Origin of the sequence: Deinococcus aquiradiocola (assembly GCF_014646915.1) — a bacterium.
In the GTDB taxonomy this organism is placed as follows: Bacteria; Deinococcota; Deinococci; order Deinococcales; family Deinococcaceae; genus Deinococcus; species Deinococcus aquiradiocola.
Genome location: NZ_BMOE01000007.1, coordinates 108,431 through 166,101 on the forward strand (window position 1 = coordinate 108,431; position 57,671 = coordinate 166,101).

General features: G+C 67.4%; 44 protein-coding genes, 1 pseudogene and 3 CRISPR repeat arrays (1 of these 48 cut by a window edge). Of the genes and pseudogenes, 13 read left to right on the top strand and 32 right to left on the bottom strand.

Annotated elements, in window-relative coordinates:
* The 7 genes and pseudogenes from IEY33_RS19315 to IEY33_RS11600 form a co-directional block, all read right to left on the bottom strand.
* Window positions 1-439: pseudogene (locus IEY33_RS19315) on the bottom strand (transposase family protein); the annotation flags it as partial.
* 509 nt (window positions 440-948) lie between these two features.
* The gene (locus IEY33_RS11575) at window positions 949-1,941 is read right to left on the bottom strand and encodes a tyrosine-type recombinase/integrase (RefSeq protein WP_188963436.1); all 993 of its coding nucleotides are present in this window, start codon (window positions 1,939-1,941) and stop codon (window positions 949-951) included.
* A gap of 449 nt (window positions 1,942-2,390) precedes the next feature.
* Window positions 2,391-2,849 carry an SUKH-4 family immunity protein gene (locus tag IEY33_RS11580; RefSeq protein WP_188963437.1) on the bottom strand — a complete coding sequence of 153 codons (459 nt, stop codon included), beginning with the start codon at window positions 2,847-2,849 and terminating at the stop codon, window positions 2,391-2,393.
* 159 nt (window positions 2,850-3,008) lie between these two features.
* A complete protein-coding gene (locus tag IEY33_RS11585) occupies window positions 3,009-3,410 on the bottom strand; it encodes a hypothetical protein (RefSeq protein ID WP_188963438.1) in 402 nt (133 codons plus the stop codon).
* A 46-nt stretch (window positions 3,411-3,456) separates the two neighbouring features.
* The gene (locus IEY33_RS11590) at window positions 3,457-3,855 is read right to left on the bottom strand and encodes a PIN domain-containing protein (RefSeq protein WP_188963439.1); all 399 of its coding nucleotides are present in this window, start codon (window positions 3,853-3,855) and stop codon (window positions 3,457-3,459) included.
* Complete coding sequence (locus IEY33_RS11595) at window positions 3,855-4,106, bottom strand: type II toxin-antitoxin system Phd/YefM family antitoxin (RefSeq protein ID WP_188963440.1); 252 nt, start codon at window positions 4,104-4,106, stop codon at window positions 3,855-3,857. The genes IEY33_RS11590 and IEY33_RS11595 overlap by 1 nt, the downstream gene beginning before the upstream one ends.
* Before the next feature lie 127 nt (window positions 4,107-4,233).
* A complete protein-coding gene (locus tag IEY33_RS11600) occupies window positions 4,234-4,749 on the bottom strand; it encodes a hypothetical protein (RefSeq protein ID WP_188963441.1) in 516 nt (171 codons plus the stop codon).
* Between the two features lie 592 nt (window positions 4,750-5,341).
* Here IEY33_RS11600 and IEY33_RS11605 point away from each other — a divergent pair.
* Window positions 5,342-6,766, top strand: coding sequence for a caspase family protein (locus tag IEY33_RS11605; RefSeq protein WP_188963442.1), 1,425 nt, complete (start codon window positions 5,342-5,344; stop codon window positions 6,764-6,766).
* A 48-nt stretch (window positions 6,767-6,814) separates the two neighbouring features.
* On the opposite strand, the gene IEY33_RS11610 is transcribed toward IEY33_RS11605, so the two are convergent.
* From IEY33_RS11610 to IEY33_RS11620, 3 genes are all read right to left on the bottom strand, one after another.
* On the bottom strand, window positions 6,815-7,351 hold the full coding sequence (locus tag IEY33_RS11610; protein WP_188963443.1) for a hypothetical protein: 537 nt from the start codon (window positions 7,349-7,351) through the stop codon (window positions 6,815-6,817).
* Window positions 7,352-7,426: 75 nt separating this feature from the next.
* Window positions 7,427-8,845, bottom strand: coding sequence for a hypothetical protein (locus IEY33_RS11615; RefSeq protein ID WP_188963444.1), 1,419 nt, complete (start codon window positions 8,843-8,845; stop codon window positions 7,427-7,429).
* Between the two features lie 52 nt (window positions 8,846-8,897).
* Window positions 8,898-11,507 carry a BTAD domain-containing putative transcriptional regulator gene (locus tag IEY33_RS11620; protein ID WP_188963445.1) on the bottom strand — a complete coding sequence of 870 codons (2,610 nt, stop codon included), beginning with the start codon at window positions 11,505-11,507 and terminating at the stop codon, window positions 8,898-8,900.
* 439 nt (window positions 11,508-11,946) lie between these two features.
* Here IEY33_RS11620 and IEY33_RS11625 point away from each other — a divergent pair, with 439 nt between their 5' ends.
* Window positions 11,947-12,624 carry a hypothetical protein gene (locus tag IEY33_RS11625; protein ID WP_188963446.1) on the top strand — a complete coding sequence of 226 codons (678 nt, stop codon included), beginning with the start codon at window positions 11,947-11,949 and terminating at the stop codon, window positions 12,622-12,624.
* 78 nt (window positions 12,625-12,702) lie between these two features.
* Entirely contained in the window at window positions 12,703-13,737 is a 1,035-nt protein-coding gene (locus IEY33_RS11630; protein ID WP_188963447.1) for a DMT family transporter, read from the top strand.
* A gap of 1,344 nt (window positions 13,738-15,081) precedes the next feature.
* Here the strand turns inward: IEY33_RS11630 and IEY33_RS11635 are convergent.
* The 3 genes from IEY33_RS11635 to IEY33_RS11645 form a co-directional block, all read right to left on the bottom strand.
* Window positions 15,082-16,368: a DUF945 family protein gene (locus IEY33_RS11635; RefSeq protein WP_188963448.1), complete on the bottom strand. Its 1,287-nt coding sequence runs from the start codon at window positions 16,366-16,368 to the stop codon at window positions 15,082-15,084.
* Window positions 16,369-17,123: 755 nt separating this feature from the next.
* Entirely contained in the window at window positions 17,124-17,696 is a 573-nt protein-coding gene (locus IEY33_RS11640; RefSeq protein ID WP_268238833.1) for a S8 family serine peptidase, read from the bottom strand.
* A gap of 383 nt (window positions 17,697-18,079) precedes the next feature.
* Complete coding sequence (locus IEY33_RS11645) at window positions 18,080-19,516, bottom strand: replication initiator protein A (RefSeq protein WP_188963450.1); 1,437 nt, start codon at window positions 19,514-19,516, stop codon at window positions 18,080-18,082.
* 444 nt (window positions 19,517-19,960) lie between these two features.
* Here IEY33_RS11645 and IEY33_RS11650 point away from each other — a divergent pair, with 444 nt between their 5' ends.
* Window positions 19,961-20,977, top strand: coding sequence for an AAA family ATPase (locus tag IEY33_RS11650; protein WP_188963451.1), 1,017 nt, complete (start codon window positions 19,961-19,963; stop codon window positions 20,975-20,977).
* Window positions 20,967-21,929: a ParB/RepB/Spo0J family partition protein gene (locus IEY33_RS11655; protein WP_188963452.1), complete on the top strand. Its 963-nt coding sequence runs from the start codon at window positions 20,967-20,969 to the stop codon at window positions 21,927-21,929. The genes IEY33_RS11650 and IEY33_RS11655 overlap by 11 nt, the downstream gene beginning before the upstream one ends.
* 131 nt (window positions 21,930-22,060) lie before the next feature.
* Window positions 22,061-23,389: a CRISPR direct-repeat array (repeat unit 34 nt; unit sequence GTTTCAGTCCCTTAGCAGGGAGATGGCCTGTGAC).
* Window positions 23,390-23,812: 423 nt separating this feature from the next.
* Here IEY33_RS11655 and IEY33_RS11660 read toward each other — a convergent pair.
* The 12 genes from IEY33_RS11660 to IEY33_RS11715 form a co-directional block, all read right to left on the bottom strand.
* A complete protein-coding gene (locus tag IEY33_RS11660) occupies window positions 23,813-24,724 on the bottom strand; it encodes a hypothetical protein (protein ID WP_188963453.1) in 912 nt (303 codons plus the stop codon).
* Between the two features lie 156 nt (window positions 24,725-24,880).
* A complete protein-coding gene (gene cmr6, locus IEY33_RS11665) occupies window positions 24,881-25,969 on the bottom strand; it encodes a type III-B CRISPR module RAMP protein Cmr6 (RefSeq protein WP_188963454.1) in 1,089 nt (362 codons plus the stop codon).
* Complete coding sequence (cmr5, locus tag IEY33_RS11670) at window positions 25,966-26,349, bottom strand: type III-B CRISPR module-associated protein Cmr5 (RefSeq protein ID WP_188963455.1); 384 nt, start codon at window positions 26,347-26,349, stop codon at window positions 25,966-25,968. Before cmr5 ends, cmr6 begins: the two co-directional genes overlap by 4 nt.
* Window positions 26,346-27,236, bottom strand: a complete 891-nt coding sequence (gene cmr4, locus IEY33_RS11675; RefSeq protein WP_188963456.1) for a type III-B CRISPR module RAMP protein Cmr4 — start codon at window positions 27,234-27,236, stop codon at window positions 26,346-26,348. Before cmr4 ends, cmr5 begins: the two co-directional genes overlap by 4 nt.
* Complete coding sequence (cmr1, locus tag IEY33_RS11680) at window positions 27,233-28,498, bottom strand: type III-B CRISPR module RAMP protein Cmr1 (RefSeq protein WP_188963457.1); 1,266 nt, start codon at window positions 28,496-28,498, stop codon at window positions 27,233-27,235. Before cmr1 ends, cmr4 begins: the two co-directional genes overlap by 4 nt.
* Window positions 28,495-29,625, bottom strand: a complete 1,131-nt coding sequence (locus IEY33_RS11685; RefSeq protein WP_188963458.1) for a type III-B CRISPR module-associated Cmr3 family protein — start codon at window positions 29,623-29,625, stop codon at window positions 28,495-28,497. Before IEY33_RS11685 ends, cmr1 begins: the two co-directional genes overlap by 4 nt.
* 1 nt (window position 29,626) lies before the next feature.
* Window positions 29,627-31,438 carry a type III-B CRISPR-associated protein Cas10/Cmr2 gene (gene cas10 / locus IEY33_RS11690; RefSeq protein WP_229670968.1) on the bottom strand — a complete coding sequence of 604 codons (1,812 nt, stop codon included), beginning with the start codon at window positions 31,436-31,438 and terminating at the stop codon, window positions 29,627-29,629.
* Between the two features lie 5 nt (window positions 31,439-31,443).
* Window positions 31,444-33,399, bottom strand: a complete 1,956-nt coding sequence (locus IEY33_RS11695) for a PDDEXK family nuclease (protein ID WP_188963460.1) — start codon at window positions 33,397-33,399, stop codon at window positions 31,444-31,446.
* Window positions 33,400-33,537: 138 nt separating this feature from the next.
* The gene (gene cas6, locus IEY33_RS11700; RefSeq protein ID WP_188963461.1) at window positions 33,538-34,311 is read right to left on the bottom strand and encodes a CRISPR system precrRNA processing endoribonuclease RAMP protein Cas6; all 774 of its coding nucleotides are present in this window, start codon (window positions 34,309-34,311) and stop codon (window positions 33,538-33,540) included.
* Between the two features lie 57 nt (window positions 34,312-34,368).
* Window positions 34,369-34,638 (bottom strand): CRISPR-associated endonuclease Cas2, encoded by a 270-nt coding sequence (cas2, locus tag IEY33_RS11705; RefSeq protein ID WP_188963462.1) that lies wholly within the window; start codon window positions 34,636-34,638, stop codon window positions 34,369-34,371.
* A 182-nt stretch (window positions 34,639-34,820) separates the two neighbouring features.
* Window positions 34,821-35,798: a vWA domain-containing protein gene (locus tag IEY33_RS11710; RefSeq protein WP_188963463.1), complete on the bottom strand. Its 978-nt coding sequence runs from the start codon at window positions 35,796-35,798 to the stop codon at window positions 34,821-34,823.
* A gap of 118 nt (window positions 35,799-35,916) precedes the next feature.
* Entirely contained in the window at window positions 35,917-36,972 is a 1,056-nt protein-coding gene (locus tag IEY33_RS11715; protein WP_188963464.1) for a hypothetical protein, read from the bottom strand.
* Window positions 36,973-37,426: 454 nt separating this feature from the next.
* On the opposite strand from IEY33_RS11715, the gene IEY33_RS11720 reads away from it, so the two are divergent.
* The gene (locus IEY33_RS11720; protein ID WP_188963465.1) at window positions 37,427-38,800 is read left to right on the top strand and encodes a tetratricopeptide repeat protein; all 1,374 of its coding nucleotides are present in this window, start codon (window positions 37,427-37,429) and stop codon (window positions 38,798-38,800) included.
* Between the two features lie 185 nt (window positions 38,801-38,985).
* Here IEY33_RS11720 and IEY33_RS11725 read toward each other — a convergent pair whose 3' ends face one another.
* From IEY33_RS11725 to IEY33_RS11745, 5 genes are all read right to left on the bottom strand, one after another.
* Window positions 38,986-40,065, bottom strand: a complete 1,080-nt coding sequence (locus IEY33_RS11725; protein ID WP_188963466.1) for a hypothetical protein — start codon at window positions 40,063-40,065, stop codon at window positions 38,986-38,988.
* Window positions 40,066-40,198: 133 nt separating this feature from the next.
* Window positions 40,199-41,377 (bottom strand): hypothetical protein, encoded by a 1,179-nt coding sequence (locus IEY33_RS11730; protein ID WP_188963467.1) that lies wholly within the window; start codon window positions 41,375-41,377, stop codon window positions 40,199-40,201.
* Window positions 41,378-41,716: 339 nt separating this feature from the next.
* Window positions 41,717-43,105 (bottom strand): TIGR02221 family CRISPR-associated protein, encoded by a 1,389-nt coding sequence (gene csx2, locus IEY33_RS11735; protein ID WP_188963468.1) that lies wholly within the window; start codon window positions 43,103-43,105, stop codon window positions 41,717-41,719.
* A gap of 132 nt (window positions 43,106-43,237) precedes the next feature.
* Window positions 43,238-44,436: direct repeats of the CRISPR family, unit length 34 nt; unit sequence GTTTCAGTCCCTTAGCAGGGAGATGGCCTGTGAC.
* Between the two features lie 325 nt (window positions 44,437-44,761).
* Window positions 44,762-45,730: a CRISPR-associated endonuclease Cas1 gene (gene cas1, locus IEY33_RS11740; protein ID WP_188963469.1), complete on the bottom strand. Its 969-nt coding sequence runs from the start codon at window positions 45,728-45,730 to the stop codon at window positions 44,762-44,764.
* A gap of 11 nt (window positions 45,731-45,741) precedes the next feature.
* Window positions 45,742-47,427: a reverse transcriptase domain-containing protein gene (locus tag IEY33_RS11745; RefSeq protein ID WP_188963470.1), complete on the bottom strand. Its 1,686-nt coding sequence runs from the start codon at window positions 47,425-47,427 to the stop codon at window positions 45,742-45,744.
* Between the two features lie 101 nt (window positions 47,428-47,528).
* On the opposite strand from IEY33_RS11745, the gene IEY33_RS11750 reads away from it, so the two are divergent.
* From IEY33_RS11750 to IEY33_RS11780, 7 genes are all read left to right on the top strand, one after another.
* Window positions 47,529-48,092 (top strand): hypothetical protein, encoded by a 564-nt coding sequence (locus IEY33_RS11750; RefSeq protein ID WP_188963471.1) that lies wholly within the window; start codon window positions 47,529-47,531, stop codon window positions 48,090-48,092.
* Window positions 48,089-48,805 (top strand): hypothetical protein, encoded by a 717-nt coding sequence (locus IEY33_RS11755; protein ID WP_188963472.1) that lies wholly within the window; start codon window positions 48,089-48,091, stop codon window positions 48,803-48,805. The genes IEY33_RS11750 and IEY33_RS11755 overlap by 4 nt, the downstream gene beginning before the upstream one ends.
* 170 nt (window positions 48,806-48,975) lie before the next feature.
* Window positions 48,976-49,691: a CRISPR direct-repeat array (repeat unit 34 nt; unit sequence GTCACAGGCCATCTCCCTGCTAAGGGACTGAAAC).
* 771 nt (window positions 49,692-50,462) lie between these two features.
* Window positions 50,463-51,695: an ABC transporter substrate-binding protein gene (locus IEY33_RS11760; RefSeq protein WP_188963473.1), complete on the top strand. Its 1,233-nt coding sequence runs from the start codon at window positions 50,463-50,465 to the stop codon at window positions 51,693-51,695.
* Between the two features lie 79 nt (window positions 51,696-51,774).
* Window positions 51,775-52,608 carry a carbohydrate ABC transporter permease gene (locus tag IEY33_RS11765; RefSeq protein ID WP_229670962.1) on the top strand — a complete coding sequence of 278 codons (834 nt, stop codon included), beginning with the start codon at window positions 51,775-51,777 and terminating at the stop codon, window positions 52,606-52,608.
* 4 nt (window positions 52,609-52,612) lie between these two features.
* A complete protein-coding gene (locus tag IEY33_RS11770) occupies window positions 52,613-53,479 on the top strand; it encodes a carbohydrate ABC transporter permease (RefSeq protein WP_229670963.1) in 867 nt (288 codons plus the stop codon).
* 3 nt (window positions 53,480-53,482) lie between these two features.
* Window positions 53,483-55,096, top strand: coding sequence for an FAD-dependent oxidoreductase (locus IEY33_RS11775; protein ID WP_188963475.1), 1,614 nt, complete (start codon window positions 53,483-53,485; stop codon window positions 55,094-55,096).
* Between the two features lie 56 nt (window positions 55,097-55,152).
* On the top strand, window positions 55,153-56,202 hold the full coding sequence (locus tag IEY33_RS11780) for a LacI family DNA-binding transcriptional regulator (protein ID WP_188963476.1): 1,050 nt from the start codon (window positions 55,153-55,155) through the stop codon (window positions 56,200-56,202).
* Between the two features lie 663 nt (window positions 56,203-56,865).
* Here IEY33_RS11780 and IEY33_RS11785 read toward each other — a convergent pair.
* Complete coding sequence (locus IEY33_RS11785; RefSeq protein ID WP_188963477.1) at window positions 56,866-57,258, bottom strand: hypothetical protein; 393 nt, start codon at window positions 57,256-57,258, stop codon at window positions 56,866-56,868.
* A gap of 213 nt (window positions 57,259-57,471) precedes the next feature.
* Window positions 57,472-57,671, bottom strand: the end of a protein-coding gene (locus IEY33_RS11790; RefSeq protein ID WP_188963478.1) for an ISL3 family transposase. 1,420 nt of this gene lie beyond the right edge of the window; 200 of the gene's 1,620 nt are visible here — the last part of the coding sequence; its start codon lies beyond the right edge, outside the window; its stop codon occupies window positions 57,472-57,474.

A 57,671-nucleotide genomic window follows, 5' to 3' on the forward strand; every position in this document is an offset into this window, starting at 1 on the left:
TGGCTCGCCGGATCCCCTGGCGTCGAAGGAATCGGAACCACTCCGCCCCAATAAATTCCCGGTCGGCGACCAAGCCCTGCCAGCGGCGTGCTGGCAGGGCTTAAAGGAGACGGAGAACCACCCACATCCGGGCTTTGGTGTCGCTATTCCCGGTGTGGTCCAACGCCACCCATACGAGTGGAATGGTGTAGCCGTGAACGACGGCACCCAAGACCAGAAGGTTGAGTGGGGAATCGCCGTGTTCCCAGGTCGTGCGATCAAGACTCATGAGCAGCTTCCCTGGGGGAAGCTGCAGAAGGAGAAGGGCCAGGAAGACCTGCGACGTGAGTTGCTCATCACGAATCGTACGTTCTACACGGCGTTTTTTGGCTTCGGGAGAACTTGTTCCTGGGAGGTGAGGACCGAGATCACGGTGATTGACGCTCTGTGCAGTCACCATCGCGAGGACGAGATCGACGACCCGTTGAAGAGGATCGATGCGGAGGGAAGGGACCTGAGCTTTGAATTGAGCGGTCAGTTCGCTCGCCTGTCGGGAGGCGGGTCTGGGGAGGGTCACAACTCCTAGGACACCGCCTTTTTGCGTGCCTGTCGAGGGACACGCCACCGATGACGTTTAAATGCGTCTAGGACAGCAAAAAACTAAAGATGTCCTTTACAGAGCAATTTCTCCTCCTGAAGGACACCGCAACCTACCTTGGTGTGCAGGGAGAATGTCTTACAGATGATTTTTACGACGCCTGGCAGGCCTTTCCACTCGAACAGCTTCCTCAACTGATTCATCATCTCATTGATACCTGCATAGATTGAGGTCGCCTTATCTGGCAGCGATCGTCGACATACTAAATATTGAAACGTATCGATGGCAGGCTTTCGTCCTTGTCATTCCGATTTTTGCCGGCCTGAACTTTGACCGGTATCAATACAGTCGGTCTTTCCCGGCCGTGTGCCTCACCAGCTGTCGATGGCGCGACGGGCGCGTTCCTCACCGATCCGCACGTAGCCTCTGGTGGTGTTGATGTCCGCGTGCCCGAGGACCTCGGCGACCGCGGCGAAGTCGCCGAGCTGCTGGTAGAGGCGGGAGCCCATCGCTTTGCGCAGGGCGTGGAAGCCGCGGAACCCGCCGGGCTCCTGGGCGTGTTCGAAGAGGGGGCGGACGTGGCGGGCGGCGCCGCGCCAGGTGCGGTACGGGAAGATGAAGTCCCCGCGGTGCGCGCGTGTCCGGGGGAGGATGCGGTACGCGCTGAGGGCGGCGCGCAGGCGGGGACTGGCGGGCACCGAGCGGCTGCGGCGGCCCTTGCCGCTCTGCACCGTCAGGCGGGCCGAGTCCGGGTCGAGGTGGACGTCCTCCCAGCGGAGGTGGAGTGCCTCGTCGATGCGCAGGCCGGCGTGGGCGAGCACGAGCAGCAGGGCCCGCAGTTCGCTCGCCCGCGTCGGGTGGGCGCTGGCGGCCGCGACCGCGAGGTCGACCTGGTCGGCCGTGTACGGGGCGTTCTTCTCGAGGCCGTGGCGGCGGTCCTTGGGGACGACCGCGTCCTCGAAGGGGTGCGCGGCGGTCGCGCCGGCCCAGCGCAGGGCGCGGTACAGGGCGGCGGCGGCGGCGACGCGGACGCGGACGGTCGCGATGGCGCGGCCCTGGGTGAGCATCTCCGCGATCCAGGCCTGCACGTCGTCGGCGGTGGGCCGCAGGATGCTCCACGCGCGGTGCGTGGCGTGATGGAGGAACGCGCGGATGCCGGCGCGGTAGGACGTGAGGGTGTGGCGGCTGGTGAGGACGCCGCTGGCGGCGTGCAGGGTGAGGTGCGCCTCGGTGAGGGACCAGAGGGTGTCTGGGTCCTTGAGGGCGGCGGCCTCGGTGGCGCGGCGGCGGCGTTCGTCGGGGGTGAGGGCGGTCCAGGTGCGGGCGCGGTCGTGCGCCTGGCCCCGGTAGACGTCGAGGGTCATGCGGTCCTCCTGGTCCGAGTGTACCAATAACTCGCCTTATGCATACACGTATGGAAGGGGAGAAACCGGGCAGCCGGGCTCACGCACAGAGCCCCAGACGTGGTCTGCTCCTCAACGTTCAAAGAAGCGGTCGGTAGAGTTCCGGACGCACGCCCCCTGACCGCGTGGATGGGCAGTCTCCTGCGCACCTTGGTCTGGGGGCAAACGATGTGCCTTCGTGAACTGATTTCCCAGGTACAGGAACCCTCGAAGATTTTTGGAGGCCCCTTCCTGGCCCTCCTGTGAGGTCGGCGATCCGGCCACGGTCCGGACTGAGGCCAGAGTCGCCAGCTGGAGCAGAAGGTCATGATTGGTTTGCTGGCCTGACCGCTGCCGGAGGTGTTCCGTCGTTGCCAAAGCAAGGAATCCGCCGTGTGGCGGACCCTCTGAAAGGACGGGGAAAAATGCTGTTATACCGCTCCTAACTCAATCTCTTCAACAATTGAAATCCAATACGCCTCTATTCCATTAAGAGCCTTTGTATCGATTGAATCTATGGCATTTCTTAGATCTGAAGCGAGAATCTGAGATTCTTCTTCTGGAACATCGTAAGGGTATTTCTTCAATCTCGCACATATATCAGCGTATGCGACACTACACGCTGCAAACTGACACCAGCTTGAATTCATGAAAATAGATGGCCTTCCTGAGTAATCTTTGAGCCATATTTCACCCGATAATTTATCCAGCAATAATTCGACATCGTCATTCTTACACGCCAATACAAAATTTCCTTCCCGCGTTTCGGGGCTGAATGTGAAGTCATGTTCCGGGTGAACGTAAATCCCGATCTCTCCTGAACATTTTGAAAGTGAGACAAGCACTTGTTCCGAAACACCCATATTCTTCAATATAGATTGATCAATCATAATTTTACTGATCCCTGCCTTGCTTCGTAGCGCAACGCAGCGACATTCAGCGTTCGGGCGTGCCCAGGAAGCCAGCAACCATCCCGACTGGTCTCAAGAACCCCGGTACTCTGCCGTGCTACCAATTTCCGCAGAGATCAATAAGTTGCCAGAACCGTGTCAAGGCAGCTGCATTGTCCCTCCGCAGGTGGGACTGAGCGTCAACGCTGGATTGTCCGGTTGCACCTCAATTGGCGATCTGCCGCGGCTAATCGCTGCTGCACTCCAGCAATTCCGATTGCCATTGCTGCCTACGGCATTGAGCTGCGCGGCGGTTTCGTACACCACGCAGGTGACTTGTTCGTACTGCCCACGCCGCTGCTCCACGCAACTTCGCAAGAGCGCCAAGCGATTCGTGTCCTTAGCTGCTTGGGTATAACGTATGGTAATTATTTTGCCCTGTTGCGCCGTCGTTACGACCACCATGCGGCCAGTACGCGACCACATGGCTGAAGATGCATCGGCTCCGGCAAAGGAGAGGTTGACCAGGAGAAAAGGAATGGTAAAGATGGCTCGTCTCATGGGTGCAATTTAATCGACACGCGTTGATTACTGGCTGAAATGGGATTCACCGCCAATCCTCGAGCGTCAGCTCAGGCACGCGGGAAAACTCGTCGGTGTTGTTCGTGACCACGGTCAGCCGCCGCGCCAGTGCCGTGCCCGCCAGCTGAAGATCAAACGGACCGATGGGCGTGCCCAGGCGGGCCAGGTGAGCACGGACCCGGCCCGTGTGCACGGCGTCCTGCGTGTTGTACGTCAGCACATGAACATCGCTCTGAAAGTCTTCCCAGAGCTGCCCGAACTTCGTGCGGGCGCTGGGCTGACGTTCCATTCCATACTCGATTTCCATCACGGTGACACTGCTGATGGCCAGATCACCCGGCGCCACCTGTCGAAGATGGGCCAGAACGGCCGGGTGTTTCCTGAAGAAGTCGCTGACGGTGTTGGTGTCGAGCAGATAACGCATCAGAACAGGTCGTGCTCAGGCATCGGGAGCACGTCGCTGCGGTCGACTTCGAACGCCTGCTCGTCGTCCTGGCCTTCCTGCATGAAAGCCAGGACAGACGCACTCCAGCCCGACTGCTCTCCGTAGTCCAGGGGCACGAGTTTCGCGGTGGGCCTACCGTTCCGGGCGATGATGATGACCTCGCCCTCCTGGGCAGCATCGACCAGTTTGCTGAACCTGTTTTTGGCTTCGTAAAGGTTGATCGTCTGCATCGCTCCTCCCAGGCTAAGCCTGGCCTAGCCTGAACAAGAATAACAGGGTAACCCACCCTGAACTGGGAGCGGGATTCACATTGAACTTCGTCGCGACCGAAGTGAGTGATGCTGGGACCCTGATCTCTCAAACTTCAAGAGGTGAGCTTCGGATCCGCACTGCGACAGCGAGCCGCTGTATGCGCTCTGCCGCATCGCCTTGCCAAGATGTGGAAACGCTTCTCCGGACGCTTTCTGCAAGTGCTTCTGGCGTCGGCTCGATGACCTCATCAGAATGGGCACAAACCAGCACCTGGTCTGCACTTTGTCCGAGGGACAGAACGAGTTCTACGAATGCCAAGTTGAGGTCTGTGAGGTCGAACATGCCGCGCACCGTTTCGACCTTTCCATCTTCCAGCCAGACGCTGAAGCTGTCCCCCATGTCGCGTTTCGGTGTGCCCCAAAGCAAATACGATTCGTCCTTGTCCCAGACGGGCCGACCGGACGAACCGATGTTCACGCGAGTGAGTACGCCATCGAGCAAAGCCTCATACCCCTCGGGAGCATCCTCCTCCAGTTTCACCTTTTCAGGAAGGGCGCCGTATCGTTCGACAATTTCTGAGCGGGTATGCAATTCAAAAGGGTAGAGCCAGGGACGGGGCATCGGGGCCATTCTACGTACAGCACCCGTTGGACATCCTGATCGGTCTTCAGGTGCGTGCGGCTTCCCAGCAGGTGCCCCGCAACCCGTTCTCTGTCTGTAGCTCGTCCGACGTTGCAAACCACGTCCTGTGAAGGCTGCTGAGCATGAAATAGGGTCCCAAAAGAGTTGGAACGGAAAAAGGCATCAACTGACATCTCTGTGTGTTGAGCAGAGCCGTGGGAAGCGTTGCCTGTCACGCCCCCCTGAGCGACTGAGCCTGCTGACCCCTTTGATCCCTCAGGGCCAGACTGCAAAGTCAGGCTGGTCCGGGGACCCTTCGATCAGGTGCGACAGTATCTGAGGCTCAGAAGCCTGCACACGAAATCCCGCCAAGCGAACCGGGCGGTGATCACCGCTCGCTTTTCAGGAGATTTTTCGTGGTGCGGGGACGGTTGAGGAAGCTGCTACGATTTGAGCTGATGCTGGCACCGTCGATCCTCTCTGACGCGCTTCAGTCGTGCAGTCTCAGGGCCTGCCAGGGCGCTGGAACGGTCCTGCGGCAGCCCTTGCCCACCCGTATGCCCTGCCCACAGGGGACGTGGTGAACAGAGGCGTGGTGCTGGGTCTCAGCGTACTGCTGGGGTTGGGTGCAGCGTTGGCCGGAAAGCAGGAAGGCATGGAGTTCTACAACAAGGGCCAGTATGAGCAGGCGCTGGCTGAACTGAAGGACTCCGTGTTGGGCAATGACGGCGACCCGGAAGCGCAGACGCTCCTGGGAATGATGTACCTGAAAGGTCAGGGGACAGAGAAAGACACGGTGCTGGCCACCTACTGGTTCCAAGAGGCCGCCAGGCAGGGCAACGCGACGGCCGAGCGCACTCTGGGGGAGATGTATCTCGCAGGCAACGGGTTGCCGCAGGATGATTACCAGGCAGCGTACTGGACGCAGCAGGCGGCCGATCTGGGGGACGCGCCCGCGCAGGTGACGCTGGGGAAATTGCGCCTGGACGGACGAGGGGTAGAGCGGGACGCACATGAGGCTTTCCGCCTGTTCAGTCTTGCCGCTGGCCATGACGACGCTGACGCCCAGTATCAGCTGGCGCAGCTGTACGAGCGGGGCGAGGGCACGGCTGCGGACAGGGAACAGGCCCTGCGCTGGTACAGGGCCGCGTCCGCGGGGGGTCTGAAGGCCGCCGCCGAGGCGCTGCAGCGGCTCAGCCCGGCCACGGCACCTGCTCCCGTGGTGCTGCAGCCCCGCAACCCGTCGGTCCCGGCATCCCCTCTGGTCACTTCAGCGGCACCTACCGTCAAGAAGAAGCGGATCGCCCTGCTGATCGCCGACCAGAATTATCAGGACGCGTCACTCGACCTCAGCGGTCCCATCAACGATGCCCGCCTCATCCAGGCCAGCCTGGTCAAGGCCGGATTCACCGTCACCGTGAAGACGAACCTGACCCTCGTGCAGATGAACCGCGACATCTCCAGTTTCCTGGCGGGCGTGGACGGAAACACCGTCAGTCTCCTGTACTACTCCGGGCACGGCGTGGAGATCGGCGGGGCGAACTACCTCATTCCCGCCGACTTCCAGATGAGGCGCGGCCTGACCGCCACGGAAGCCGTCGCGCAGAGCGTGGATATCGCGGCCTTCTACGCCCGGATGCCCGCGCAGGCGGAAGGGTCACTGAACATCACCATCCTGGACGCCTGCCGGGACAACCCGTTCAAGTCCAGGGGACTGAAGGGCCTGGGGGACGGACGGGACGGCCTGAAGACCATCGGACTGACGGGCGGGAACGGCGACGGCACGGTCGAGACCTTCACTGCCTACGCCGCAGCGAGCGGGCAGGTCGCGCAGGACGGTGTTCAGAACGGCCCGTACGCCACCGCGCTCGCCCAGCAGATGACCGTGCCGGGCCAGGTGCTGGAGGTCATGTTCCGCAACGTCCGGCAGGAGGTGGCCCGACGGACCGCCAATCAGCAGATTCCCACCAGTTATGCCAACATCTCCTCGGAATTCATCTTCGTGCCGAGCAAATGAAGCGTGCAGGCAAGATCGCCTGCACGCTCGAGTTGAATTTTGCCGGGGCTACTTGGTGGGGGTCAGAGTAGCCACGCAGACATAATTCTGTCCCTGAAGCTGGCAGTTGCTGAGGCTGATGGCGAAGCCCGTTACACCGGGGGCTGCCGGCAGCTGGGTTGGGACCTTGGACGCAACGCCATAGGCGCGCACAGGAATATTATCGAACTTGACGTTGTCGAAAGCCAAGGCCCTGAAACTGGCTGTTGAACTGGGAATATTGAAGTATGCCTGCACCTTGACTGGGACATTAGCGATTATCTCTTGTATTGACGATTCACCAAAAACGTCGTACTTATCATCCATAAATGTGACGTGATCCGCTGCGTCAGAGGCTCCGTCTTGTTTAAATACTTTGAAATCACCTTTGTGCCAATACAGACTAGACGTTTGCTTCTTGGTTAACGTAAAACTGAAATCGCAGTACACGCCGTCCTGCTTTCCGTAGCATCCCACGAGGGTCAGTTTCCCGTCATTGGCATCCCACGTCTGGGCGAATGAGGTGGAAGCCAAGATCAATCCCATCACTGCCATCAGGTTCTTCATCTGTTCTCCTTGATGCTCTGAGTGAACTTCGTCGCCAGTGTCTTCTGCGGGCGTCAAAATGGTGTGAAAGTACGTCTACATCGGCTTTCCCTCACAGGTCGTCCACGCCTGCTTGAAGTCGAAGGCCGGCTGGGAGTGCGAGGCGGTGGCCTTACCGACCGGTCGATACCCGGTGCCGCTGTTCGTGAAGCAGGGGTTGGCGGGTCCCTGCTGGAGGGCCAGGAACAGGGACAGGGTGGGGGCCGCGAAGGACGTTCCGCGGTAGCTGAACGTGCCGTACCGCTCTGGCGCGGTGAGGACGTCGTCGGTGACGCAGGTGCCGCCGTCGCGGCAGTACCGCTGGAGTTGCGCTGGCGACAGGGTGAACCACTCCCCGGCCACGTTCACGTCGGCGGCGTCCGGCCACACCTGACCGTCCGCGTCGGTGGCCGGTCGGCGGTCCCACCCATACAGGCCGGCACTGATCACGTCGCCGAACGCGCCGGGGGCGGTGGCGTACCCGAGGCCGAAGTTGCCGCTGGAGGCGACGGCCACGAAACTCGCGCCGCGTGCCCGCCGACCGGCGGACAGGGTGGCGACCTCGCGTCTGAGCGGTTCGGTGTCGGAGACGGTGGTCAGTTCGTGCTGCACCTCGGTGACGCTCAGGTTGCTCTCGCGGGCCACGTCCTGCAGGAAGGTGTTGAGGTTGTACCGGCGGGGGGGCGTGGCGGCGGCCCAGGTCTGGCGGGTGTCCTGGTAGATGTTCATGGCCTGGCAGGGGATCATGGCGAAACTCATGTTCACCACGAGGTCTCTGGGTGTCAGCGACTTGCCGTCCGACGCGAAGCGTTCCTTCAGCGCCAGCGCCAGGGCGGCCGAGGGCACCGGGCCGGGATTGAGTCCTTTGGTGTGGTACACCTGCGTTCCGAGGTCCAGGCGCGTGAGGGTCAGCGTCCGGCGGCCCCGCCCGTAGCGCAGGGGGTGCCGGCTCAGGAGGGTGAAGCCGGCGCTCTCGAGGATGCTCCTGAGGTGCGCCTCGACGAGGGCGCCGTGGTTGAGCATCAGGGTCTGTTCCTCACCCTCGACGCGGATCTTGAGGGGCGAGGCGGCGAAGTGGTCGACGACCATCAGTTCGTTGTCGGCTGCCCGGCCGTCGAGCCAGGAGGCGGGGAAGCCGTACAGGGCCTCGAAGGTGGGGGCGCGGGCGTCCGGCGTTCCGGCTCCGGGGGTCTGTGCGCCCAGGCTGATGCCGCCGCCCGTCAGGTCGGTGTGCCAGGCCTGGCCGGGCATCTCGAAGGCGTTCGCCAGGCAGTTGGGCGTGCTGGGCGTGCGGGAGAAGGCCTGGCTGAGCGGCAGGGATTTGGTGCGCACGTTCGACGCCGACGGAACGGGGACGTTGGTGGGCAGGCGCAGGGTGGGTGCGGCGGCCCGGCCGTCGGCGCTCTGGATGCCGGCGGTCAGGGCGAGCGCGACCAGGGCGGAGAGGCGAAGGGTGGTGAGGGAGGATCTGGTCATGAGGTCGTCTCCTGCGGTGCTGGTGCGGGTCTCCCGGCGTCTCCCTGAGGCATCAGGACCCTCCCTCGTCAGGCTGGGCGCTGGCGATGTCCTGAAGGAGCTTCCGGGCCATGCTCTCGAGGCTCCCGGCCCCCAGCGTCTGGCTGATCTCGATGGCGGCCCGGAGCTGGGTCAGGGCGTCCTGCGGCTGGCCGAGCTGATGCAGCAGTTCGCCCTGATCGAACGCGGAGCGGGCCATGAAGAGGCGGTCGTCCCGCCCGGAGGCGACGCGCCACACCTCGCGCTTCAGGTCGAGGGCGCCGGTGAGGTTCCCCAGGCGCATCTCCGATTGGCCGAGGTTCCCGAGGACGCCCAGGTACGCGGTCCAGACGGCGTGGTCGCCCGGTCCGGTCTGGAGGACCTGGTGCAGCAGGTCCCGGGCTTCGGCCAGCAGCGCGCGCGCCTGAACGAATTCCTGGCGGGAGGCATGCGCCATGGCCTGCTGGGCCCGTACGCGCGCCTGAATGACGGGCTGACCGGACCGGTCGGCGAGGTCCTGCGCGGCCTGGAGGTGCGTGAACGCCTCGGGCAGGCGGCGCATGGCTTCCATCTGGCCGGCCAGGGCCAGGAAGGTGGCCTGCCGGCCCCAGGCCTGCACCTGTCCGGCCTGTCCGGCGGCGCGCAGGAGGCGTTCGGTGGCGGTCACCTGATCGCCCAGCAGCGCCTGCGAGATGTCGGCGTACTTGCCGTTGAGCAGGCTGGCGGTCTCGAAGTCCCCGTCCTGCTCGGCGCGTTCGATGCCCTTCTGCAGCAGGTGCAGGTGGGCCGTGGGGAAGCCGCGCGCCGCGATGTACTGCCCGCCCAGCCAGGCGCGTAGCAGCCGGCGCAGCAGGGGCGGTGGGGCGATCGCCGCGGCGCCCAGCAGGTGCGGGAGATCGGTCGCCAGCAGGTCGGGGCGTTCCGCGAAGGTTTCGGTGTACCCCGTGACGGCGTGCACGAGGTGATGCGGCAAGTGCGCCCGGTGGGCGCGGGCCGCGTGCCACGTGAGGTCGTGCATCTGGAAGCTCACGGTGTCTGACCCTGCGCGGCTCGCCCGCGTCAGCAGGCCGCGCTCCACGAGCTGGAACAGCGCCACGGTCACCTCCTCCTCAGGACGCGCCAGCAGGCTCGCCAGCAGTTCGGGTGTGGCCTGCGGGACGAACAGGCTGCCCAGGCCGAGGTACGCCTCGTAGGCCCGCGCGTCCAGCTGACCGACACTCTGCTCGAGCAGCACCTGGACGGTGTCGTGAGGCGCGTCGTACAGGGCGCGGACCACCTCCGCACCGGACGCGGGCCCGAGGGTGCGGGCCGCGAGCCGCACGGCGAACGGATGGTCCCCGAGGAGCGCGCAGAGGGCGTCCTGGTTCACGGCTTCCGGTTCGCCGCCCTCCGGCAGGTGGAAGCGCAGCAGGTCAAGGGCCGCCGAGCGCGGCAGCCGGGAGAGTTCCACTTTCGGCAGGTTGGGGAGGCGCAGCCGTGACGTCAGGAGCACCGGGACGGATTCCGGCAGCCGGGACAGGACCTGCTGGGCGGCGTAGGTGTTCACGGCGTTGTCCAGCACGAGCAGTCCCACCCGGGCCTGCGAGAACGCGTCTTCCAGGTCCGTGTCACGCTTCGCGCGCAGGAGGTCGCGCAGGCCGTTCAGGATCACTTCGCCCGAATCGCCGCCGACGTCCAGCCACGCCACCTGCCTGCCCGCTGGTGTGACCTGCCCGGCGAGTTCGCGGGCCAGGCGCGTCTTGCCCAGACCGGCGAGTCCGTGCACGAGCACCCTCCGGTGGTGCTGCAGCAGGGCGCGCGCCTGCGTCAGTTCATCCTGGCGTCCGAAGCAGGGCTCCGTGGCCGGCTGGGCCAGCACCTCGCCGCTCAGCAGCTCTCCCCGCTGGTTGCTGCCGGACGGCCGGTCTTCAATCTGCTGCAGGAGGTTCAGCGTCTCGGTGTCCGGAGTGAGGTTCAGTTCACTCTCCAGCATCCGGCGGCACTCCTCGAAGACCTGGAGGGCCTGCGCGGTGCGTCCGGCGCGGTGTTCGAGCAGCATCAGGGTGCGGTAGGTGGCCTCGCTGTCACCTTCCATGAACATCGCCTGGTGCAGGAGGTCCCGGGCGCGGTCGTACTGGCCGGAGTCGAGCAGTTGCAGGCTGCAGGCCTGCAGCACCTTCAGCTGCGTGGCCCGCAGGACGCCCCGTTCCTCGTCCAGCCACGCGTCGAAGTGGGCGGAGATCGTGGCGAGTCGGCCGAGGAGCGTGTCGCTGCTCAGCGCGAAGTCCAGCGCGGCCTGCGGATCGCCCTGCTGCAGGCGGCGCAGTTCGCTGACATCGCTGATCCCCGCCAGGACGAGTTCCTGGCGGTCCTCCATGAGCCACCCGCCAGCCCCGCTCAGGCGGCGCAGCGTCATCAGGGCCTGCCGGACGTTCTGCAGAGCGTTGTGCTTGTCCGGCCAGAAGATCTCGGCCAGTTCCTCGCGGCTGGCCCGGCCCTTCAGGTGCAGGTACGCCAGCACCGCCAGGGGTTTGGGGCCGGGCAGCGGGAGAGACACGCCGCCCCAGGCGAGTCGGACCTCGCCGAGGAGGTGCAGGTACAGGTGCGCGGCGTCATCGGCGGAGCGGGCGAGCAGTTCGGGAACGGGAGGTGGAGTGGCGGTCATCGGGTCTCCGGGCGTCAGGCGCCTGGCCTCTCCCGGTCGGAGTTCCGGAAATCCGGGCTCCGCGGGTCTGGATGTCTGGTCTCGCATGGGCGGCACGGGTCTCATGAGTAACATCTCACAGTTCCGGAAGGTTGGTGTGGTCATGTTTCGGTTCTTCCGGGCGGTCGATCCTCGGTTCTGTTCATGCGGGCATCGTCCCGGAGGAGCGTGAAAACGGCGTCAAAGCGACCCGTCAGCGGCCCCGCGTGGGACATCGGCCGGTCCACCACGGGCCTGCACGCTGCCGCACACGCACTTTGACGGGCTTTTCACGCCCCCTTTCTAGGCTCCTGATAGTTCGACACCCGGGTCCAGTCGCCCGGAGACAAGGGGGTTCTATGAACGAGACCAGCAGACCATGGGTTCACGCGCACCGGCAGTCGCCCACGGGAGCGGCGGCATGACGGCCAGCTGCCCGAAATGCGGGGCCGACGACGCCAGGTACCTGAGTGTCGTGCACGAGTCCGGCCTGAGTGCGGTGGATACCCGGACCCGGGGGGCCGGGTGCAACCCGCTGACCATCCTGCTGTTTCCCTTCATCGGGTTGTGGTCGCTGCTGTTCTCGTCCTTCGGGAACGCTAGGACCACCGGCACCGTCCAGTCCCTCACCTCTGCCAAGGCCGGGCCACCAGTGCGCAAACCCCTGGCGTTCTCCCTGGTTCTGGCAGTGGTCGGACTGTTCCTGCTGCCCGGCCACACCGTCCCCGGCGTGCTGCTGCTGCTGGTCGGTGGCCTGTCCCTGTATGCCGCCTGGACGTACAACCGGCGTGTCCACCCGTACCAGTACCAGGTGTGGGAGCAGAGTGCCATGTGTCAGCGCTGCGGCACCATCTTCGTTCCTGACGCCAACCGCATCACCCTGGACGCCGTGACGGCCGGACAGCTCCTCGCGGAGCAGCAGCGCAGGCTCGTCACCGCCGCGCAGCCTGCACTGGACCGCGCCCAGCATCTCGGCGGCCAGGTGGTGCAGAAGGTCGTGCAGAAGACCACCGAACTCAGGGTGGCCGCCCAGCGGGAAGAACACGGCGCGCCACTCGAACCGCAGGCCGACCGGCGGGAAGCGGACCAGGAGAACTGAGGTGAGGCAGCGGGACGGACATCACGACTGCATTCACAGGCGCACGGTCAGACCCGGACCGTGCGCTGCGGGGAACCCGTGACCCTGAAATCACCGCTTTCGCGTGTTCCAGGAGCGAATCGTTTGAACGTCCAGACGTGGACCGCGTGGCTGAAGGCTCCCTGGCAGTCCGCGCGGCGTCTGGTCACGCCCCCGGCCGCACTCGTGCTGGTGGCGGTCGTCTGGGGGTTGACGTACCCGGTCACCGGGCGGCTGGTCCGCCACGTGTCTCCCCAGCTGCTGCTGTGCTTGCGGTTCGGTCTGGCCTTCCTGCTGCTGTTCCCGGGCGTCGTGCGGGCCCGGCCCAGCCTCAGCGTACTGCTGACCGGCGCGGCGCTCGGCGTGGTCCAGTACCTGGAATTCAGCACCCTCGCCGCCGGCCTGGCCCTGACCCCGCCGGGCCGCGCGGCGTTCCTGGTCAGCCTGAGCGTGGTCCTGATCGGCGTCGCCGAGCCGCTCTGCGACCGGCGGGCCCCACCTCCAGCCACGCTGGTGGCGGTGCTCGTTACGGCGCTGGGGCTGTTGCTGGTCACCGTTCCCTCTGGAGCCTCTGCCGGCGACACGCGCAGCGCCGCCGGAGTGTGGCTGTGCCTGGCCTGCGCGGCGTGCACGACGGCCCAGGTCGTGCTGACCGGCCGGGTGATGCGCCGCCCGCACCGGAATCCGGTCCCTCCGGGCGTGCTGGTGGGCGCGCAACTCGGCACCGTGGCCCTGCTGAGTGGCCTGGCCGTGACCTGGACCGGCGGATGGACCGTACTGGCCCTGCCGCGTCTCGGCGCGCCGGTCGCCCTGGGCCTGCTGGGCGGCGTGGTGCTCCTGGCGGTGTTCGCGACGGTTCTGGCCCTGCTGGCACAGACCTGGGCTCAGGGACAGGTGTGTGCCAGTCGGGTGGCGGTCATCTACGCGCTGGAGCCGGTGGTGGCCGTGCTGGTCGGGGCCGGCCTGATGGGTGAACGGTTCGGTGCCCTCCAGGTCATGGGTGCGCTGTGCGTGCTGTGTGGCCTCGTGTGCAGCGAGTGGCCGGGCGACCGCCGTGCGGGGACGACCACAGGTACGGGAACGAATCGGGATTGAGCCTTTCAGGTGAAGTCATCCCGGTGATCTCGGCCAACGTCTGAGGGAAAGTGCATTGAAGGCTGCCAGGGTAAGGTCGAGGACCAGGGAGACCAGACCTCGAGGAGATGGTGCTGTCTGTCTCGTCGTCTGTGATGAGCGCGTCAGGCCGGGTTCTTGACCTTTCAGCCGACCGCTCATCACAGATCATACGAAGATGTCAGTTATGCGAATTGTCCATTTTCCTCTGGTTGCCACGTTTGATCGTATTCTGTTATCTGTCTTATATATTCAGTAGCCAAATTGTAAAAAGATCTATCGTTCTTTTCGTTTAAAAAGACGACAAAATCGTTTACTTCATCAACGCAAGGTGTTTCGTAGCCTCGGTCAATCATGTATGTATACAGACCCCAGAAATAGTCAGAGCGATCTTTAAAGTGTTTGATTATACTGGCACGGTCGCGTTGAGATTCATCGAATATAAACGACAACCTGATAACTATTCTTGGTTGGGGATCATAAATGTGTATTATTAGTTTATTTAGGAAAATTCGATTCAACCTTATCGCAAGCGAATCTACTACAACCAAACTGACTTCGTTGAATTGAGACGGATATAGATCTTTTGTTATCGAAAAGCAATCCATATCTAAGAAAAATAATTCGCATCTTACGATTTTTTCTAGGCCATACGATTTCGTCATTACAAACGCTATACCTTCGTCGCGTAAAGAAACACCGTTTAAGTACACATCAAAGTTAGAGGATGTTTGTGGGACTATAATTCCGTCATCTTTCATTTTTTACCTACCTCGTTAAGAAAACCAGCAAATGTTTCAAATTATACCGGTCGTGGATGACCTGGGTGCGCTGCGCTTCTGGCGGAAATGCTTGGCGTCCTTCAAGTTCGAGAGGGTCTGATGTTCAGCGTGCTGAGTTCACCGGTCATCACCCGGAGAAGCGCGACTTCCGGGGCGACTTCGGGGGTACCCCTCAAGTCACCCCCCAGGTCAGGCGAGGTCGGGAAGGCGAATTTCACCCACAGCCTGCTTTCCTCGTGCTGGAGGGGCGGAGCAGGCGCGCCGGCCGCGCCGCACACCTGCACCGTCCGCTTGATCCTGCGCCCCCATGGTCTGAGCTGACCGACACCGGCGAGGGCGTTGGTCCCATCCGGGTTGAACGGCACCGGCGGGTGCTGCCCCGGCAGCCGTACCATGTCCCGGCCTGCTGGTGGCATGCCACCACCCGTGTTGGTGAACGCGCACACCCACGACTCTCCGCTCTCCGCGGGGAGCGCTTCCGCCTCCCGCACCCATGCAGATGACCTGCCCGGCAGGCCTGCGGGCGCCTGGAACGCCCTCGCGGTCACTGCAGCGGCACGCCGTTGACCTTCAGGCCGTCCTGATCGAGGCGCAGGTCGGCGGCCAGGCGAGTGCCCTTCCGGACGAGCAGGCCCTCCTCCTGCGCGGCCTGGAGCATGCTGGCGACATTCTTCCTCTGCCCGGCGATTCGCGTGCCCAGTTCCTCGATCGCCTGCGCCTCTCCCTCCAGATGAGCTTGGACGTCCATCTGGGACATCAGGGCCTCCGGGTCGAGCATCAGGGTCATCCAGTCGACATCCGCACCTGCCTTGAAGGCTGCCCTGGCATTCAGCTGCACTTCGTTCGTTCCGCTGCCCACCGAGAGCCGGTCGACCGACAGGGTCGGCCCGGCCTGCAGCAGGGCGTTGAAGATCGAGTTCAGCGTCTTCGGATCGAAGTTCTGGTCCGCCACGTCGACGTGACCGAGCTGCGCGAGGACCTGGCGATCGAGTCGGCCCATCGTGAGGTTGAGGGTCATGTCGTCGTACGTCTGACCGTTCAGCGTGGCCCTGGCGACGTGGTACCGCGCGCTGCTGGACACGAACTGCGCGTCGCTCTTCACCTCGCTCTCCGCCTTGACCGGTCCGACGTTGAAGACCGTGCTGCCCTGATCGGACCCACGGATCTCGCCGACGTTCAGGGTCGTCGTCGCGTTCCCCATCCCGTCCTGGGCCGTCTGACCGGTCGTCGACCAGGTGCTTGCCCCGAGCGTGATCAGGCCCCCGCCGCCCCTCACGGTCAGGCCGGGCCACTGCCCGTCGCCGCGCACGCGCTCCCCTTCCGAGTACACGTTGCCGGTGACGGCCTTCCACGCCATGGTCGTTCCGTCACCCGTGAACTGTCCTTCCGGGACCCGGTACGTCGTGACGCTGTTCCCGCCGAACTTGACGAGGGTCGTGATGCTGATCTTCTGCCCGCCCAGCGCCGCGTCCAGCTGTTTCTGCACGTCCGGGGGGAACGTCACGTCGGTCACGACGGTCGCGGCCCCGAACGCCCGGCCCTCGGGGAACGGTCCGTTGTGCACGCGGCTGGTCAGGGTGACCACGACCGGCTCGGCACTCTTCGGCAGCAGGGTGAGCTTGGTGACCTGCGTCCCCCCCATCACGTTCCCCTGGTACGGCCCGCTGACCATCGTGGCAAGGCCCGAGCCTTCCAGGGTCTTCCGGGTGCGTTCGAGCTGTTCCTGCACGTTCCGCTGCGTCTGCTCGCCCGCGACGACCGCCGTGCCGGCGCCGGCGAGGAGGAGCGCGGCCGTGGCGATGAGGGCCGTCCGGGCAGTGGGATGCATCATGTCGCGTTCAGTATAGGAAGCCGTCCCGCGCCGCAAGGCCTCAGATGTGGATCCTCGGTCTCAGCGGCATAGGCGGGGAGGTGTGGTGCTCCATGGGTGCGGGCTGGGCGCCTCGTCCTCTCCGTGCGGCAGGACGACCCCTTCCCTGCCGTGAGGGTCGGGGGACCGGTCACCGACGGGATGTAGGGCGCAGTTCCCCTTCTGTGTTCCGGCCAACCGCTCGGAAGCTCAGGTCCTGGTTCTGGCGCCGGTCTCAGCGGTGAATGAACGTTTTGAGTTCGGAGACCGCGGGTTCCAGCGTGTCTTCTCGCTTCGCCCGGGTGATCAGCAGGATCGCCGCTTTGGCGTCCGCTACCGGGTGGCCTGTCAGCGCTGAACAGCTCGTACCGTACACCTGATGCTCCCGCCGCCCCTCCCTGGCTGTTGCGCTGGCCTGGGTGCTGGATGCAGTTGGTGTCGGGCAGACGCGCAGCGTTGCAGGAGAGCGACCAGACCGCACTCGTTCTGCGGCAGGGTTCAATAGGCACGCCGACTGTGGTCGTCCACATTGATTCCGAACCGGGCGTCCAGTCGCCTCTCGACCTCCTTTGACAGCGTCCAGTAAGGCTGCGCGGCGGAACTGTACACCTGTTCTGGGTCGAGGAGCATGGACATCACGGTATCCAGCTTGGAATTGGACAGCCACCGCACAATGGCTTACCGGTCATACGCCGATGGAACGGCCCTGTGCGGGGGAGAACAACTGGAACTCTCCCCTACCCCTCGGTATCCCGGTACTGCGGCGATGGATCGTGGCGGACACAGGGATCCCCGGAGACACGGTGTGGTCCCCGTCTGACCGGATCCAGTCCCTTGGTCGTTGCCCAGCCCGTGTCTCTTCGTCTGCCGTCCCCGGTCGGGCCCTTGGAGGAGAAGTACGAGATGCCGTACTGGTGAGGTGATTCACGGTGGGCGACACCGACCGTGATGGCAAGCTCGGCGTTGCCGGGGTCGTTGATGGTGAGCGCCAGGGTGGTCGCGACCGGGCCGAGCAGTTTGCTGCTGACCGTGCCGTACCCGGTGTTCCCGGCGGCCACGACGACCACCACCCCGCTGGGGACCAGCCAGCCCATCTCGACGCATAGCGGACTCTGGCCGCACGCGAACCATTCCGGGTCGAAGCCGTGCCCGATGCTGATGTTCACTCCGTGGACCTGCAGGAGTTTACCGTTGCCGTTGACCTTCTGCAGGTGCGCGAGCGCGGCGAGGAGGTTGCTGACGTTGCCTCTGTCCTGGGCGTCGGGCGCCTTGTCGCTGAGCAGCCTGCACTGCATGGCAACGCTGCTCAGCCGGAGAAAGCACGGTCCTCGACGTTCTCGTGGTCACTGCGGAAGGCCATCATGGTGTGCAGGGCCCACCACGCCCGGTCGTCCATCCCCTTCCGTGCCGGACGTGATGGTCATTGGGCAGGGGTGGCGGTCAGGCCTGGCGTCGGTCGCGGAGAGTCAGCCCACCTAGACCCGCTCGAGGCAGCACGACCCCTGATTCCATGCATTCCAGCATCTCTCTCACCACACGCCCTGTTTTCCTAACTCCTTCCAGGGCCCTTCCTGCTTCCTTGTATACCGGTATACACCGGCCCGATTGTCAGATCCCTGGCATCAGTCAGGGCGCCGCGGAGGGGCTGATGTATACCGGTATACATCAGCCCGTTCACCAGATCCCCCAAGTTTTACGGGCTTCTCAAAAGTTTCTGGAGTTCCTGCGCAAACGTCTCGACCTGACCGCTGACCTTTGCCGCGAGCGCGTCCCGACCGAGCTTTCCAGGATCCGTATCCGGCAACCGCAGGTGCATCTTGAGACGCTCATAGTCGCTCGCACTCAACAGGTTGCCGAGCACCAGCTTCAGCATCGGCAGGGCAGCATTGGCCCGTGCCTCGGGTGTCGCCTCACTGGAATCGACCGTCTCCTGAAGTCGCTGCTCCTCCTGGGCAATGGTCTTCTCGAGCCGCGCCCGGGTCGCGGCGCGTCGGGCGGAACTCTCTGACGATTCCAGAGTCGAACTTTCATCGTATTTTCCAGTCGTGTCCTTGATGAGGTCCACAAGAAACGCCGCGTGGCTCTTCGGTTCAAACCCGCCGGCCAGAATCTGTGCACCACGGCTGAGCCGAGCCAGGATGTGCTCCTCGCCGAATTGCGTCATCAGGCGAACAGCCACCGGCTTGGAAATCCGGCGATCCACCATCCGGCGAAGGGCTTCGCTGTCGGCACTGACGTGAGGTGCCACTGGACCGGCACCGGGTGCGCGGAACCGGTAGGTGAGGTTCTGCTTGCTGCCCTTGCCCTCATACTCCACTCCGGTCAGGTAGCCACGCTCGATCAGATCATCATGTGCTCCCTGCAGCGTCCGGCGGATCTTGTCAGGCGAGAGGTTGGCGATCTTGCAGTCCTTGGCCCACTCGATCAACCCGACACGGATCATCTGTACAGGTTCGCTCAGGCTCAGGGGATCGTACCGCCGCGCGTCGAGCAGCCGGAAGAGGGAACGGGTCAACGGACGATCGAGTGACCTCAGGAAGGCGTAATCGAGCGGCTTGAGGTAGGAAGCGCGGATGCTGCGGACAATCGGCTCCGCGAGCGTGACTTCAAGTTCACTGCCCCGGCTGAGATGGAGGTCCGTGTCCTCGGCACTGAAGTTCAGGCCCGCGAGATACGTGAACGTGACGGTGGTCCAGCGTTCCCGGGTGGCGTCCCGCCAGCATTCGCTGGCCGAGTAACCGGCAAACCGGAGGCGATGCAGGCTTCGTTTCAGGGCCGCGTAGTAGTGCCCGGCATCACTGAACCCGGCACGTTTCAGCAGCGCGTAGGCCGTCGTGCGGATCCTGCCGTCCTCCGGGGCGCCCTGCTCGATGTACAGGTCGGTCAGGACCGTGGCGATGTCTCCGTCCAGGCCATGCGGGACCCCGCCGTATTCCGCTGAGGCCACGCACTGCAGTTTGGAAGGCCGGCCTTCCCGGAAGAAGTCGATGGTCCAGGTGGTGTAGTCATCGGGAATCCGTTCCTGGATGCTGATCAGGCCTAACCTTGACACGTTTGCCTCGTCATAGCCCGCCACCTCGGGTGACTGAGATGGCGGCGGGCTGGGCGGAAGCACTTTGGATTTGGCCATGGGCGTCGGGTCCCACTATATGCAAAATCGGGCCCGTGTGTTGTTGTCTTTTTAGAATGATGTTTTAAAGAATTAAAGAATTGTTGTACAACAACAGCGCCAAGGTCGTCTTGCGTCCAGCACGGCCTCGGTGTGCCTTTTTCCCCCAAGTATGACGGGAAAATCCCCCGAGTATGACGGGAAAACCCCCCGAGTATGACGGGCTTTTCGGAATATTCCCCCCAAGTATGACGGGAAAACCCCCCAAGTATGACGGGAAGAAATGGGCCCGTTTCCCCCAAGTATGACGGGCTTCCCGGCGGCCGTTTCCCCCGAGTATGACGGGAGTCCCCCGAGTATGACGGGAGTCCCGGCGACCGTTTCCCCCAAGTATGACGGGAGGGTTCGCCTGACAGCACGGACAGAGGGTTGCGCATGACTGACCGGGATGTCAGACTCGGTGACATGGAGATCGATCCCGGCAAGATGTACACGCTCCGCGAACTGGCCGAGGAGTTTCAGGTCAGTGAACGCACGCTCACCCGGAAGCTCGAGACGCAGGAACTCCGGGGCTACAAGGTGGGCGCTCAGTGGCGCATCAAAGGCCGGGACTGGATGAGCTTCAGCGGGGTGGTGCAGGGGCCGCACGTGTACGTGGTCGCCAACGCCAAAGGCGGTGCCGGAAAGAGTACCTTCACGGCCAACCTCGCCGTTCTGAGGGCGCAGGAGGGCCGCCGGGTGCTCCTGCTGGACCTCGACCCGCAGGGACACCTGGCAACGCTCCTGCGCATGCCTGTGGACCCCAGCCGCACCACTGCACAACTGCTCGACGAGGAACTCCGGCTCGGCCGCACCCACCCGCAGTTCCAGGAACGCTGGCGCACCCTGTGGACCGACCTGCTGCAACCGATCCCCCACGAGGGCGCGGATGACGCGCTCGGACGCGTCTTTCTGGTCCCGGCACACAACGATCTCCAGGACCTGGAGCGAGCCAACTTCCACCGCACCAAGCCGGTGGAATACGCGCTCAAGGAGGCCATCGCCGCGCTGAGTACGGTGAATCCGGACATCGACGAGATCTGGATCGATACCCCGCCGAACCTCGGGCCGCTGACGCGCAATGCCCTGATGGCCGGTCACTCGCTGCTTTCCCCCTTCGCGAAGAGCGACCTCGGTCTCGACGGACTGGAACGGCTGATGTCGCTGGTCGAACAGTACCTGGAATTCAACCCCTACCTGAGGATCGCCGGGCTGGCGATGAACTTCGGAAACCCGAGAACCATCATGCACGGCGAGATTCGCGAGACCATCCGGCAGCGGCCGCAGCTGGCGCCGTACCTGCTGGAGGCGTACGTCAGTGAGGCCGAGCGGTTCAACCAGGCGCCCCGGCTGGGACTGCCGCTGGTGCTGGCAGAGCCGAACAGCGTCAGCGCCAACGAGCTCCGGGCGGTGCTGGCCGAGGTGATGCAGCGTGCCGAGTAAACGCCAGCTCCTGGCGGAACGGCGCAGTCGGGTGGGGGAATCCGCCACGCCCGTGAACGTGTCGACCGGCCACCTGACGGCCGTCGAGAGAACACTGGTGGAGGATGGGGCGTCCGAGGACGTGGTGGCGTACTGGATCCCGCTGGACGACCTGGAACCCAGTCCCTTCCAGTACCGCTACACCCTGGATGAGGGCGCTGTGGAGGCCCTGGCCCAGTCGATCCAGGCGCAGGAGCTCTACCAGCCGATCACGGTGCGCCCGACCGGCCAGCCGGGGAGATACCAGGTGGTGCTCGGGCACCGCCGGATGGAGGCGTTCCGGCGGCTGAAGCGCACGGCTGTGCCGGCCATGATCCGCGAGTACGACGACCTTCAGGCGCTCCGGGCGATGCTGGACGAGAACCTCCGCCGGGAGGACGTCAACCTGTTCGAACAGACTGAAGGTGTGGTCCGGCTGGTGGCCGTCAGCAGTGGCCGCCCTGGAGACCCGGTCGAAGTGACCCGCCGCCTGCTGGGGGAGATGCGCACCCAGATGAAGCTGAACGGGCCGGAGGACCTGCAGGAACCGTACCTCACGACCAGTCGCCTGATCCAGGAGGTGACCGGCATGCCATGGCTGTCCTTCTACACCAACAGGATGCGGGTCTACAGCCTTCCTGCAGCACTCCAGAAGGCGGTCCGGGCGGGCATGCCCTACTCGCTCGCCCTGGCTGTCCAACGTCTCCCTGAAGACCGTCACACTGCTGCCCTGGCTTTCCTGGGTGCGCCAGCCGGCCCGTGGCGTTCGAGACAGGACCTCGTGGCCTGGGCCGCGGAGGAACGTGAACCCCAGAGAGGCTACCTGGACCGGCTCCAGGGGCTGGGACGACAGTTGGACCGGCGTCAGCTGACACGCGCCGACCAGGCTCAGGTCGAGAAGCTTCTGAAACGGCTTGAAGGCCTGTTGCAGTGAAGCAGAAGCGGGATTCTGAAGGCCAGCAGATGTCCTGAAGAACTCGTGTCGATGTCGACACGACCCCTCCGAAACGCGTTGAGCTCGGGTGTGAAGTGGGGGAGTTCTGCCTCTCCTACCGCGCGCCCGATGTTTCAGTCCCTTAGCAGGGAGATGGCCTATGACCGCCAGCGCGAAGAACCGCATCGCGGCGACCGCCGGTCAGAAGTTTCAGTCCCTTAGCAGGGAGATGGCCTGTGACGCCCCGGTGGACGAATGGACCAAGTGGAGCGACTAGTTTCAGTCCCTTAGCAGGGAGATGGCCTGTGACCAGCCGAAAGCGTCCACGCCCGCCGCAGCCACCAGTTTCAGTCCCTTAGCAGGGAGATGGCCTGTGACGGCAGGCAGAGGTCCAGACCTACCGCGTTGTGGAGGTTTCAGTCCCTTAGCAGGGAGATGGCCTGTGACTGGTGCGGGCACAGCAACGGCTATTACAGCGAAGTTTCAGTCCCTTAACAGGGAGATGGCCTGTGACATCGTCAACCGCGTCATGAGCGCGGATGAGATGTTTCAGTCCCTTAACAGGGAGATGGCCTGTGACGTGGAGCATTGAGCGATAATTCCCCGGCATCTGGTTTCAGTCCCTTAGCAGGGAGATGGCCTGTGACGTGGTGGTGAACAGCGGTTGCACCACCAGCACCGTGTTTCAGTCCCTTAGCAGGGAGATGGCCTGTGACCCTCGCCAACCACATGGGCGGTCCGGCCCGCCGGAGGTTTCAGTCCCTTAGCAGGGAGATGGCCTGTGACTCACCAGTACGTCATTGGCCTGGCCACCGCCAGTTTCAGTCCCTTAGCAGGGAGATGGCCTGTGACAGGAGGGGGAGAAGGCGCACTACCGCGAGGTGGGTTTCAGTCCCTTAGCAGGGAGATGGCCTGTGACGCCTGCACTAATACCGCTAGCTTTACCTCTGCTGTTTCAGTCCCTTAGCAGGGAGATGGCCTGTGACTCCTGAAGTACGCCGAGGAGCAGGGCTGGGAACTGTTTCAGTCCCTTAGCAGGGAGATGGCCTGTGACGAGCAATCCAAGATGTCTGCGCCAGCGCAGACGAGTTTCAGTCCCTTAGCAGGGAGATGGCCTGTGACCAGCACCTGGAGCTTCTACCGCTTCGCCACCATCAAGTTTCAGTCCCTTAGCAGGGAGATGGCCTGTGACTGAGGACATGGTGCGTATGGCGGAAACCACGGTGTTTCAGTCCCTTAGCAGGGAGATGGCCTGTGACCGTTGGGCGTGCCGCGCTTCGCCAGCTCGCGGACGTTTCAGTCCCTTAGCAGGGAGATGGCCTGTGACACCCGACCGCTTTCTTCCCCACGCCCGCCACCGTTTCAGTCCCTTAGCAGGGAGATGGCCTGTGACACAGCGAGGTGTACGCCACGCAGACGCTCAGTCGTTTCAGTCCCTTAGCAGGGAGATGGCCTGTGACGGACCCGCTGGAAACTGTCATGCTGCACGCTCTTCCTGATCCCCTCTCATCACATTGCATACCCGGTATGCACCGATGTCGCGGTTCAGGACCTCGAACACCCTCACTCTACCCTGTTTTTCCCGCGCTGGGACGGCATGCACGATGATCGCCCACCCCACGCCTCCCGCTCACCTGCCCTGCACGCCCTCCAGGTCAGCCCGCAGGCCTCGTTTTGTACCCGGTGCAGGAATCGTATGCACGTCGTCGTGCACCACCCGTGGCCCCGGACGAACTCCTTCCAGCCGCAACCGCACCACACCCCCCGGGTCGCACGACGATCCCGTCACCGCAGCAGGTCCGGGCATCCTGTCGGGGCCGTGGGGTCAGCTGGCGGCGTCATGGGATCCTGGCTGGCCAGCCAGGATCCCATGAGGTTCTGGATCAGTCGTGGGCCCGTGCGGCGGCGCGCAGGTCGGTCAGGGCCTGGTAGAACACTTCCCGGGCGCGGCGTTCCTGCCGGACGGTGACGCCGCACCGGTCGGGCAGGGTCCGTGCCGTGCCGTGAGGCAGGTGCGGGTTGCCGCGTCGGTCACGGGTCTGCAGAGCGTCAGGGGAGCGGGCCAGCAGGGCGAGGTAGGCGGCGCGCAGGCGCGTGACCTGCCCCGCGGTCAGGGAGGGGTCCGCGTGGCGGGCCTGCCGGTCGAAGTGCCGTTCCAGGCGGTGCAGGGTGTCGGTGAGACTGCGGGGGTGCGGGTCCTGAATGTCGGGGGGCGGGACGCTCAGGTGGTCGAGGTGCGTTTCGGGCAGCCGGTGTTCGCGCTGGTCGTGCAGGTGCCGCTGGTGGTGGGCGCGCGAGTCGTTCAGTGCGAAGGCCAGCAGGAAGCGTTCGAAGCTGCCTGCGGCCGCGTTGAAGCTCAGGACGGCCAGGCCGACGAGCAGGGGCGTCTGGAACAGTTCGCTGACGGCTTCGAGGGCGTGTTCGGCGGTGACGGGCGCGATGTCCTGGTCGCCGTACGTCCGCTGGCGGGGGAGGGGGCGGTGGCCGGTGATCTGCTCGGCGAGGAGGGGGTACACGAAGGCCTGGACGCTGGGCACGACGGGCCGGGTGGCCGTGTCGATGTCGGTGCGCAGGTCGGCGGGGGCGTCCACGAAGGCGGCGAGGCGGAGCTTGTCGGTGGGCGTCGGGTGGGTGAGGCGGGCGGCGTCGGCACGGTAGCGGTGTCCGCCGTGCGTGGTGGGGAGGGGAACGGGCGTCAGGCGGCGGTGCAGGCTCTGCTGGCACGTGAGGATCACGGCGGGAATGAGCGGGCAGACGAACTCGGCGGACAGGGCGTGAAGGTGTTGGTGTGACATCGCCCGCAGGCGACGGATGGACCTGCACAGCCTACCGGCGGGCGGCCGAGCCCGGCAATGCGCGTGTTGACGTACGCCGGTGCACGTAGTCGGGCGGCCCGCAGTGATGCGGGCCGCCCGTGGGGGTGGGAGGTCAGGGTGCCGTGGGGGGCGGGATCACGTCTCGGCGAGTGCCTGGAGCGTGGCGTGCCAGGGGAGTTTCCTGAACTCCTTCGGCTCGATGTTCTGCAGCGGGAGGAACTTCTGCAGGATGCCCTGTGCGGCCTGCCGTGCCTGCGCGGGCGCGAGGATGCCCTGTTCGGCTTCGGTCGCGAGTCGGCTGGCGGCCTGCCAGATCCGGCTCTGCCGGTTCCGGAGGTCCTGCAGGGTCCAGCGGGCGTTCGGGGCGAGCACGACGCTCAGCCAGGAGGGCAGGGTCGCGGTGACCTGCGGGGCGGCGGGGGCCGGGCTGCCGGTGTCGCTCGGGGTCGTGGGCGACTGCACCTCGAACCGGCCGAAGCCGCTGCTCGTCTTGGCGCCGAGCCCTTCCTCGGCGAGGGCCCGCGTGAGGAGTTCCGTCACGGCCCTGAGCGCGTCGCGGCCCTCGTCGTCCGGTGGTGCGCTGAGGATGACCGTGAAGGTGCCGCTGACGCTCAGGAACGGGACCGGGACCGGCTCGTCCCAGTCGGCGGGGGGGACGTCGCTGCCGCCGTAGTACGCCTGATGGTGGACTGTCATGACCTCGCGGTGCAGGTGCCACTTCCCGGGCACCGGGAGCGCGTCCTGAAACGTGACGAGGCCCGCTTCCTCGGTCCAGCCGAACACGCGCCGGAACGGGCCGTCCGGGCGGGCGCGGTCCCAGCCCTCGTAGTGCCGGGCCGCGAACGTCGCCGTGAGGCCTTTCAGGGCGCTGCCGGGCAGGACCGGCACGCCGTAGGTGTGGTGCGTCGAGAGGCTGTTCTCGAGGGGGCTGCCGGTGCCGAGTCCCACCACGGTGCGGCCGCGGGTGGTGACGGTCAGGACCTGCACGTGCCGTCCGCTGGCGGTGGCGGCCCGCTGCCAGCGGGCGTGGCTCGCCTGGTACCCGGCCGGATGGTCGGCGCGCGTGTTCCCGAAGCGGTTCACCAGGGCCGTGACCAGGGCGTCCTTGGCCGCGTTCTTCTGTGCCGGGTCGGCGGCCGGGAGGTAGCGCGCCAGGGCGAGCCCCAGGTGCGTGACGTCTTCCGGCCGGACCGAGCGGAGCGGGTCGCGCAGCGTCTGGGTCATCCCTCCACCTCTTCGCCCGGTTCGACCTTCAGGATGCTGGACGCGAGGCGCTTGAACCACGTCGCGGCGAGCAGGGCCTCACGGGTCAGCATCAGGTAGCTGGCGGGGTCGCTGTCGGTCCGGGATTCCGCCAGCAGCTGCTCGCGCCGCAGGGACGGGCGACCGGTGGCCTCGCCGACCGTCGCGGCGAGGTGGTCGAGCAGCGGCACGTCGTACGCCCTGGCCTTCTGGTCCGTGAACGCGAGGGCCTGCGCCAGTCCGGAGGAGCGGATCAGGAACGGCAGGTTCAGGGCGAGCACACCGTACTTCTTGTGCTTGTCGTTCGGGAGGGCGCTCACCTGCCGGTACGCGCTCTGGGCGCGCTGCTGGTCGCGGTTCACCGTGCACCGTCCAGGTCCAGGCGCAGGCTGCACAGGCCGCGTCCCGTGCCGGCCTTCCCGCCGAACTGCGCGTAGCGGTGCGTGCCGATCCGGCCGAGCACCTCGGCGGGCGGGAGGGCGCGGCCGTCCCGGCTCGTCTCGGCGCGCATCAGGCCGAACAGGACCGTCTCGGCCGGGAGGGACTCCTCGTACCACAGGGCGCCCCGGTCGACCGTCTTGGTCTGCTCGTTCAGCCGGATCCGGGCGTTCACCTCGGTGGCCAGTTCCGCCGCGAGGGACAGCTGGGTGTCGTCCAGCACGCACAGCCGCTGGCGCAGCGAGGTGGCCGCGTCCTCGTCCCCCAGCAGCGTGCCGAGCGCGGCTGCCCAGGCGTCGGCGGCCCTGACGTCGTCCGCGGCCGTCAGCTGCCAGTCGTCGAGCAGCACCGCGGCCGTCTTCGGGAGCTTCAGGACGCTGTCGCCCGTCAGCAGCGCCTGCCCGGACGTGACCGTCGGGACGGCCGGGAGCGGGGCCGTGCCGCTCACCGCAGCGTCGCGCCGCAGCCGGGCGAGCAGCGCGGGGCTGGTGGCCCACGCCCACGTGCCGGCCACGGACCGGACCGGGAACAGCAGGAGGCGCGCGTCGGTGACGCTCAGGGCGCCCGCGAACTCACTCGCGTGTCTGGGGTCGGGCCCGAAGACGGCCGCCTGGTCCTCGCGGCCGCCGAGCGCGTCCCGCAACACCCCACGGACGCTGCTGCCCGGCACGAACGGCAGGCCGGTCGCCCGTTCCCGCGTGACCGGCAGGTCGATGTCTCCCACGCCCTGCCCGGTCCCGGCATGCAGCGGCGTCAGGGCGTGGAGGGTGTAGAGGCGGGTGAGCGGCGCGGTCGGGGGAAGGATGGTCATTTGGTCGTCTCCTCGAGGAACTTCAGAAAGGCGGCGGGGATGTCAGGGTCGAACCGGGCCGGGTCGTCCTTCGGAGCGGGGACCTTGAGGGCCTCCGCTTCCTCCTTCGTCAGCAGGTGCTGCACGGCGTCGGTCCCGCGGAATTTTTTGAGGATCAGGTTCGAGAGCGGGTCGTTCCTGTGCGCGGCGCGCTGCAGGACGGTGGCGAGCAGCAGGCCGCCCGCGGCGGGTCGCAGCAGGACCGGGCTGGCGAGGCGGTCGGTGTTCTGGCCGCGCAGCGTCGTGTCGCCCGGGTCGCCCTGCCTGCTGTGGTCGTTCCGGTCGCCCTTGAACTGGAAGATGATCGGCAGGCCGAGGGCCGCGCGGGGGAACTTGCGTGCCTGGGTGACGGGCTGCGCGTGCGCCGGTGCGGCGTTGCCCGTCAGTCGCCGGATCTCGTCCGGTTCCGGCCAGTAACTGCGTCCCGCGTGCGACGTGCCGGGCCTGCGGAACTGCCGGAATTCCTGGTAGCGGTCCAGCGCCTCGTTCCAGGCGGACACCGCGTCCGGGTACCCGTCGACGATGACAGTGCGTTCACGCCGGAGGTCGAGCTGCGACACGCCGGCCGGTGCGGTTCCCGCCAGGACGTGCCGGGCCAGTGACCGGCGCAGGTCGGCGGGCGATTCCGTCTGCCCGGTGACGGCCAGCGCTCCGAACCCGCGCCGCGTCCTCGCGCCCACCCCTCCGAAACTCACCCACGCCCACAGGGCCGCCTCCAGGTCGGCCCGCACGCCCTCGGCGTCCTGGTGGGGGGCGCTTCCCAGGCGGTCGTCGCTCACCGTGAGGGTCACCTGGAACCGGACGCCGCTGCGCATGGGGGCCGCGTCGATTCCCTGCCGGCGGTTCTCGGCGAAGGGAAAGGCGGCGTACGCGGGCGGCCGGACAGGGCGTCCCGGTGTGACTCCGGTGTTCAGGGTCGTCACCGTGACCTGCACGCGCGACGGGCCGACGTCCGCGCTGCCCTTGTCGAAGGTGGCGGCCGTCCCGAACAGCCACGCCTCGTCGCGCCGCATCTTCGCGAGGCCGTCCTTGCCGTAGCGGCCCGCACGGGTGGCGCGCCACCAGAAGCGCAGGTGACCGCGGACGCTCTTGGCACTGACCGGCTGCTGCTCGTCGAGGTGCCGCGCGACGGCGCCGCCGCCCACCATGGGGGTGATGATCTCCAGGTCCCGCGTCAGGTGCAGCCCGGAGTCGGTCTTCCGGTTCAGTTCGAAGCGTGTCATTCGTCTCCCCACGCGCCCACCACGGCCAGACCCAGGCCGTCGAGGCGGTCCTGCTCGTTGTCGCTGACGGCACTCCACCAGGTGCGCTGCACCCACGCGCGGCGCTCCTCCGGCGTGCCGCCGAGGCTCAGGTGGTACACGCTGCCTTCCGGAGCGAGGCGCCGGGTGGGTTTCGGTGCGCGTTCCTTCAGGTCCCAGCCGCTGAGCGTGAGCGGGCGGCCGACGGCAGCCGCCCGCAGCACCGGCTGGACGACCGGGTCGTGGAGGAGCGTGAAGTCCTGGTCATGGACCGGCCGGGCGGGTTTCCAGCCGTCCCGGAACGCGGCCGGGGTGAGCAGCAGCACCCGTGCCCGGCCGGTGCGTGCCACGGCGTCCAGCACCCCGTCCGGGCAGGCGGGCCAGGTCGGGCCCTGTCCGGGACGCAGCACGCTGAGGCGCCGCTCCCCGCCGAACGGGACGGCGCCGGTCGGCAGTTCCGCGTTCGTGCGGAAACTCAGCCCGAAACGCTGCCCGGCACGGCCCGTGAACTCCAGGCCGCTCGTGCCGAAGAGCAGGCCCTCGGACGCCGTGCCGGTCGCGGGGTCCAGGCTGACGTGCGTCCGCTCGTCCTGGTCCAGCCGGACGCCGTCACCCAGCCGGACCTCCTTGCGTTCCAGCAGCCACGCCTCGAAGGCCGGCCACGGCCAGAACTGCGGGAGGACACCGGGTTTCCCTTTCGGTTCACCGGACAGCACGAGCGGCAGGAGGTCCTCGGCGTCATTGTCGAGCAGCACGCCCGGTTCCGGCGCGGCCGGCTTCAGGCGGTGCAGCCGGGACGAGGACCGGTCACCGAGCAGGACGGCGTCCCGTGGGGCCGGAGCGTACAGGCGGGGGACGCCGTCGTCGTCACCGAGTTCGGTGAGCAGGGGGCCCTGCAGGGTGAGCGTCATCAGTTCGGGAATGCTCCGGGGGTCGAAGCTGCCGTTCCGGCTGCCGTGCAGGGTACGGATCAGGCCGATCAGCGTGGTGGGCGGCACGAACGGCAGGCTGCGGGCGCTGTCGCCCGGACCGAAGGCGCGGCCGTCGCGGATCAGCAGCGGGTCGTGCGGTTCCAGCAGGGTGGTCCGTGGATGGATGGGGTCCGGCATATCAGCTCGCCTCCTGGGCGGTCGTGGCGGGCGGCATGAGGCCCGCCTGGGCCTGTGCGCGGGCGAACACCTGCGCCACGATCAGCTGGTCCGAGAGGGACCGCAGCGGCAGGTGCTCCCGGGCGGGCGCGCGCTCGACGACGTCCGTCACGCCCCCCTCGGCCGTCAGGAGGGCCGTCAGCGTGCCGCTCACGTCCTTCGTCAGCCAGGCCGCGCCCCGCTCCGCCTTCTTGCGCGCGAGGACCCGTTCGAGTTCCGCTGCGGCGAGCCCGGCCGGTGCGGACGCGCCCAGGTCCCTGGCGAGGACGCGCACGTCGTACGCGAGTTTGCCGGGCAGCGCGTCCTGCAGGAAGAACCCGCTCAGCGTCTGCAGCTGCCGGTCGAGCGCGCCCCAGTGGCCGCGCACGTGGAGCGGCGCGCCGCTGCGGCGGCGGAGCGTCACGGCGAGCGCGTTCTTGCCGGGGACGTCCTTGGCACGCTTCTCGGTCTGCCGCACGGCCCGCAGGGTGTCCTGCAGCGGCGTGAGGAAGTGCGCGATCACGAGCCCGCCGCTCAGGGTGGCGTCCTCCCCGAAGTCCCCGAGATGCTGCCGGTAACTGCCTGCGAGGGCCGCCGCGCACGCGAGCGCCGTGTGCAGCGGCAGCAGGGCGAGCACGTCGTCCCCGCCCGCGTAGATCAGGCTGCCCTGCGCGTCCCGCACGATCCGGCCCGCCTGCCCCGCGAACGCCGACAGGGCGCGCGACAGGGCCGCGTGCCGGTCCGGACCGCGGGCCGCCTCCCGGTCGATCAGGCTGCCCATGCTGTCCCCGTCCGCCTGGAAGACCGCGTAGTACGGGTCCGGCGGGACCGTCCCGAACACGGGCGTCGCGGCCGGATGCGCGCGCAGGAACCGGTCGAGCGCCTCCTGCGCGCGGCGCTCGGCGGCCGCCGCGTCCGGCTGCCCCTCGACGAGTTCCCGTAACCGCGAGCCGTACAGCATCCGCCCGTCGTGCCGGCCGAGCACCCGGTCGCCGCCCACACGGGGATGCACGAGGTCACTCGACACCCCGACGTCCTCCAGGACCGCGAGGTACCTGTCCCAGTCGCGACGGACGGCATCCGGGTCGGCGAGCCCCAGCCGCGCGAGGTACGGCTGGGCCGCGACGTGCGAGGTGCTCATGAACCGCTGCTCGGCCACCTCGCCGCGCAGGCCGAGCCGTTTGACGAGGCCGGGCGCGCACAGCTCCTCGCCCACCCCGATACCGGCCCGCGTCCTCGCCCCCTCGGAAAGCCGCTGGTACGTGACGCTCTCCCGCTGCCCGTCGAGCGCGGACTTCGGCACACCGGCGCCCCACGTGACCGGCGCGAAGTCACGGGTGTTCTTCCGGGCCGCCAGCGCCCGTTCCGCCTGCTGCCGCGCCTGCGCGTACCCGGCCGTCAGCTCCGCGGCCGCCCAGTAGCATTCGAGCAGGTCCTCCAGCTGCAGGGTCGCCCGGTCGTCCGGTCGGTCGAGCGGCCCGTGCGAGAACGCGTTCCGGGCCAGTGCCAGCACCGCGTCCCGCGCTGCCTGCACCGCCCGCTGCGCCAGGACGCGCAGGTCCTCCTCGGAGGCCGTGACGACGGCGAGGATCTTGTTGCTGACGTTCCCCCGCGCGTCCTCGCCGGCGTCGAGCGTCTCGGCCGCCGGGAAGATCAGCTGCGCGCCCTGGGCACGCAGGGCCTGCGCGGCCGCCAGGCTCGCCTGGGACAGCAGGTACGAGCCGAACCACAGGTCACGGGTCCGGCGGGAGGCCACGATGAAATCCTGGACCGGGCCCAGGGACAGTGCGAACACGTACGTCAAGACACACCTCGGTCGAGTGAGAAGAACGCCGGAAGGTCCTCCGGGAACCGTCGGACGTTGGCCGGCTGGGGGGTCGGGTGTTTCGGGGACAGGCTCCACACGCTGAACGCGGCGCCGAGCGTGCCGGAACGGCGGACCGCTTCCGTCCAGGCGTGTCCGGGCGGATCGCCGGTCGCCCGGTACCCGCCGACGATCAGGGCGTGGGCGTGCAGGCCGCTGAGCCGCTCGGCGAGTTCGGAGGTCTGCAGCGTCTCACCCTCCGACTGCACGCCTTTGAGCAGGTCCCGTTTGGTCTCCATGAGCAGCAGGCGGCCGTCGTCGAGGACCGCGATGCCGTCCACCTCCCGCTCGAAGCCCTCCGGCCGGTGCGGGGACGGGAAGATCAGTTTCGTCGCCCAGCGCAGGTGCCGGACACGGCCCTGCGGTAACGCGTCCACCAGCCCGCGGATGCTGAGGTACTCCGCGGCGAGGCCCTCGTTGGCGGTCGCCGACGTGAACTGCCCGGGGAAGTGCCGCTCGACCTGCCGGCGGAACGCCGCGGCGTGCTCGTCGGTCATGCGCACGAACAGGTGCTCGGCGGCCTTCAGCACGGACGGGACGCCTGCGGGGACGGGAAGGCTCGACTTGATCTGCACGCCCCGTACCTGCAGTTCCTGCTCGAGGCTCAGGTGCCAGCCGGGCTCCCGTCCGTCCCCGACCCGCTGCTGCTGGGTGAACTCGGTGCGGACCGGGCGGACGGCGCGCGTGTTCGCGGCCCACTTCAGGGCGTGCAGGGCGAGCGCCTTCGTGCCGCCCGTCAGGTTGAGGGTGAGGTGCGCGTCCGGGTGTGCGTCCGCGATCCGCGTGAGCGCCTGCGCGAGCAGGTGCGGGGTGTTCTCGTCGATCCGGACGGTCCGCACCTCGCTGCCCGCCAGCTGCGGCGCGGCACTCAGGCCCGCCCGGACGTTCTCCGCCGTCCGCTGAACGCCGGCCGTGCCGAGCAGGTACACCCGGTCCGGCACCTCCTCCTGCGCCTGAATCCCGATGATGCCCGGCATCGGCTGCGCGCCGAGCAGCACCACGTACACCCGGCGCGTGGACGCGTCGGCCGCGGCGTCTTCCCGGGAGGGGGCCGTGGCCGACGCGTCCGGCCAGCGGAGCGGTTCGGGACGCCACTCGCCGCGGTCCGACACGATGCTCGCCCCGAGCTCCTGCTGAACGTACTCCAGCAGGCCGTCCCCGGACTGCGCCGGCACGAAGTCCGGCATGTAGAGCACCGGGGTCGCCAGCTGACCGCCGAGGTCCCGGGTGAGCCGGGCGAGCAGCCGCGCCCGTTCGTACCGGCTCCCCTGGAGGCGCATCGCCGGCGCGTCCCACACGACGTACAGGTGACTGTTCTGCGTGACCAGCCACGCGCCGAGCGGCCCCTTTTGATAACGGGCGTCGAGGGCGGGCACCTGCACGAACGGCACCTGCGACGGCACCTGCAGGATCCGGGCGAGCGACTCGGGCATGCGCCGCGCCGACAGCGTCACCTGCTTCAGGCGCCGGACGGCGGCCGGGAGGTACAGCTCCACGTAATCCCGCGTCGTCAGGTGCACCTGCACCCTGCAGGGTTCGTCCCTCGTGACGTCGTGGACCACGAGTCGGCTGCCGTGCGCGTCGACCGTGAACACGTCCGCGCCGTCCTGCAGGGCCCGGGCGAACAGCGGCGCGACCGACGGTTTGCTGCCGCCCGTGAGGTTCAGGGTGCAGTCCGCCAGCGAAATGCCCTGCAGGTCTGCGAGCGTGCCGGTCCGGACGCGCGCGCCTCGGGCCAGCAGCCAGTCCTGCAGCGCCTGCTGACGGGCGTGGACCAGGTCGTCCCTCGGCGGGTCGAGCAGCAGCAGCGTCTCCGTGCCGCGCCCGTGCCGGGCGTGCAGGAACCCGAGTGCCACCGGGGCCGGGTCGTTGCCGACCGTCGCGACGTGCATGACCATCTCAGGTCCCACCCGGGCGGGATGCGAGCGGCGGAGGGAGGAGGGGTATCGGCATGGGTCTCCAGTGGTTGCGTGGGGGAGAGGAGGGCCTCCCTGCGCCTTCCGGCGCGTGGAGGGTGTGGGCGGCGCGGCTCACCGGACCTCGCTGAGCGTCGCGCCGAGCCCGTACATGGTTTTCGCGCCGGTGCCGGCGAACGGTGCCAGGCGCGAGAGGGCCGCGAGCGCCTCGCCGCTGCGTTCGCGCGCGACCGTCACCTCGGTCCGTCCCGTGAACGCCCGCAGGCTCGCGCGGCGGCGGGCGCCGGGCACGTCCAGCATGACCGGTCGCGTCGTGTCGGCGCGCAGGCGCAGGTCGTCCGTCAGGTTCGCCCACACCTCGCGTCCGAACGGTCGCGGCGCGAACGCGTTCCATCGGCGCAGCAGCCCGTGGTAGATCAGCGTCGGGCGCGGTTCGCCGAGCGTGCGTTCGCCGCTGCGCAGCGCGGTCGGCGTCAGGAACGTCAGGTGCGCCTCGCTCGCCGTTCCGCCGAGCAGCGTGTCGTACGTGAACTGGCTGATCGACTGGCCCACGACGCGTCCGGCGAGGCGCGCCTCGCCGGACGCCGACGTCGGCAGCGGGAGCGGCAGCCCGGGCAGCGTCGCGTCGCGCAGCAGGTCCAGCAGGGTGTCGTCGAGGCAGTTCACGCGGAGCTGCACGGTCCGCGCGTCACCGGCGAGCACGCCACCGAACCCGTCGTGACGGCCGGTGTGCTGGGACACCGGACTGAGCTGAGCGTCGTGCAGCGCACGGGCCAGCGCCGGGTCGGCGTTCCCGATCAGGCCGTACAGCACGGCGTGCAGCGCGAGCATCGGGTTCCTCGGGGCGGGTCGGTCCAGCTGGTAGGTGAGGTGCAGGGTGGCAGGCAAGGGTCCTCCAGAGAGCATCGGCAACAGCACATGAACGGTGGTGAGGCGGAAGGAACGTCAGATCACGGTCACGGCGGAACGCCTCAGCACCTCCGGCGCTCCGCCCAGCGCGTGGCGCGAGCCTGTCGCCGCGTACACGAGCACGCTGTCCTCCGGGGCGATCAAGCGCTCCACCGCCCGCAGGCAGCGGGCCAGCGCGGCGGCGTCCAGCAGCAGCTCGAACACGCTGCGCTGCACCCGCCGGCCGCGCCGGGAGAGCAGCGCGGCAAGCTGCCGCCGCCGACGCGGGCACGGCGAGTCATACGACACCACGTACAGCGTCAGCACGCGCCGCCCCCAGGGTCCGGACGTGGCCGGACCACGCGCGGTTCATCCGCTCCCGCTTCACCCGCTCGCTCCGTTCACAGTGCCTCCGGCATGACGCCTGTTCTCATGGACTCCTATTCTGGCGGACGGAATTCCGCACGTGGGCTGCACTTGAGGTGCCGCCGCGGACCGGTGACGGCCGCTCAGCGGACCGTGACGGTGAACGGCAGGGTCAGCTGCACGTCGCTTCTGCCGGGGGCCGAGACGGTGAAGGTGACGTGGCCGGTCACGTCCGTCCCGACCGGCGGGCGCGACGTGAAGGTGAGCTGCAGGCATCCCTGGGCATTGATGGCGTTGTACATGTGGTCGAAGTAGTCTTTCAGCTGCGCGGCGTCGCTGGCCTTCTGGAAGAGCCCGCCGGTGCGGCTGGCGATCTGTTCGAGCGCCGTGAAGTTCAGCGTGTCGGTGCTGTCGAGCCCCACGGCGTACACCCGTACGCCGGTCTTCGCGGCGGCCGCGATCACCGCCGAGGGCGAGGTCAGGGACGTGCTGGAATTGTCGTCCCCGTCGGTCAGCACGAGGACGCTCCTGTTGCTTCCTCCGCTGGCCGAGAGCAGGGTGCCCGCGTCACCGATGGCGTCGTACAGCGGCGTCCCGGAGCCGGCGAAGGTGGCGCGCTCGACCGCCGCGCTCAGCAGCGCCTTGTCGCTGGTGAAGTCCTGCCACTGGTGCGCGACCTGCAGGCCGGCGCTCGCGGCGGTCCCGTCGTCGAAGGACAGGACGGCCGCACGGTCCTTCGGGGTCATGCGGTCCACGAAGGTCTGGGCGGCCTGCTGGCGGAGGTTGCCGGGGTCGGTGTCGGCCATGCTGCCGGTGCTGTCGAGGGTGATGGCGGTGGTGAGGACGTCCTGCGACTGGATCTGTCCGCACACCTGTGCGGTGGCCGCGCCGGCACTGAGGTCCGTCACGCGCGGCAGGGTGAGGGTGCCGGTCCGGACGATCCCCTGGGTGCCGTCGAGCGCGCTGACGCCCAGCTGATAGGTGCTGGCGTCGATCACGCGCACCCCGTTCAGGGTGGCGCTCGCGGCCGCAGGGGGATCCGGCACGACCTTGTCATTGCAGGCGGCAAGCAGCAGCGGGAGGCTCAGGAAGACGAGGGCGGTACGGAAACGGTCGGTCATGGGAACTCCTGGGTCAGGAAAGGAATGAACCTGTGGGCGTGGGACGGCGGTGCCGCGGACGGGCGGTGAACGGCCGCCGAAGAGCGGGTGAGGCACGGTGGACTCCGTGGGAGGGAGGTCAGAGGCGCGCGGTCAGGTCCCGGCCGTTCAGGCCGGTGACGGTCAGGCCGCACGTCTCGAGCACGGTGGCGAGTTCGGTGGCCGTCCCGCCGCAGGTCAGGTCGACGGTGAGGCCCGCCGCGTCCCGGGCGCGGACCAGGGTGTGCCGGACGTCCGGGTGTGCGGACAGGCGCTGCACCAGCGTGTCGGCCGCCGTGACCGTGACGGGGAACGGGATGTGCAGGCGGTACGTGTGGGCCGGGCGGGGTTCGCTCTGCAGGGCGAGCAGCACGGCGCCGGGCAGGGTCTCACCGGCCGTGCGCCCGACGTTGACGAGGGCGGTCCGCCCGGCGGCCGCTTCGGTCACGCCGAGGCCGCTGGCCCGGAAGTTGCGCCGGAGCAGCATCCGGAGCCTGGACAGGTCGATGACGTGCACGGTGAGGTGGGCGACGCAGGTGTGGGTGCCGCCTGTCACGGCGCGGTGCTCACCGGTGCTGGCCTCGCCGGTCACGAGGATGTCTGCGTTCAGGGCGCGCTGCACCGTGCGGAGGTGGGCGGGGTCGAGGGGCCGGTCCCGCAGCAGGGCCCGTGCGCTGAGCTGCAGTGCCGGCGCCTCGTCCGTCACGGTCAGGCCGGCGTTGCCCAGCGCGCGGCGGAGTTCCGCCTCGGCGACCGGGTCCGGCAGGCTGCGGTGCTGGACGCATTCCGGCACGAGCACCGCCACCCGGGTCCGCGCGAGGTCGGGCCGGGCCGTGATCAGGGCCCGTTCGGCCACGCCGTGCGGGAGGGCCACGACGGCGGTCAGGGTGACGCCGTCTCCGGACATGTCCTCCCGGACGATCCGGACCACGCGGGCGAGGTCGTCGGGCACGGTCCGGCGCACCTGCCGGGCCAGTGGGGTGCCGGGCTTGACGGTGAGGGCCAGCAGGGCATCGACACCGAGGCGGACCGCCTGGTGGATCGCGTCGGTTCGGGTGGGGGCGGTCACGGTGATCTCCACGCGGACCTCCGGGAGGGGAGACGACGGGCCGGGTGCGGTGAGGGGGCGGGCGAGGGTGGGCGCGGGGCGGGTCATGACGCGGCCGTGAAGCGGTGTCTCATGTCCCGTTCAGGCTAGGTCCACGTCCCGCGACAATGGCGTCAAAAGCGAGTCCAGTCGCGCTGAGTCCGGTGAACAGGCCCGCCCCGGCCGCGAAACGCGGGCCGCGACCCCTCCACACCGCCCACCAGCACGGCACGCCGCCGCCCCGACCCCGGGCCGGACGTTCGTTTCCAACCGGTTCCCGCCTACAGGTAGGACGGAACGCTCCGTCCCGGGATTCAGGCAGCCCACCCTGCCCGGAGGCCGCCATGCGCCACGCCCTGCTGATCACCCTCGTCACCCTGCTCCTCACCGCCACCGCCTCGGCCCGCGACGAGGGCGGCGTCAAACCCACCTCCATCCCCGTCACGGCCGGACCCTGAACCCCCGGCTCCCGGCGGGCCGCCCCTTCCCCGGCGGCGGCCCGTCAGGCATGCTGGGAGCGTTCATGACCCGTTCATCCAGCGACCCGGTGCTGCCCCTCTACCTCGACGTCTACGCCCTCACCCAGGCCGGTGCGTTCCAGCAGGCCCTCGACCTGCTGGACGCGGCCACCGTCCGGCAGCCCCGTCACCACCACCGCCAGCGCGGGTACGCCCTCCACAACCTGTACCGGTACGAGGAAGCGCACCGCGAGATGTCGGACGCCCTCACCCACTGCGAAGGCAACGCGCGCGGCTCGGTGTTCGCCGACTGGGCCGTGATGTACATGCGCGAACAACGCTACGAGGAAGGCTACACCTGCTACCACCAGGCGCTCGCCCTCCTCACCCACCCGGAAGCGCGGGCCCAGGCGCTGTACAACCTCGGCTGGACCCACCTGAGACGCGGCCACCCCCAGCACGCCCTGCAGTACCTCGAGGAAGCCCTCACCCTGATCCGCCGTTCCCGGGACGCCGACGCCCGCTGGTGGCTCACCTTCGTCCGCTGTGGACTCGCCCTGCACGCCCGGCTGACCGGAAACTGGACCCTGGCACTGCAGCGGGCCGCCCAGGCCGTCCGCGAAGCCGAGCCGGGCCGCGCCGAAGTGTTCGCGCTGCACACGCTGGCCTCCACCCAGCGGCTGCACGGCGACCTGGAGACCGCCGCCCTCACACAGGCCCGGGCCGTCCGGCACGCCGGGGAAGGACAGGCCACCCTCACCGAAACACTGCACGACCAGCTCATCGCCCTCCAGCGGGCCCGACACGCGGGCACACCCCACGACCCCCGGACACTGCGGGACCTCATCCCTTCGGCCGCGCCGTACGACGCCTGGCGCGGCCGACTGTACCTCGCGCAGCACGCGCTCGACACGGGCGGACCCGCCGAGGCGCTCGTCACGCTGCGGGCCGCCCTCGACGTCCAGGAACCGTACGTGCTGCTCGACGAGGCGCCCGCCCTGAAGGACCTCTACACCTTCGGCCGGTCGCACGGCCTCGACCTGCCCACCGCCACCCCCCCCCTCGACCCGCACCTCCACCTCACCGTGCGCGGCGCCGCCGCCCTCAGCCTCGACGGTCACCGCCTGCCGGCCGAAGAGGTCCTGCCGGTCGGGGTGCTGCTGTACCTGCACCTCGAGGGACCAGCCACCCCCGAGACCCTCGCCCGCGCCCTGATCGACCTCGGCGACGACGAACTGAACCGCGGCAAGAACCGCGTCCGGGCCGCCCTCAAGGACCTCGCGTACTGGACCGGCAGCGACGAGATCGTGCAGCGCTCCGGCAGGACGTACCTCCTCCACCCGGCCTGGACCGTCACGAGCGACGTGGCCACCACCGGACCGGGCCGGGTCCTGGCCGAACTCTACGGCCCCTGGACCGCCCGGTTCCACACCGACTGAGGAGCGGAGATCGGTGCAGGTCCCGGCACTCCTGCCCATGACCGGCACAGCGCCGCACGGGAACCCCGACCCGCTGTCGTCGCCTCAATACCGTACGTTCCGGTGCTCGCAGGCCGGCAGCTTCGCGTTCCGCCCGGCTGCACGCCAGGAGCTCCGCTCACACCCGTGCGAACCGGGCGCGGCCCTCACGCGAGAGCGTCCAGCCAGTCGAGCGGCGCATCCAGACGGACGGGCGGCCCGGCCTCCCGCACGTCGCTCGTCCAGGTCCAGTGCGGCGACAGGGCCAGCCGGCCGCGCCGCAGGGTCACGGCCCGCGGTTCACCGAGCAGGCCACGCACGCGCGAGAGGTGGTACTTCACCTGCGCGTACACCTCGGACCTGTCCCCCTCGTCGAGCACCGCGTCGGCCACCACAGGCCATGGGGACGGACCGCACTCCACCAGGTACGCGAGCAGCGCCAGGCTCCGCGCGTCCCCGTGAAGCGGAACGAACCGGCCCGCCACGTCCAGCCCCGGACGACCGCGGACGATCACCCGGATCGTCAGGTCCGGCACGTCCGGCAGCCGCAGCCGCAACGCCTCCCGGACGCGCGGCAACCTCCGGGTCTCGTCGAGCACGGCGAACGGCGTGACGCCCGCGGGCCACACGGGCGTCACACCGTTCCGCAGGAGCCCCTCCGCGTCGATCAGCGCCAGCCGGTGCAGCACCTCCGGACGCAGCAGGTGATCGTCCGGTCGGCCACTGCCGGGCGTGACCAGGTCGAGCAGCGCCGCCACGTCCGCCTCATGCCCGAGCGGCCCGGCCAGCCGAAGCGCGACGTAATGATGCCGGGTGGCGACGATCGCGTCCCCCGCCAGCCTCCACGCGGTCGCCAGAGACAGCGCCGCATGAAATTCCGCCCAGGCGTCCTCACTGCACTCGTGGGCGGCCCGCGCACGCTCGGCCGCCGACGTGTACAGGCCGCGCACCCGGTCCGCCGCACTCAGGCCCGTCAGCAGCCGCGGCAGCTGGGCACGCGCCGCCCGCTGACGGCGACACAGCGCCAGCCCCTCCTCGAAGAGTCGCGCCCCCTCCGTCACCTCCCCGCCCTCCAGGGCCGCCCAGCCGAGATCATGCAGGATCGCGGCCCGGTCCGCCACCGCCCCGCGCGACGTGAGCCGCACCATCCACGCCTCCGGCGGCACCTTCCAGGACCACCCGGCGGGCGGGTGCAGGTCACTGCCTTCCGGCATCCAGCGGCCGAGCGGAGGAACGAGCGGCGTCACCCGGCCACCGGGAGAGGGAACGGGACGCGCCGCGGAACGGGAAGACGGACGGAACGGGCAGAAGACAGGATCACGCTCCCCGCATTCTTCCATTCCGCCCGCCCGTGGTGAGCGGCAACTGCCGCCGGGCCGATCACCGCACCGGGATGTTCTCGAACTCCAGACCGCCGAAGAACATGAACGGCACACGGCTCAGGCCCGCCGGAGCGGCGAAGAGGACGCTGATCGCTCCGCTCTGCTGCGCGGGCAGCGGGACCTTCACGCTGTACGGGCTGTTCTGACCGCCCGCCGTGAGGCTGCGCGCCCCGTACCAGCGCCCGTCCGGCGCGAGGTACTGCGCGCCGTCACCATCGAAGTTCAGGTTGTACCCGGCATCGGTGCGGTTGGTGAGCGTCACGTCGCAGCGCAGGCCCCCGTCCACGACGCTGCACTTCTCGACCTTGCCGGCGTAGTCGCGGACCCGGTACCGGTCGACGAGGTCGCCGGGCGCGTTGAGCTGACGGGTGCCGGACGTCTGCGTCACCGGCAGGTTCCGGAACACCGTGTTGTTCAGCTGCAGGTACGGAATGAAGGTGTCGGCGGCCGGCAGGTTGAAGGTCACCTCGCTCAGGACCGTACGGTGTGCCGGGACCGTGCTGCTGACGCCGTACCGTCCCTGTGTGCCGCCGAGCGTCACGCCGGACGCCCCGAAGACCAGGCCGCGGCGCGTGACGAACGACGTCCCGTCACTGGAGGCACTCTGCACCCTGAGGTTCTCGTCGGTCTTGTTGGTGACGGCGAAGGCGCAGGTGACGTCCGCGTTCCCGCGCACGCAGTCGAGGAGCGCCGTGCTGAGCTGCGTGCCGTCCGCCTGCAGGAGCGGCTGGCCGGGCGCGTTGACGGGCGGCTCGTCCGGCAGGTCCTGCGCGAGCGGCACGTCCCTGAAGACGGCGTCCCCGACCTGCAGGGTGCTGATGGTCCTGACGCCCTTGGTGACGTTGTAGTTCAGCTGACCGCGCACGCTGACGCCCACCGGGATCACCTGCGTGACACCGTACCGGTCCTCGTACCCGCCGAAGATCACGCTCTTGGCGTTTACCACGCTGGTGTCCGGCAGCGTCACGGTGTCACGCTCGGACGTCAGGTTCACCCGCAGCGGCACGGTGCCGGTGTTGGTGAGCACCACGTTGCAGCCGGAGTCCGTGCCGCTCGACGCCCGGAAGCACGTCTCCAGGGTGACGTTCAGGGCGCCCCAGGTACGCGTGCTCTGCGCGTGGGCGAGATCGGCGGCGGCGAGCAGGGCGGCGGTGAGCAGGGGGACGGACAGGCGCATGAAGTTCCTCCGGGGATGCAGGGAGCGGAGAGCCGCGTGGCGACTCCTGGGACGTGGGACCAGCACCGCTCAGGGTAGACACGCCACCCGCGACATCGGCACAGGAAGCGAGTCCACCAGCCGCGCCGTTCTCCCACGGTCTCCACCCGAACCCCGCGAGGCCAGCCGAGCGGAACGCGAAGCCGCCGCCCGGCCGCCAGCACCGACACGTCCGGCCCAGGGCCACGAAAGCAGGCAAACGACCGCCCCCGCAGCCCTCTGCCCGTCATGGCCCCCGATCCGCCCGGAAGGGAATGCCGGGGATGCCGGGGGCAGCACTGGCACCCCACCGGACTCGGATCAGACCTCGATGCCCAGCAACGCCGCCACCTCACCGAGCTGCCGGATCCGCGACGACCCCGGCGTCAGCAACGCCGACCGCCGACTCTCGTCCCGCACCCGCGCCGTCCGACTGCTGCTGACCCTCACCCCATGATGCGCCAGGTCATTCCGGTGCTCCGACAGCGTCTTCCACAACCCCAGAAACTCCACGGGCGGCACCGTGAACGCCGCCGGACCGGACCGGACCTCCTCCGCACTCACCCCGTGATGCGAGGCGACATCCCGGTCCCTGGAAATCCCCGCCCACACCTCCAGAAACCCCTCCGGCGGCCGGACGAACGCCACCGGCACCTCATCCCCCGCCGCCCTCGGCTCACGCTCCGCCCGCTCCAGCGACGACAGGAACCGCGACGCGCTCTCCTGCGTCCCGACACCCAGATCGATGTCGCCCGTACTGAACCAGATGAACGCCTGCAGCATCCACTCCCGCGCCAGCGACACCGCCTGCACGTAATGGTCCCGCTCCGCGTACCACATCACCCGGCGGTACAGGCCCTGCAGCACCTCCAGCCCGCCCGCCGAACGCTCCACCGCCAACGGCGCCACCGTCCGCTCTACCTGCTCCACCACCAGCCGGAACGGACGCTGATGCGGCCGCACCTCCTGCCGCTGCACCTCCCGCAACGCCTCCAGCACGTCCGTCGCCGCCCCACCGATGTCCACGTGCCGGTTGTACGACAACGCCTCCGACAGCAGCTTCATGTGCCGCGCCGCCGCGTTCAACGGCGAACGCACGTCCATCATCAACTGCGTGAGCTTCCGCGCGTCCCCCGTCTCCCCGAACCGCCCCGCCGCCTCCGCCCAGTCGAGCAGCCGCACGAACGGCGTCAGATCGAACGCCGGCGTCGCCTCCCCCGCCGACCGATCCGCCAGAAACGCACCGTACAGCACGTGCCGCACCTGCACCGCCCGCGCCGCCCGCAGGTACGCCAGCGTCAGCACGCCCACCAGCGGCATCGAACGGAACCCGTGCGTCACGTCGAACACGACGCGCTCCCCCTCCGGCACCGTCTCACTGATGATCTGAAACAGGTCCCAGTTCTCCTCGTCCGTCTCCCCGTTCGGGATCTCCACCAGCCTCGCGTTCGGCAACGCCTCCCGCAGCACTCCCGCATTGCGCTCACGCGCCTTCGGGGAACACAGCACCACGACCTCCTCCTCAGGGAACCATGCCGACACCGCCGCCACGAACAACGGCGTCGTGACCGCAGGATGATCCCCCCAACGGTACGACGTACTCAAATAACTCCCGGCACCCAGAAACGAAAGAATCAACGCACTCCCTCCTTGGACCCGCCTGCGGTCCACCTGTAGGTGAACACCCGCCGCACCACGAACGGTCAGCACCGCATTCTGTCCCGGCAGACGCCCTCCGCGCGCCACACCTGCACCATCACGGGCGGGGAAGGCCTCACCAGGACCCGGCCACAGGGAGATGACCTGTGACCACTCGACACCCACGGCAGCGACCTGCCGATCGTTTCAGTCCCTTAGCAGGGGGATGGCCTGTGACCAGCTCACCCACATGCTCGCCCAGCTTCAGGAAGTTTCAGTCCCTTAGCAGGGAGATGGCCTGTGACGCCGTAAAAGAATACGACGCCTCCAGACACTTTGTTTCAGTTCCTTAGCAGGGAGATGGCCTGTGACGAATCAGCGTCATTACAACGATCAGAACCCGAAGTTTCAGTCCCTTAGCAGGGAGATGGCCTGTGACCCCCGCACCCGCTGCGGCACAGGAGAGACAACCCTATGTTTCAGTCCCTTAGCAGGGAGATGGCCTGTGACTGCTGTACAACTTCCACGAAGAGCAGAAGTAACCGTTTCAGTCCCTTAGCAGGGAGATGGCCTGTGACACTGGAGGCCCTTCGGCGGGTGAACGCGCAGATGTTTCAGTCCCTTAGCAGGGAGATGGCCTGTGACTCGCTCACGTGCGCCGTAAGCGCGTGGAGATGGCAAACCCCAAACGTTTCAGTCCCTTAGCAGGGAGATGGCCTGTGACCGAGTCACTCGATACCTTCCTCGCACTCGAGTGGTTTCAGTCCCTTAGCAGGGAGATGGCCTGTGACCTCATGGGACAGCCTGACAGGTACACCTTTGAGTTTCAGTCCCTTAGCAGGGAGATGGCCTGTGACTTCGACCAGCTGGAGGCCGTGCGCCTCCAGGTCGTGTTTCAGTCCCTTAGCAGGGAGATGGCCTGTGACATCCTCCAGATGATCGAACAAACTTCCACCGCCCGTTTCAGTCCCTTAGCAGGGAGATGGCCTGTGACAAGTCGACGCGCAGCGGTACACCGTCTCGCTCGGTTTCAGTCCCTTAGCAGGGAGATGGCCTGTGACCCGGACAGCGAGAGCTGTACTGGGAGATCCAGCGGTTTCAGTCCCTTAGTAGGGAGATGGCCTGTGACGACGCTCGCCCTGACCGTGCAGGGCCTGATCCTCGGGTTTCAGTCCCTTAGCAGGGAGATGGCCTGTGACCCAGTTACAGCGTGCGACTGGCGCGCACCTCGAGTTTCAGTCCCTTAGCAGGGAGATGGCCTGTGACGCCCGGAACCGGATGCTCAGCGGCAACCTCATCCGGTTTCAGTCCCTTAGCAGGGAGATGGCCTGTGACCGCCGCGCTGGTGGACGACCGCACGGTCCGGTCTGTTTCAGTCCCTTAGCAGGGAGATGGCCTGTGACGGACCCTCTGGAAACTGTCATGCTGCACGCTCGTCCTGACCCCCTCTCATCACATTGCATACCCAGTATGCACCGATGTCGCGGCTCAGGACCTCGAACACCCTCACTCTACCCTGTTTTTCCCGCGCTGGGACGGCATGCACGATGATCGCCCACCCCACGCCTCCCGCTCACCTGCCCTGCACGCCCTCCAGGTCAGCCCGCAGGCCTCGTTTTGCACCCGGTGCAGGAATCGTATGCACGTCGTCGTGCACCACCCGTGGTCCCGGACGAACTCCTTCCAGCCGCAACCGCACCACACGCCCCGGGTCGCACGACGATCCCGTCACCGCAGCAGGTCCGGCGTGTACACGCGTCCGGCACGGACGGCTTCGGCGTACCGGCGCACGTTGCGGGTCAGCAGGTCGCGGTACGTGGGGCCGGTCCGGCCGACGGGGGCGCTCAGGCGGGCATTCAGTTCGGTCAGGAAGCGCCGGCGTCCGTCGGCGTTCAGGCGGACGCCTTCGCTGGACGCCTCGAAGTGGCTGGTGTTCAGCAGGTGGCGGTTGATGCAGGCGAGGACCGTCCGGTCCACGAGGGCCGCACGGTGCGGTTCCATCAGGTCGAGGGCCAACACGGGCCTGCGGCCGTGCGGGGCGTGCAGGACCGCGAAGCCCGGATGCAGGCCCACGCGTTGAATGTCGCTGAGGACAGCGGCGTGCAGGACGCTGTACCCGAAGGACAGCAGGGCATTGACCGGGTCGGGCGGGGGGCGGCGGGCCCGGCCGTGGAAGCCCCACGCTGCGGGGAGGGTGGCGGCGAGCGCCGCGAAGTACGTGGCGGCCGCCGTGCCTTCCAGGCCCAGCAGGGTGGGCGGGGCCAGCGGGTCCGGGGTGTCCAGGGCGCTCAGGGTGTCGGTGTGCGCCTGGACGGCGTGGGCCAGGGCGGGGTGCGGCTGCCGGGTCTGCCAGCGCCTCAGGACGGCGCGGGTGTTGTGCAGTTTGGCGTGCAGCACGGCGCGCGCCTGCGGCCACTGCAGGTCCGGACGTTCGGCGTTCACCTGCGCGCGCAGGAGGCCCGCGTGCCCCTCCAGTCCGGCGTGCAGGCTCCCGAGGTGGCGGCCGCCCATCGTGAGGTAGTGCAGGGCGGCCCCGCGGGACAGCAGATCGCGCAGCGCGGGCGTGGTGACGCTCACCCCGCCGAACAGCAGGACTTCCTCAACCAGGTCGGCCGGGAAGCGTGCGAGTTCCTCGCCGTGCAGCGTCAGGCGGAGCGTGCCGCCCAGCACGCCGAGCACCGTACCCTGGCGTTGCATGAGGACGGTCTTCACGGCCTGCGCCAGGGAACGTACGTCCGGCCTTCCAGGGACGCGCGGGCGAGCGTGAACGCTTCCCGGTGCAGCAGGACGCGCGCGGTGAGCGGACCGCCGAGCGAGGCGTCGAGTCGGCGTGTGAAGGCGAGCGGAACGGGCCACCCGGAGGATGTCAGGTCGCCCAGGTGCGCGTCCAGGGTCCTTGGTGCGAGCAGGTCCGCCAGGGCAGGCGCGAGCGCCACGCTGACGGGGCGGCTCAGGCCCGCGCCTGCCAGCGCGTCCTGCGCTTCCTGCACGAGCAGTTGCAGCGCGGCCTGCCGGACGCCGGGCGCGTGCGGGCCCCACACGGTGCGGTGCGCGGCCTGCACGGCGATCAGGGTGGAACCGGCGTTCACTGCCCCGGCCTGTTCGCGCGCAGCGACCTGCGCGGCCGCCCGGTACGCCGGGTGCGCGAGGGCCGACGTGACGTGCGCGAGTTCCTGCAGGGCCGCACGCGTCAGGGCCGGCAGGGGCGTGGGGGCAGGCCGTGCGGCAGAGCGGGACGCGGCGGGCCGGACCGTGTACTGCCCGGGTGCGGGCGTCACGGAGCGGCCGACCACGCCGGGGCTGAAACGGGCGAGGCGGGAGCGCAGGTGCGGGTACGTCTCCGCGAGCCACGTGTCGAGCGCCCGGTGGTCCTCGTGGACGCTGCCGAGCCGGAAGTACGCCTGCCAGCCCCGGATGAGGTCGTTCACGGCACGCAGGCGCGCGTCGTCCACCGGGACCGCGACGTCCACCCCGAGCGTGCCCTGCACCTGCGCACGGAAGTCGTCGAGGCGACGCGGCGCGATCCGGACGTCTCCCGCACGGAACTGGAACCCCAGGAACTCGTACCCCTCCTGCACCGAAACGATCCGGGTCTTGCCGGCGTTCAGGCGCAGGTCAAGCTGCGCGAGCGCCTGCGCGGCCACGCCTGCCAGCTGCCCCGCCTCGGCGGGGGTGCCGCTCGCGATCACGAAGTCGTCCGCGTACCGGACGAGCGTGCCGCCAGCGACCGTGACTGCCGCATCGAAGGGCCGCAGGTACCAGTTCGCGAGGAGCGGGGCGAGCAGGCTGCCCTGTGGGACGCCCCGCTCGGTCCTGACCGTCAGGCCCCGCTCGACGACCGGGCGGGACAGCAGGGCGCGCAGGAGGGTGAGGAGCGGCGCGTCCAGCACGGCCGACATCGCCGTGAGGAGCCCGTCATGCGGGATCGAGTCGAAGCACTGCTCCACGTCTCCACGCACAGCCCACGGTTGCCGCTGCCCGGACTGCAGGATCGCCTGCACGGCCTGGAGGGCCCCGTGACCCGGCCGGTACGCGTACGCGGTCGGGGGGAGCTGCGCTTCCAGCGTGCCGCGCAGGCCCGACAGGACCGCACCTTCCACCACCCGGTCCGCGACGGACAGGGCCACCACCCCCCGCGGCGGGCCGTGCTCGCGCGGCACCCACACGCGCCACGCGGCCCGCGGGCGGTACCGGCCCGAGTGCACGTCCAGCAGCAGGCGCTGCAGCCGCGTCTCGGCGTCGATGGACCACAACTGCACCGTCTCCCCGTCCGGCCCCGGCCTGGGAGCCCGGGCCGCGGTCGCCTGCCACGCCACCCGAAGGTGGTGCAGCGTCACGGCCCGGTCCAGGGTCAGGAGGGCCACGGGTGGACGGTCGGGAGGCACGTTCGTCATACCGGTAGGCGGCCCACCACCCGAAAACGAACCGGCGGCCGGTTCGTTCTGGACGGGCCGCTCACCTACCGGGCATGAGTGACCCCCAGCATCCCGGACCCGTGACCCGTCCGACCGTCCCTGCGGCCCTCGCGTTCGGCCTCGTGTCGCTGGCCTTCACGGCCCTCGGCACGCCCGGCCCGTTCAGCTGGCCCCTGGCCGTCACGTGCGGGATGGGCGCGGGCGTCGCCGCCCTGCACACGGCCTTCCTCGCGGGTCGGCAGGCCGTGGCAGGCCGGGCCTCACGCCCCGCGCAGCACACGCCCCCGCCCGCAGGGGCCGCACCTGCCGCGTCCCGTCCCGCCGACCCGCCTGTGAATCCCGTCCCGGTCCCGTCACCCACGCCGCGCCCACCCGAGGCCAGCATGCCCGCCTCCCCGTGGCCGACCCTGGCCCTGCCGCACGGGTGGACCACCGAACCGCGCGGCCCGGCCCTGCACGTGACCCGCGACGACCGTCGCCGATTCGTGATCGCCACGCACCCCGCCGCCCTCACGGGCCTGCAGGCCGGCACCACCCCGGTCCTCTGGACGCCCGGCCCGCCCGCCCCACCCACCCGGCAGGGCCAGGCGTGGCAGGTGAGCGGCCCGCCCGACACCCTCACCGCCCTGCTGGAGGTCCTGTGATGCTGCCCGTCCTGCTCGCCTGTGCGACCCTCCTGAGCCTCGGGGCGGCCCTCCTCCTGACGGACCGACCACGGGCCGCCGCCGCCACCTGGGCCGCCGGTGCGGGCGTCACCTGCTGGCTCACGCCCGCGTACCTCGCGTGGCACACCCGGCATCCCGCCGGACCGATCGGCACGTTCCTGGTCGCCCACGGTCTCAGCACCGCACTCCTGACGGCCGCCGTCCTCCTGATCGCCGCTGGCGTCTGGACGCTCAGTCACGCGACGGCCTGCATCACCCTCCCGCCCTCGCCGGTCAGGCCCGCACTGCAGTTCGTGTCCCAGAGCGGCGTGCTGCTCCTCCCGGTCGCCGCGTGCCTGCACGACCCGCGCGCCCTGCCCGCCTGCTTCGTGCTGTGGAGCGCCGGCCTTGCCGCCAGTCTGTACTTCGCCGTGCTGTACCGTCACTTCCCGTTCCGCACCCCGGCCGTGCCCAGCCTGCAGGAACGGCGTGCCATTGCGGCGGCCCTGCTTTGGCTCGCCTTCCTCGGCGTCCCGGCACAGCTCTGGCCGACACCCACCATTCCGTCGTGCGACCTGGGGCGTGTGGTGCGGTTGCGGCTGGAAGGAGTTCGTCCGGGACCACGGGTGATGCACGACGACGTGCATACGATTCCTGCACCGGGTGCAAAACGAGGCCTGCGGGCTGACCTGGAGGGCGTGCAGGGCAGGTGAGCGGGAGGCGTGGGGTGGGCGATCATCGTGCATGCCGTCCCAGCGCGGGAAAAACAGGGTAGAGTGAGGGTGTTCGAGGTCCTGAACCGCGACATCGGTGCATACTGGGTATGCAGTGTGATGAGAGGGAGTCAGGAAGAGCGTGCAGCATGACAGTTTCCAGCGGGTCCGTCACAGGCCATCTCCCTGCTAAGGGACTGAAACGGTGCGCCTGGAACTGGAGGTCGAGACGAACGGGTCACAGGCCATCTCCCTGCTAAGGGACTGAAACTGTCCCCCAAGATCAATAGGCGGTCCTTGCCGGAGTCACAGGCCATCTCCCTGCTAAGGGACTGAAACACGGTCAATCAAGGAGGAGAGCAACGCACTAGGAAGTCACAGGCCATCTCCCTGCTAAGGGACTGAAACAGGTCCCCCGTGACGACCGCGCGGCCAACCACGGTCACAGGCCATCTCCCTGCTAAGGGACTGAAACTTCCCTGTGGAACTTCAGGCGAGCCCGGAAGTCTGGTCACAGGCCATCTCCCTGCTAAGGGACTGAAACGCGCCCCTTCATGCCTGCGCCTCGGCGTGGGCGGTGTCACAGGCCATCTCCCTGCTAAGGGACTGAAACCGGACGTGCGGCTCGGTCGGGGCGATGAACGGGTCACAGGCCATCTCCCTGCTAAGGGACTGAAACGTCCGGCAAACCCACCAGCGCACCGAACTGGGTGGTCACAGGCCATCTCCCTGCTAAGGGACTGAAACCCGTAATGCGGGCAACCCTCGTTGTCCACGACGGGGGTCACAGGCCATCTCCCTGCTAAGGGACTGAAACTGAGGGCGGCGGCCAGCTGTCCGAGCGTCTCGCTGTCACAGGCCATCCCCCTGCTAAGGGACTGAAACGGGTCAGCCGACGTTGCGCAGCGGCCGCTGCGAGTCACAGGCCATCTCCCTGCTAAGCACCGTACCCAAGACTCAGACCGCCGCGCTCGGCAGGTCACAGGCCATCTCCCTGCTAAGGGACTGAAACGCAGGACGAACATCAATTTTCCGGGTGTGCGGAACACGTCACAGGCCATCTCCCTGCTAAGGGACTGAAACCCATGGGCGAGAACGGCGGAACGGATCCCAGCAGTCACAGGCCATCAAACTGTACTCATTGATGCTCGTTTCGCTCAGCTCCACATCAAGAATCCAGTTCATCACCGTGAGATGACTCTCCTGGACGCCAAGTGCTGTCGCCAGCCGATCTGAATGCAGTGGATCGTGATAGATGACCTGAACGGTTTCCGCAAGCCTCTACTGAGCGTCGATGCGGCTCATTCAGACCAGTTCGCCCTGGACCCGCTGGCAACGTAGCCGGAGAAGGCCCGGAGGCGCTGCGGTCCCTCGGGTTCGTGACTGGTCTTCTCTGGCGCTTTTGACTTTGCTGGAACAACAGAGGCTGAACGCGGCGGCGCGGCAACTTTCAACTGCGGTCCATAGCTCATGGAGGCCTGTGGCGCGGGAATCGGGCAAGCGGGCGACTTGAGAGTCGCCCGCTTGCCCGATTCCATCATCAGGACATAGGTGGGATTGGTCGTCGCTGGAAGGTCGCAGAGAGCAGGCCTTGACTCGCGAGGGCGGCAGTTTGATAATACGCATTACAAAATACGCAATATCAATAGGGGGTCCCATGAAACTGCCCGGAACGTTCGTCTGCCTGACCGCTCTTCTCGCCGGAATGGCCGGCGCACAGCAGGTCAACCTTCGTTTCAGCACCTGGGCTGGTGGCGATGGCCTGGCCCTGCTGCAGCAGTTGTCGAAGGAATACAGTGCCCAGAACCCTGGGGTGCAGGTGACTGTCGAGGTCACCCCCTTTGCCGACTACGGCCGGAAACTCGCGATTCAGGTGGCGTCCGGAGACGCGCCTGATGTCGGGTGGCTTGCCGAGCGTGACGTCCCCACCTTCCTGGGCAGCAAGGCCGTGCTGGACCTCTCGGCGGAGCTCAGCAGGGACAAAGCCTTTAATCTGGCAGATTTTCCCCTGAGTACCCTGTCCCTCTGGAAGCGTGGCAGCGCCGTGTACGGCGTGCCGTTCAGCAACTCGCCGCTGGTGCTCTTCTACAACAAGGACCTGTTTCAGGCGGCCGGCGTCAAGGATCCCCTGCTGCAGTACAGTCAGGCCACCTGGGACTACGCGCACTTCCAGCAGGCGAGCAAGGCCATTAAGGACAAGACTGGGGCCTTCGGCGCGCGGGTGATGCGCCTCGATCCGAAGGCTTGGGCCGGCGGGCTCCTCGCCGTGGCGTGGTCACAGGGCGGTGGCGTCTACGACAAGGCCATGAAGTGCCAGCTCGATGCCCCCGGGACTGTGAGTGCCTTCCAGCTGGCGAGCAACATGATGTTCAAGGACGCCAGCATGCCGCGGCCCGGCGATCAGACGGCGTTCGAGAGCGGCCGGATCGGAATGTACTTCGATAACCTCAGCTACAGCGCGCAACTCAAGGACGCGAAATTCAGGTGGGGCGTGTCGCCTCTTCCCAAGGGCACGGCAGGCCGGGTCACCCAGCTCGGCCAGGCGGGGTACGTGGTGTTCTCGAAGAGCCGCAATCAGGCCGAGGCCGTGAAGTTCCTGAAATTCCTCGCCTCGGCGCAGACCATGGCCAGGACTGCCAGATTCTTTCCGCCGCCCCGGCTGAGCATCCTGAAGAGCGCCGCGTATCTCAGCAGCAACCCGGCCATTCCAGCGAGCACCCTGAAGACTGCGGTGGTCGCCCAGCTGCCGAGCGCCCGGGTGCTGGTGACCGGTACCGACTGGCTCCGGGCGAACGACGCCATCACGAGTGGCCTCGACCGGGTCTTCCAGGCGAACGCCAACATCCCCGCGGTCCTGGACGATCTCTGCAAGCAGATCGACGGATTCTGACGTGACGGCGCGCACGATCCGTCCCCCCCGGACACCTGCCACCCAGCGTCGGCAGGAGGCTCTGGCCGGATGGGGGTTCGTGCTGCCCTACGCGCTGGGCATGCTGGTGTTCGTGCTCGGGCCGCTGATCGCGGTCCTCGCGATCTCACTGACGAACTGGTCCCTGCTCGACACCCCGAAGTACGTGGGCGCAGCGAATTACCTCAAACTGGCCAGCGACCGCGATTTCCTCAGCAGCTTGGCTGTCACTGGATTCTTCACGCTCGGGATCCTCCTGCTCAACATCACGGCCGCCCTGGTCCTGGCGAACCTGATGAACCTGCGGCTGCCGGGCATCGGGGCCTTCCGGACCGTGGTGTTCTCGCCGGTCGTGATGCCGGTCGTGGCCTGGGCACTTGTCTGGAAGTTCCTGCTGCAGCCTCAGGGGCCCATCAACACCGCTCTCCAGGGGTCCGGGATGCCGGACGCCAACCTGCTGTTCGCGCCCGGCACGGCGCTGGGTACCGTGATCGTGATCGAGGTGCTCAAATCCGTCGGCCTGAACGCTGTGATCTTCCTGAGCGCCCTGCAGGGCCTGCCCAGGGAAGTGCTCGAAGCCAGTCGGCTGGACGGCGCGAACCGCTGGCAGACCTACACCCGGGTCATCCTGCCACTCATCTCGCCGACCTTCTTCCTGGTGTTCGTGATCACCCTGATCGGTGCCCTGAAGGTCTTCACGCCCATCTGGGTGCTGACCGGCGGCGGACCGTCGAACGCCACCACCACGTTGCTGGTCTATATGTACAAGCAGGGGTTCGGCTTCTTCGACTTCGGTTACGCCTCGGTGATCGCGGCGGTGCTCTTCGTGCTCATCCTCGTCACCACGGTCCTGCAGTGGAACCTGCGCCGTCGCCTGGTGTTCTATGAGGAGTGAGCCGTTGAACCTGCCTGCACCGGACTCGGCCGTCCGACCACCGCAGCGGCCCTGGACGCTGCTGCTGTACCTGATGCTCGCCCTGATCAGCCTGCCGTTCCTGTTGCCGATCGTATGGATGCTCCTCTCGAGTCTCAAGTCGTCCGCCGCCATCTTCGGCAATCCTTTTCAGCTGACAGCCGGGGACCTGCGCCTGCAGAACTTCGCGGACGTCTTCTCGAACTACCCGTTCGCCCGGCAGTACCTCAACAGCTTGTCCATTCTGCTGATCACCGTGCCGGTCACCCTGCTCCTGTCGGCCCTGGCCGGCTACGGCTTCGCCCGTCTGCGCTTCCCGGGCCGTGACGCGGCCTTCCTGCTGACGCTCACGGCCATGATGGTCCCGAGCGAAATGACAGCCGTCCCGCAATTTCTGATCTTCAAGACGCTCGGACTGACGAACACCCACATTCCAATCGTGGTACTGCAGGTCTTCAGCGCCACCGGCGCGCTGGCGGTGTTCCTGATGCGTCAGCACTTCATCACGCTGCCCAGGGAGCTCGACGAGGCCGGACGGGTGGATGGCCTGGGGTACTGGGGCGTGTTCTGGCACCTGCTCCTGCCCCTGTCACGACCGGCGCTCGCCACCGTCGCGATCTTCGCGCTTCTCAATTCCTGGAACGACTACTTCAACCCGCTGATCTACCTGAACGACGAGCGGCTGATGACCCTGCCGCTGGCCCTGCAGCGCTTCACCGATCCGCTCGGCGGCGTGTACTGGAACCTCACCCTGACGGCCGGTGTGCTCGTCGCTCTGCCGGTGCTCGCCGCCTTCCTCCTCGCCCAGAAGCAGTTCATCGAGAGCCTCGCCGCCAGCGGGACCAAAGGATAAACCTTGACCGAGTTCCATGCAGATCTCCTCATCATCGGTGCCGGTCTCGGCGGAGTCGCTGCCTCCCTGTCCGGGCTGCGTCTCGGCCGGAGCGTGCTCCTCACCGAGGAAACAGACTGGATTGGCGGTCAGCTCACCGCCCAGGCAGTTCCGCCCGACGAGAGCCTCTGGATTGAGGAGAGTGGCTGCACCGCCAGTTACCGCGCCCTCCGCGAAGGGATTCGGCGTTACTACCGTCAGCACTACCCACTCACGCCGGAAGCGCACATCGACCCTCACCTCAACCCGGGTGCGGGAAACGTCAGCCGCCTGTGTCACGAGCCCCGCGTGGCCGTGGCGGTGCTCGAGGGCATGCTGGCGCCATACCTCAGCAGCGGCCAGCTGCGCCTGATGCTGAATACCCGTCCGGTGTCGGCCACGACCGACGGGGACCGGGTCACCAGCGTGCAGGCCGAACACCAGCCGACCGGCACCCGGCTGGACCTGAGCGGCGCTTACGTGCTCGACGCCACCGAGACGGGCGAACTGCTGGAACTCGCCGGCATCGAGCATGTCATCGGGGCCGAAAGCCAGAACCAGACCGGTGAACCGCATGCCCTCGCTGTGGCTGACCCGCTCAACCAGCAGGCCATCAGCTGGTGCTTTGCCATGGACCACACCGAGGGCGCGGACTACACCATCCCGAAACCTGCTGGGTACGACGGCTGGCGGACCTACCGGCCAGCGTGCTGGCCGACCCCGCAGTTGAGCTGGACGTACCCGCACCCCATCACTCTGCAGCCGGTTACCCGTGACCTGTTCTCCAACCCTGTCGAGACCCCGCACGGCGGCGACCTGTGGCACTACCGGCGGATCGTGGCCCGGCGGCAGTTCACCGACGCCGCGGCACGTCAGGACATCACGGTCGTCAACTGGCCACAGATCGACTACCTGCCCGGACCCATCCTCGGGGTCTCCGCCCAGGAACGCGAACGGCACCTGCAGGGTGCACGGGACCTGAGCCTGAGCCTGCTGTACTGGATGCAGACCGAAGCGCCGCGTCACGACGGCCGGACGGGCGGGTACCCTGGACTCCGGTTGCGCGGCGATGTCACCGGCACAGCTGAAGGACACGGGCTGGCGAAAAGTGCCTACATCCGTGAGGCCCGGCGCATCCAGGCGGAATTCACGGTCCTCGAACAGCACGTCGGGGTGGAGGCCCGCGGCCACCTCGTCGGCGCGGAAGTCTTTCCCGACAGCGTCGGTGTCGGACAGTACCGGATTGACCTGCACCCCAGTACCCGCGGGCGGAATTACGTCGACGTGGCGAGCTGGCCCTTTCAGATTCCGCTCGGCGCGCTGATCCCGGTCCGGGCCGAGAACCTGCTCCCGTCCGGCAAATCGTTGGGCGTCACGCACATCACCAACGGCTGTTACCGTCTTCATCCGGTGGAGTGGAACATCGGAGAGGCAGCCGGAGCGCTCGCAGCCTTCTGCATGAACGAAAAACACGTGCCTCGACAGGTCCGGGCCTCAGCGGACCTCACCCGGGACTTCCAGCGCCTGCTGACAGACCGGCTCGGCTTCCAGTTGCAGTGGCCGGAGGCGCTGCGGGTTCAGCCGTCACCCGGCTTCTGAAGCCCGGTATCCTCACAGCAGGGGCGCGTTCCTCTGAGCGCCTCACCAGGAGTTCCGTGATTCCCACCTTGAGAAAACGTCCCACCCAGAAGGAGGTCGCCGAGCGGGCGGGCGTCTCTCAGGGCGTCGTGTCGCAGGTCCTCAACAACCGCACCGGCGCCATCCGTGTCACGCCCGAAACGCGCGAACGGGTCATGCAGGCCATGCAGGAGATGGGCTACGTGCCCAACATCGCTGCGCGGTCACTCGTCGGCGGACAGACCCACATCATGGGAGTCTTCACCTACGAGCCGGTCTTCCCGACCGACACCCGGAACTTCTTCTACCCCATCCTCGAAGGAATCGAAGAGGGTGCTGCCGACCTGAACTACGACCTGCTGCTCCATACCCGCTCGACCGGATCCGGAAGGCGCGTCTACCAGGAGCGCTCGAGCCGTCTGTCCCTGGCGGACGGCACCCTGATCCTCGGTGAACTTGGGGAACCGCGCCGCCGGGAGGAGATCACCCGGCTGATCGGCGAGGGTCACCCGGTGGTGTTCCTCGGCCGCCGTGACCTGCCTGGGCACACCCTGTCCTGGGTCGCCGCAGACTACGCCCAGGCGACTGAGGACGCCGTCGGCGTCTTCCGTGATCACGGGCACCGGAAGCTGCTGTACCTGGGCGGCACCCGGAACCACGAGTCGGCCAGCGACCGAGAGGCCGGATTCCGGCAGGCGCAGCGCTTGGCCGGGCGGGAACCGCAGGTGGAACGGGTGAACCCGGAGTCAATCACGTCCGCCGAGGTCCGGCGTCACCTGGACGCGGGCGTCACCGGCCTGCTCATCGAGAATGACGAACTGGCCGTCGCGTGGCTTGCGGCCTGCCGTGAGGTCGGTGTCGACGCGCCGGGCGACCACTCGTTCGCGGTGCTCGGCGACCCGATCAGCGCCGCTCCTCGACCGCGTCCATGGGCGGCCCTGGAACTGCCACGGCGGGAGATGGGCCGGGAAGCGGTTCGCGTGCTGGCAAGCCGACTGGTGGGTGGCCCAGACGAAACCCTGCGCTTGGCGTGCCGCTGGGTGCCGGGTGACACCCTTGGCCCGGCGCCCTCCGGGGATGTCAGGTGACGCTGGAGCCGCTGAACGGACGGCCGGACCGGTGTGAGTAGGGGCCTGCGTGAGGTACGTCCGTACGGCTCGCTCAACCTCAACGGTCCTTCGAATCAGGGACACGACATGTGAGTGACCAGAGCGGTCGGTCGCCTGGAAGGAGCGACGTGAAGGCACAGCGCTCCACTTGACGCGGGCTTCTCTGTTGGGCTCCCGCTGAAAAACCATGTGCACCGGCAATCTTGCCCCCGCCGGGGTGGGAACTTATTGATACCGGCAGAAGTTCAAGTCAGCAGGAATTGAAATCATGAAAGTGACCTTCTGTGCTCTAAGCGTTTTGAGAGTTGTCATATGTGTGGTCGCTGGCAGGTGGAACGACCTCAATCTATGCCGGTATCAATAGGTACATAAAAACACCCCCCTCTCCTGGTCAAATCTTTAGCCCAGACCGGGACACGGCAATTGAGGCTACAAGTGAGTTTGTTCCCCTCTATGATCGTGTTCATGACGGCTCAGAATTCAACTGCGCAAGGTAACGGGTGTCTGCCAGCTTTCCTCGGACTTCTTGCATTTTGTGCCCTCTATCTCTTGTATACAAGCTTCTTTGCTTCTCCACATCAGAAGTGCGTTGACTGACATCTTGCAGTTTGAGAAAAGAACGTCTGGCACGGCATTTTGGCCTCAGAATGAGGTGTGAACCCAAAGAATGCACGTGCCAGACGGCTCTATTCTGACATCCTCACCTGCTTCTCGCGCAAACAACACCGCGACTCCTTCCAGGTCTTCCTGGACCTCCTCCTCGATGGTTCCGGCTGCCCCCTCCCCGCTCGCGCAACCGTCAAGTCCCCCTCCGCGCTCAGTCGCTTCCTCAACCACGCCAACTGGAATCTCCGAACACTCTGCCGCTTCATGCGCCAGGCCGCACTCCAGCTCTTCAACGACACCTGGAAACATGCTCCACACCAGCGTCCTCGGGTCGAATTCCTGGTCGACCTCACCAGTCTCGAAAAAGCAGGAAAGTTCCCTGGACTCTCCGACTGGATGCACGTCCTGAACGCCGTGAACGGCGTTCATCTGGTCGTCCTGTACATCTGCTGTGGAGACCTGAAGCTCCCCTGGGCCTTTCAGATCTGGCGTGGGAAGGGAACGTCCTCACCCGCCACACTGGCCCTCAAACTGCTCCGCACCATTCCGTCCGTCATGCTTCAGGGCAAACGCCGTCCCCGTCTGCAAGAGGGGTGTCGTCGCCAATGTAAAAATGGTTCTGGTGCATTCTCGGTGATCGGATCAGGTTGCCCCTGCCAGCAGCCGCGCACGAAGCAGGTCCAGCTTTGCGCGCCCATACATCTGGCGCTTGACCGTCTTCAGCTTGTTGACGTGGCCCTCGACCGGTCCGTTCGACCAGGACTGAACGATACCCTCTCGAACAGCAGCAAGGTCATTCCAGACGCCTTTCGCAAAGCTCTTCAACGCCGCGATGCCACTCG

Excerpts from the sequence above, each read along its gene's own strand:
- IEY33_RS11660 (WP_188963453.1), bottom strand. The coding sequence starts at position 24,724 with ATGTCACACCAACACCTTCACGCCCTGTCCGCCGAGTTCGTCTGCCCG.
- cas1 (WP_188963469.1), bottom strand. The coding sequence starts at position 45,730 with ATGCAACGCCAGGGTACGGTGCTCGGCGTGCTGGGCGGCACGCTCCGC.
- IEY33_RS11720 (WP_188963465.1), top strand. The coding sequence starts at position 37,427 with ATGACCCGTTCATCCAGCGACCCGGTGCTGCCCCTCTACCTCGACGTC.
- IEY33_RS11600 (WP_188963441.1), bottom strand. The coding sequence starts at position 4,749 with ATGCCCCGTCCCTGGCTCTACCCTTTTGAATTGCATACCCGCTCAGAA.
- cmr4 (WP_188963456.1), bottom strand. The coding sequence starts at position 27,236 with ATGACCATCCTTCCCCCGACCGCGCCGCTCACCCGCCTCTACACCCTC.
- IEY33_RS11650 (WP_188963451.1), top strand. The coding sequence starts at position 19,961 with ATGGAGATCGATCCCGGCAAGATGTACACGCTCCGCGAACTGGCCGAG.
- IEY33_RS11710 (WP_188963463.1), bottom strand. The coding sequence starts at position 35,798 with ATGACCGACCGTTTCCGTACCGCCCTCGTCTTCCTGAGCCTCCCGCTG.
- IEY33_RS11595 (WP_188963440.1), bottom strand. The coding sequence starts at position 4,106 with ATGCAGACGATCAACCTTTACGAAGCCAAAAACAGGTTCAGCAAACTG.
- IEY33_RS11695 (WP_188963460.1), bottom strand. The coding sequence starts at position 33,399 with ATGCACGTCGCGACGGTCGGCAACGACCCGGCCCCGGTGGCACTCGGG.
- IEY33_RS11615 (WP_188963444.1), bottom strand. The coding sequence starts at position 8,845 with ATGACCAGATCCTCCCTCACCACCCTTCGCCTCTCCGCCCTGGTCGCG.
- IEY33_RS11745 (WP_188963470.1), bottom strand. The coding sequence starts at position 47,427 with ATGACGAACGTGCCTCCCGACCGTCCACCCGTGGCCCTCCTGACCCTG.
- IEY33_RS11575 (WP_188963436.1), bottom strand. The coding sequence starts at position 1,941 with ATGACCCTCGACGTCTACCGGGGCCAGGCGCACGACCGCGCCCGCACC.
- IEY33_RS11590 (WP_188963439.1), bottom strand. The coding sequence starts at position 3,855 with ATGCGTTATCTGCTCGACACCAACACCGTCAGCGACTTCTTCAGGAAA.
- cmr6 (WP_188963454.1), bottom strand. The coding sequence starts at position 25,969 with ATGACCCAGACGCTGCGCGACCCGCTCCGCTCGGTCCGGCCGGAAGAC.
- cmr1 (WP_188963457.1), bottom strand. The coding sequence starts at position 28,498 with ATGACACGCTTCGAACTGAACCGGAAGACCGACTCCGGGCTGCACCTG.
- IEY33_RS11620 (WP_188963445.1), bottom strand. The coding sequence starts at position 11,507 with ATGACCGCCACTCCACCTCCCGTTCCCGAACTGCTCGCCCGCTCCGCC.
- IEY33_RS11785 (WP_188963477.1), bottom strand. The coding sequence starts at position 57,258 with ATGAACGCCGTTCACGGCGTTCAGGACGTGCATCCAGTCGGAGAGTCC.
- IEY33_RS11715 (WP_188963464.1), bottom strand. The coding sequence starts at position 36,972 with ATGACCCGCCCCGCGCCCACCCTCGCCCGCCCCCTCACCGCACCCGGC.
- IEY33_RS11730 (WP_188963467.1), bottom strand. The coding sequence starts at position 41,377 with ATGCGCCTGTCCGTCCCCCTGCTCACCGCCGCCCTGCTCGCCGCCGCC.
- IEY33_RS11760 (WP_188963473.1), top strand. The coding sequence starts at position 50,463 with ATGAAACTGCCCGGAACGTTCGTCTGCCTGACCGCTCTTCTCGCCGGA.
- IEY33_RS11635 (WP_188963448.1), bottom strand. The coding sequence starts at position 16,368 with ATGATGCATCCCACTGCCCGGACGGCCCTCATCGCCACGGCCGCGCTC.
- IEY33_RS11610 (WP_188963443.1), bottom strand. The coding sequence starts at position 7,351 with ATGAAGAACCTGATGGCAGTGATGGGATTGATCTTGGCTTCCACCTCA.
- IEY33_RS11585 (WP_188963438.1), bottom strand. The coding sequence starts at position 3,410 with ATGAGACGAGCCATCTTTACCATTCCTTTTCTCCTGGTCAACCTCTCC.
- IEY33_RS11685 (WP_188963458.1), bottom strand. The coding sequence starts at position 29,625 with ATGCCGGACCCCATCCATCCACGGACCACCCTGCTGGAACCGCACGAC.
- IEY33_RS11625 (WP_188963446.1), top strand. The coding sequence starts at position 11,947 with ATGACGGCCAGCTGCCCGAAATGCGGGGCCGACGACGCCAGGTACCTG.
- IEY33_RS11580 (WP_188963437.1), bottom strand. The coding sequence starts at position 2,849 with ATGATTGATCAATCTATATTGAAGAATATGGGTGTTTCGGAACAAGTG.
- IEY33_RS11645 (WP_188963450.1), bottom strand. The coding sequence starts at position 19,516 with ATGGCCAAATCCAAAGTGCTTCCGCCCAGCCCGCCGCCATCTCAGTCA.